This is a genomic window from Heliomarina sp. (assembly GCF_052826185.1).
On record NZ_JBRBUI010000054.1, the window covers coordinates 1 to 52177 of the forward strand.

The 52177-nt window shown below is 62.3% G+C and carries 64 protein-coding genes, 1 tRNA gene and 3 pseudogenes; 25 read left to right on the top strand and 43 right to left on the bottom strand.

The window, feature by feature from the left end; genetic code table 11:
* Positions 1–452: 452 nt before the first annotated feature.
* Positions 453–1487: an IS110 family transposase gene (locus tag ACU0FH_RS18115; protein ID WP_446196113.1), complete on the bottom strand. Its 1035-nt coding sequence runs from the start codon at positions 1485–1487 to the stop codon at positions 453–455.
* A gap of 427 nt (positions 1488–1914) precedes the next feature.
* On the opposite strand from ACU0FH_RS18115, the gene ACU0FH_RS18120 reads away from it, so the two are divergent.
* Both ACU0FH_RS18120 and ACU0FH_RS18125 read left to right on the top strand, forming a co-directional pair.
* The gene (locus ACU0FH_RS18120) at positions 1915–3345 is read left to right on the top strand and encodes a sensor histidine kinase (RefSeq protein ID WP_446196114.1); all 1431 of its coding nucleotides are present in this window, start codon (positions 1915–1917) and stop codon (positions 3343–3345) included.
* The gene (locus ACU0FH_RS18125; protein WP_446196115.1) at positions 3311–3736 is read left to right on the top strand and encodes a response regulator; all 426 of its coding nucleotides are present in this window, start codon (positions 3311–3313) and stop codon (positions 3734–3736) included. The genes ACU0FH_RS18120 and ACU0FH_RS18125 overlap by 35 nt, the downstream gene beginning before the upstream one ends.
* Positions 3737–3929: 193 nt before the next feature.
* Here ACU0FH_RS18125 and ACU0FH_RS18130 read toward each other — a convergent pair.
* Positions 3930–4404: pseudogene (locus tag ACU0FH_RS18130) on the bottom strand (tyrosine-type recombinase/integrase).
* Between ACU0FH_RS18130 and ACU0FH_RS18135 the strand changes: the two are divergent.
* The 7 genes and pseudogenes from ACU0FH_RS18135 to ACU0FH_RS18165 all read left to right on the top strand — a co-directional run bounded on the left by ACU0FH_RS18135 (position 4288) and on the right by ACU0FH_RS18165 (position 6747).
* Positions 4288–4674, top strand: coding sequence for a hypothetical protein (locus tag ACU0FH_RS18135; protein ID WP_446197015.1), 387 nt, complete (start codon positions 4288–4290; stop codon positions 4672–4674). The pseudogene ACU0FH_RS18130 and the gene ACU0FH_RS18135 sit on opposite strands and share 117 nt — an antisense overlap.
* Positions 4675–4695: 21 nt before the next feature.
* Positions 4696–5250 (top strand): annotated as a pseudogene (locus tag ACU0FH_RS18140) (LLM class flavin-dependent oxidoreductase); the annotation flags it as partial.
* On the top strand, positions 5222–5449 hold the full coding sequence (locus ACU0FH_RS18145) for a hypothetical protein (RefSeq protein WP_198431828.1): 228 nt from the start codon (positions 5222–5224) through the stop codon (positions 5447–5449). The pseudogene ACU0FH_RS18140 and the gene ACU0FH_RS18145, both read left to right, overlap by 29 nt.
* Positions 5450–5461: 12 nt before the next feature.
* On the top strand, positions 5462–5656 hold the full coding sequence (locus ACU0FH_RS18150; protein ID WP_085889854.1) for a hypothetical protein: 195 nt from the start codon (positions 5462–5464) through the stop codon (positions 5654–5656).
* Positions 5653–5820: a hypothetical protein gene (locus ACU0FH_RS18155; protein WP_157792107.1), complete on the top strand. Its 168-nt coding sequence runs from the start codon at positions 5653–5655 to the stop codon at positions 5818–5820. The genes ACU0FH_RS18150 and ACU0FH_RS18155 overlap by 4 nt, the downstream gene beginning before the upstream one ends.
* A 239-nt stretch (positions 5821–6059) precedes the next feature.
* Entirely contained in the window at positions 6060–6527 is a 468-nt protein-coding gene (locus ACU0FH_RS18160) for a DUF433 domain-containing protein (RefSeq protein WP_446196116.1), read from the top strand.
* Complete coding sequence (locus ACU0FH_RS18165; RefSeq protein WP_446197016.1) at positions 6511–6747, top strand: hypothetical protein; 237 nt, start codon at positions 6511–6513, stop codon at positions 6745–6747. The genes ACU0FH_RS18160 and ACU0FH_RS18165 overlap by 17 nt, the downstream gene beginning before the upstream one ends.
* Positions 6748–6957: 210 nt before the next feature.
* On the opposite strand, the gene ACU0FH_RS18170 is transcribed toward ACU0FH_RS18165, so the two are convergent.
* From ACU0FH_RS18170 to ACU0FH_RS18195, 6 genes are all read right to left on the bottom strand, one after another.
* Positions 6958–8502, bottom strand: a complete 1545-nt coding sequence (locus ACU0FH_RS18170; RefSeq protein ID WP_446196117.1) for a hypothetical protein — start codon at positions 8500–8502, stop codon at positions 6958–6960.
* Positions 8499–10430 (bottom strand): hypothetical protein, encoded by a 1932-nt coding sequence (locus ACU0FH_RS18175; protein ID WP_446196118.1) that lies wholly within the window; start codon positions 10428–10430, stop codon positions 8499–8501. The genes ACU0FH_RS18170 and ACU0FH_RS18175 overlap by 4 nt, the downstream gene beginning before the upstream one ends.
* A gap of 112 nt (positions 10431–10542) precedes the next feature.
* Positions 10543–11106, bottom strand: a complete 564-nt coding sequence (locus ACU0FH_RS18180; RefSeq protein ID WP_446196119.1) for a hypothetical protein — start codon at positions 11104–11106, stop codon at positions 10543–10545.
* Between the two features lie 168 nt (positions 11107–11274).
* The gene (locus tag ACU0FH_RS18185) at positions 11275–11658 is read right to left on the bottom strand and encodes a hypothetical protein (protein WP_446196120.1); all 384 of its coding nucleotides are present in this window, start codon (positions 11656–11658) and stop codon (positions 11275–11277) included.
* A 299-nt stretch (positions 11659–11957) separates the two neighbouring features.
* Positions 11958–13124, bottom strand: coding sequence for a hypothetical protein (locus ACU0FH_RS18190; protein ID WP_446196121.1), 1167 nt, complete (start codon positions 13122–13124; stop codon positions 11958–11960).
* 211 nt (positions 13125–13335) lie between these two features.
* Entirely contained in the window at positions 13336–13590 is a 255-nt protein-coding gene (locus tag ACU0FH_RS18195; protein WP_446196122.1) for a hypothetical protein, read from the bottom strand.
* A gap of 571 nt (positions 13591–14161) precedes the next feature.
* Between ACU0FH_RS18195 and ACU0FH_RS18200 the strand changes: the two genes are divergently transcribed.
* Positions 14162–14338 carry a transposase gene (locus ACU0FH_RS18200; protein WP_446196123.1) on the top strand — a complete coding sequence of 59 codons (177 nt, stop codon included), beginning with the start codon at positions 14162–14164 and terminating at the stop codon, positions 14336–14338.
* A 509-nt stretch (positions 14339–14847) separates the two neighbouring features.
* Here the strand turns inward: ACU0FH_RS18200 and ACU0FH_RS18205 are convergent.
* Together ACU0FH_RS18205 and ACU0FH_RS18210 are read right to left on the bottom strand one after the other, a co-directional pair.
* Positions 14848–15024, bottom strand: a complete 177-nt coding sequence (locus ACU0FH_RS18205; RefSeq protein ID WP_446196125.1) for a hypothetical protein — start codon at positions 15022–15024, stop codon at positions 14848–14850.
* Between the two features lie 93 nt (positions 15025–15117).
* On the bottom strand, positions 15118–15432 hold the full coding sequence (locus ACU0FH_RS18210; protein WP_446196976.1) for a DUF1127 domain-containing protein: 315 nt from the start codon (positions 15430–15432) through the stop codon (positions 15118–15120).
* 617 nt (positions 15433–16049) lie between these two features.
* Between ACU0FH_RS18210 and ACU0FH_RS18215 the strand changes: the two genes are divergently transcribed.
* Positions 16050–16508, top strand: coding sequence for a hypothetical protein (locus ACU0FH_RS18215; RefSeq protein WP_446196127.1), 459 nt, complete (start codon positions 16050–16052; stop codon positions 16506–16508).
* A gap of 92 nt (positions 16509–16600) precedes the next feature.
* Here the strand turns inward: ACU0FH_RS18215 and ACU0FH_RS18220 are convergent, their stop codons facing one another.
* Entirely contained in the window at positions 16601–17017 is a 417-nt protein-coding gene (locus ACU0FH_RS18220; RefSeq protein WP_446196128.1) for an Rrf2 family transcriptional regulator, read from the bottom strand.
* Between the two features lie 77 nt (positions 17018–17094).
* On the opposite strand from ACU0FH_RS18220, the gene ACU0FH_RS18225 reads away from it, so the two are divergent.
* The 3 genes from ACU0FH_RS18225 (at position 17095) to ACU0FH_RS18235 (ending at position 19547) form a co-directional block, all read left to right on the top strand.
* Complete coding sequence (locus ACU0FH_RS18225) at positions 17095–17841, top strand: 5-formyltetrahydrofolate cyclo-ligase (RefSeq protein ID WP_446196129.1); 747 nt, start codon at positions 17095–17097, stop codon at positions 17839–17841.
* A 2-nt stretch (positions 17842–17843) separates the two neighbouring features.
* Positions 17844–18257: a PAS domain-containing protein gene (locus ACU0FH_RS18230; RefSeq protein WP_446196130.1), complete on the top strand. Its 414-nt coding sequence runs from the start codon at positions 17844–17846 to the stop codon at positions 18255–18257.
* Positions 18258–18812: 555 nt separating this feature from the next.
* A complete protein-coding gene (locus tag ACU0FH_RS18235; protein ID WP_446196132.1) occupies positions 18813–19547 on the top strand; it encodes a pseudouridine synthase in 735 nt (244 codons plus the stop codon).
* 14 nt (positions 19548–19561) lie between these two features.
* Here the strand turns inward: ACU0FH_RS18235 and gdhA are convergent, their stop codons facing one another.
* The 11 genes from gdhA to ACU0FH_RS18290 form a co-directional block, all read right to left on the bottom strand.
* Positions 19562–20917 carry an NADP-specific glutamate dehydrogenase gene (gene gdhA, locus ACU0FH_RS18240; RefSeq protein ID WP_446196133.1) on the bottom strand — a complete coding sequence of 452 codons (1356 nt, stop codon included), beginning with the start codon at positions 20915–20917 and terminating at the stop codon, positions 19562–19564.
* A gap of 303 nt (positions 20918–21220) precedes the next feature.
* The gene (locus ACU0FH_RS18245; RefSeq protein ID WP_446196134.1) at positions 21221–22036 is read right to left on the bottom strand and encodes a DUF2189 domain-containing protein; all 816 of its coding nucleotides are present in this window, start codon (positions 22034–22036) and stop codon (positions 21221–21223) included.
* A 59-nt stretch (positions 22037–22095) separates the two neighbouring features.
* Complete coding sequence (locus ACU0FH_RS18250) at positions 22096–22269, bottom strand: hypothetical protein (RefSeq protein WP_170121110.1); 174 nt, start codon at positions 22267–22269, stop codon at positions 22096–22098.
* Positions 22266–23144 carry a cytochrome-c oxidase, cbb3-type subunit III gene (gene ccoP, locus ACU0FH_RS18255; protein ID WP_446196135.1) on the bottom strand — a complete coding sequence of 293 codons (879 nt, stop codon included), beginning with the start codon at positions 23142–23144 and terminating at the stop codon, positions 22266–22268. Before ccoP ends, ACU0FH_RS18250 begins: the two co-directional genes overlap by 4 nt.
* Positions 23135–23305: a cbb3-type cytochrome c oxidase subunit 3 gene (locus ACU0FH_RS18260; RefSeq protein ID WP_150282290.1), complete on the bottom strand. Its 171-nt coding sequence runs from the start codon at positions 23303–23305 to the stop codon at positions 23135–23137. The genes ccoP and ACU0FH_RS18260 overlap by 10 nt, the downstream gene beginning before the upstream one ends.
* A gap of 4 nt (positions 23306–23309) precedes the next feature.
* The gene (ccoO, locus tag ACU0FH_RS18265; protein ID WP_446196136.1) at positions 23310–24086 is read right to left on the bottom strand and encodes a cytochrome-c oxidase, cbb3-type subunit II; all 777 of its coding nucleotides are present in this window, start codon (positions 24084–24086) and stop codon (positions 23310–23312) included.
* A 4-nt stretch (positions 24087–24090) separates the two neighbouring features.
* On the bottom strand, positions 24091–25743 hold the full coding sequence (ccoN, locus tag ACU0FH_RS18270; protein WP_446196137.1) for a cytochrome-c oxidase, cbb3-type subunit I: 1653 nt from the start codon (positions 25741–25743) through the stop codon (positions 24091–24093).
* Complete coding sequence (gene ccoS / locus ACU0FH_RS18275) at positions 25740–25925, bottom strand: cbb3-type cytochrome oxidase assembly protein CcoS (protein WP_446196138.1); 186 nt, start codon at positions 25923–25925, stop codon at positions 25740–25742. Before ccoS ends, ccoN begins: the two co-directional genes overlap by 4 nt.
* Positions 25922–26956, bottom strand: a complete 1035-nt coding sequence (locus ACU0FH_RS18280; RefSeq protein ID WP_446196140.1) for an NAD(P)H-dependent flavin oxidoreductase — start codon at positions 26954–26956, stop codon at positions 25922–25924. The genes ccoS and ACU0FH_RS18280 overlap by 4 nt, the downstream gene beginning before the upstream one ends.
* Positions 26953–27330 (bottom strand): DUF488 domain-containing protein, encoded by a 378-nt coding sequence (locus ACU0FH_RS18285; RefSeq protein WP_446196142.1) that lies wholly within the window; start codon positions 27328–27330, stop codon positions 26953–26955. The genes ACU0FH_RS18280 and ACU0FH_RS18285 overlap by 4 nt, the downstream gene beginning before the upstream one ends.
* A gap of 7 nt (positions 27331–27337) precedes the next feature.
* Entirely contained in the window at positions 27338–27787 is a 450-nt protein-coding gene (locus ACU0FH_RS18290; protein WP_446196144.1) for a group III truncated hemoglobin, read from the bottom strand.
* Between the two features lie 151 nt (positions 27788–27938).
* Between ACU0FH_RS18290 and ACU0FH_RS18295 the strand changes: the two genes are divergently transcribed.
* The 6 genes and pseudogenes from ACU0FH_RS18295 to ACU0FH_RS18320 form a co-directional block, all read left to right on the top strand.
* Positions 27939–28217 (top strand): DUF6522 family protein, encoded by a 279-nt coding sequence (locus tag ACU0FH_RS18295; protein WP_446196146.1) that lies wholly within the window; start codon positions 27939–27941, stop codon positions 28215–28217.
* A gap of 177 nt (positions 28218–28394) precedes the next feature.
* Positions 28395–28847, top strand: coding sequence for a hypothetical protein (locus ACU0FH_RS18300; protein WP_446196148.1), 453 nt, complete (start codon positions 28395–28397; stop codon positions 28845–28847).
* 391 nt (positions 28848–29238) lie between these two features.
* Positions 29239–29736, top strand: a complete 498-nt coding sequence (locus ACU0FH_RS18305) for a hypothetical protein (RefSeq protein ID WP_446196150.1) — start codon at positions 29239–29241, stop codon at positions 29734–29736.
* Positions 29737–29865: 129 nt separating this feature from the next.
* Positions 29866–30660 carry a hypothetical protein gene (locus ACU0FH_RS18310; RefSeq protein ID WP_446196152.1) on the top strand — a complete coding sequence of 265 codons (795 nt, stop codon included), beginning with the start codon at positions 29866–29868 and terminating at the stop codon, positions 30658–30660.
* A gap of 26 nt (positions 30661–30686) precedes the next feature.
* Positions 30687–31226, top strand: a complete 540-nt coding sequence (locus ACU0FH_RS18315) for a hypothetical protein (protein WP_446196154.1) — start codon at positions 30687–30689, stop codon at positions 31224–31226.
* A 190-nt stretch (positions 31227–31416) separates the two neighbouring features.
* Positions 31417–31602: pseudogene (locus ACU0FH_RS18320) on the top strand (IS1096 element passenger TnpR family protein); the annotation flags it as partial.
* Positions 31603–31860: 258 nt separating this feature from the next.
* Here the strand turns inward: ACU0FH_RS18320 and ACU0FH_RS18325 are convergent.
* Positions 31861–33069, bottom strand: coding sequence for an MFS transporter (locus tag ACU0FH_RS18325; RefSeq protein WP_446196156.1), 1209 nt, complete (start codon positions 33067–33069; stop codon positions 31861–31863).
* A 146-nt stretch (positions 33070–33215) separates the two neighbouring features.
* Between ACU0FH_RS18325 and ACU0FH_RS18330 the strand changes: the two genes are divergently transcribed.
* Both ACU0FH_RS18330 and ACU0FH_RS18335 read left to right on the top strand, forming a co-directional pair.
* Positions 33216–34091, top strand: coding sequence for a LysR substrate-binding domain-containing protein (locus ACU0FH_RS18330; RefSeq protein ID WP_446196158.1), 876 nt, complete (start codon positions 33216–33218; stop codon positions 34089–34091).
* 153 nt (positions 34092–34244) lie between these two features.
* Entirely contained in the window at positions 34245–34991 is a 747-nt protein-coding gene (locus ACU0FH_RS18335) for a sulfite exporter TauE/SafE family protein (RefSeq protein WP_446196160.1), read from the top strand.
* Between the two features lie 19 nt (positions 34992–35010).
* Here ACU0FH_RS18335 and ACU0FH_RS18340 read toward each other — a convergent pair whose 3' ends face one another.
* From ACU0FH_RS18340 to ACU0FH_RS18350, 3 genes are all read right to left on the bottom strand, one after another.
* Positions 35011–35661, bottom strand: coding sequence for a 5-formyltetrahydrofolate cyclo-ligase (locus tag ACU0FH_RS18340; RefSeq protein ID WP_446196162.1), 651 nt, complete (start codon positions 35659–35661; stop codon positions 35011–35013).
* A complete protein-coding gene (locus ACU0FH_RS18345; RefSeq protein WP_446196164.1) occupies positions 35658–36089 on the bottom strand; it encodes a PACE efflux transporter in 432 nt (143 codons plus the stop codon). Before ACU0FH_RS18345 ends, ACU0FH_RS18340 begins: the two co-directional genes overlap by 4 nt.
* A gap of 114 nt (positions 36090–36203) precedes the next feature.
* A complete protein-coding gene (locus ACU0FH_RS18350) occupies positions 36204–37304 on the bottom strand; it encodes an HPP family protein (RefSeq protein WP_446196166.1) in 1101 nt (366 codons plus the stop codon).
* Between the two features lie 233 nt (positions 37305–37537).
* Here ACU0FH_RS18350 and ACU0FH_RS18355 point away from each other — a divergent pair, with 233 nt between their 5' ends.
* Positions 37538–38239 (top strand): FadR/GntR family transcriptional regulator, encoded by a 702-nt coding sequence (locus ACU0FH_RS18355; RefSeq protein WP_446196168.1) that lies wholly within the window; start codon positions 37538–37540, stop codon positions 38237–38239.
* 12 nt (positions 38240–38251) lie between these two features.
* Here the strand turns inward: ACU0FH_RS18355 and ACU0FH_RS18360 are convergent, their stop codons facing one another.
* The 5 genes from ACU0FH_RS18360 to ACU0FH_RS18380 all read right to left on the bottom strand — a co-directional run bounded on the left by ACU0FH_RS18360 (position 38252) and on the right by ACU0FH_RS18380 (position 42298).
* Positions 38252–39214 carry a DMT family transporter gene (locus ACU0FH_RS18360; RefSeq protein ID WP_446196170.1) on the bottom strand — a complete coding sequence of 321 codons (963 nt, stop codon included), beginning with the start codon at positions 39212–39214 and terminating at the stop codon, positions 38252–38254.
* A 190-nt stretch (positions 39215–39404) separates the two neighbouring features.
* Positions 39405–39947 carry an AAA family ATPase gene (locus ACU0FH_RS18365; RefSeq protein ID WP_446196172.1) on the bottom strand — a complete coding sequence of 181 codons (543 nt, stop codon included), beginning with the start codon at positions 39945–39947 and terminating at the stop codon, positions 39405–39407.
* A 28-nt stretch (positions 39948–39975) separates the two neighbouring features.
* Positions 39976–40932, bottom strand: coding sequence for a mechanosensitive ion channel family protein (locus ACU0FH_RS18370; RefSeq protein ID WP_446196174.1), 957 nt, complete (start codon positions 40930–40932; stop codon positions 39976–39978).
* A 371-nt stretch (positions 40933–41303) separates the two neighbouring features.
* Positions 41304–41747 carry a nucleoside diphosphate kinase regulator gene (rnk, locus tag ACU0FH_RS18375; protein ID WP_446196176.1) on the bottom strand — a complete coding sequence of 148 codons (444 nt, stop codon included), beginning with the start codon at positions 41745–41747 and terminating at the stop codon, positions 41304–41306.
* Positions 41748–41830: 83 nt separating this feature from the next.
* Positions 41831–42298 (bottom strand): hypothetical protein, encoded by a 468-nt coding sequence (locus tag ACU0FH_RS18380; RefSeq protein ID WP_446196178.1) that lies wholly within the window; start codon positions 42296–42298, stop codon positions 41831–41833.
* Positions 42299–42552: 254 nt separating this feature from the next.
* On the opposite strand from ACU0FH_RS18380, the gene ACU0FH_RS18385 reads away from it, so the two are divergent.
* Both ACU0FH_RS18385 and ACU0FH_RS18390 read left to right on the top strand, forming a co-directional pair.
* Complete coding sequence (locus tag ACU0FH_RS18385) at positions 42553–42765, top strand: DUF2945 domain-containing protein (RefSeq protein WP_446196180.1); 213 nt, start codon at positions 42553–42555, stop codon at positions 42763–42765.
* Positions 42762–43298: a DUF488 domain-containing protein gene (locus ACU0FH_RS18390; RefSeq protein ID WP_446196182.1), complete on the top strand. Its 537-nt coding sequence runs from the start codon at positions 42762–42764 to the stop codon at positions 43296–43298. Before ACU0FH_RS18385 ends, ACU0FH_RS18390 begins: the two co-directional genes overlap by 4 nt.
* A gap of 42 nt (positions 43299–43340) precedes the next feature.
* Here the strand turns inward: ACU0FH_RS18390 and ACU0FH_RS18395 are convergent, their stop codons facing one another.
* The 12 genes from ACU0FH_RS18395 to ACU0FH_RS18450 form a co-directional block, all read right to left on the bottom strand.
* Positions 43341–43565, bottom strand: a complete 225-nt coding sequence (locus tag ACU0FH_RS18395) for a DUF305 domain-containing protein (RefSeq protein WP_446196184.1) — start codon at positions 43563–43565, stop codon at positions 43341–43343.
* Between the two features lie 576 nt (positions 43566–44141).
* Positions 44142–44222 (bottom strand): hypothetical protein, encoded by an 81-nt coding sequence (locus ACU0FH_RS18400; RefSeq protein WP_446196977.1) that lies wholly within the window; start codon positions 44220–44222, stop codon positions 44142–44144.
* A gap of 12 nt (positions 44223–44234) precedes the next feature.
* Positions 44235–44618 (bottom strand): hypothetical protein, encoded by a 384-nt coding sequence (locus ACU0FH_RS18405; RefSeq protein WP_446196186.1) that lies wholly within the window; start codon positions 44616–44618, stop codon positions 44235–44237.
* Between the two features lie 61 nt (positions 44619–44679).
* The gene (locus ACU0FH_RS18410; protein WP_446196188.1) at positions 44680–44886 is read right to left on the bottom strand and encodes a hypothetical protein; all 207 of its coding nucleotides are present in this window, start codon (positions 44884–44886) and stop codon (positions 44680–44682) included.
* On the bottom strand, positions 44883–45443 hold the full coding sequence (locus tag ACU0FH_RS18415; RefSeq protein ID WP_446196190.1) for a 3'-5' exonuclease: 561 nt from the start codon (positions 45441–45443) through the stop codon (positions 44883–44885). The genes ACU0FH_RS18410 and ACU0FH_RS18415 overlap by 4 nt, the downstream gene beginning before the upstream one ends.
* 50 nt (positions 45444–45493) lie before the next feature.
* Positions 45494–45916, bottom strand: coding sequence for a hypothetical protein (locus ACU0FH_RS18420; RefSeq protein WP_446196192.1), 423 nt, complete (start codon positions 45914–45916; stop codon positions 45494–45496).
* Positions 45917–45953: 37 nt separating this feature from the next.
* Positions 45954–46565, bottom strand: coding sequence for a type II toxin-antitoxin system YhaV family toxin (locus ACU0FH_RS18425; RefSeq protein ID WP_446196194.1), 612 nt, complete (start codon positions 46563–46565; stop codon positions 45954–45956).
* A 139-nt stretch (positions 46566–46704) separates the two neighbouring features.
* Positions 46705–48657: a tyrosine-type recombinase/integrase gene (locus tag ACU0FH_RS18430; protein ID WP_446196196.1), complete on the bottom strand. Its 1953-nt coding sequence runs from the start codon at positions 48655–48657 to the stop codon at positions 46705–46707.
* Between the two features lie 272 nt (positions 48658–48929).
* Positions 48930–49004, bottom strand: a tRNA-Gln gene (locus ACU0FH_RS18435).
* Positions 49005–49068: 64 nt separating this feature from the next.
* A complete protein-coding gene (locus tag ACU0FH_RS18440) occupies positions 49069–50415 on the bottom strand; it encodes a mechanosensitive ion channel family protein (RefSeq protein ID WP_446196198.1) in 1347 nt (448 codons plus the stop codon).
* 76 nt (positions 50416–50491) lie between these two features.
* Entirely contained in the window at positions 50492–51496 is a 1005-nt protein-coding gene (locus tag ACU0FH_RS18445; protein WP_446196200.1) for an NADPH:quinone reductase, read from the bottom strand.
* A 133-nt stretch (positions 51497–51629) separates the two neighbouring features.
* Positions 51630–52112 carry an SH3 domain-containing protein gene (locus tag ACU0FH_RS18450; RefSeq protein ID WP_238370194.1) on the bottom strand — a complete coding sequence of 161 codons (483 nt, stop codon included), beginning with the start codon at positions 52110–52112 and terminating at the stop codon, positions 51630–51632.
* Positions 52113–52177 lie beyond the last annotated feature (65 nt).

Genomic DNA, 52177 nt, shown 5'->3' on the forward strand with positions numbered 1-52177 from the left:
ACTTGCCTCGACAGCCAACGGAGTTGATGCCTGCCAAAGCTATACGGACTAACCGGCGCGACCTGCTGCAATGTCCTATCGGTGCGCCAAACCTGAAGCAGCCATCTGCGCATCCGCAGCGAATGCACCCTTTGTCCCGCATACCCGACCTTCGCGAGCCCGGGAACAGTTGGAATCTTTGCTGACGTGCGGAGAAGGTCGGCTTCTCTAATTGGGCATTTGGGTCAAGCTCGTTTTCCCTACTGGTTGGGACCATTGTCACTCATCCGGGTCACGCTTCTCTTCGCAGTCTGTTTGATGCCACGTGGGGTATCGCTGCACGCATGTGTCGGATTGGTTGTGGAGAGCCTCGCTTTGAGACGCGCTTGATGGCGCAGCAGACATTTTCGGCTTCATCCACGAACCTCGTCCGGTGAGGACGATCCCGTTCAGATCGATATTGGGCGGTCAGATCATGCCATGCCCTCCACCTTTTCTGGACGGAACTCCGTGCCGTCCGCCCACATGCGGTGGAGCAGGACGGCCAGTTTGCGCGCAACGGCCACAACCGCACGGCGGCGTCCTTTGGTGCGCATCAAGCGCATGCCCCAGGACTTGATCTGCGACCCGGCCATGGTTCGCATGAGCAAGGCATTGGCGGCGGCGTAGAGCGTTGCCCTCACATCTCGATCTCCGGCTTTCGATATCCGGCCTGGGTTGTCGTGTTCGCCAGACTGGTATCGCCGGGGCGTCAGACCAAAGTGGGCGGCCACGGTACGAGATCGTTTGAACCGCGCAGGGTCATCGACCGCCGCCTTGAAAGTCAGAGCCGCGATCGGGCCGACCCCGGGCACAGTCATCATGCGCATGCAGACCTCATCCCGACTGGCGGCGCGTTTGACCCGTCGGTCGAGCTCCAGAAAGTGCTGATACAGAACCAACCGGGCGTCGAGCAGCGGCAGCATGGCGTGAGCCAGCACCTCGTCCATCTCAATCATCGGCCGGACCACACCGTCAAAGCTGCCATGCTTCACCGTCCTCGGCAGCCGAACGCCGAAGATCTTCAGGAGGCCACGCACTTCGTTGGCCAGATCAATGGTCTTGCTCAGCAGTGCCTTCCGCGTGCTCAGAAGGGCTCGAACCCCATGTGCCTCCCGACTCTTCATGTGAACGGAGCTGAACCACCCCGTCCGCAGGATTTGAGCGATGCCGCGGGCGTCGTTGCGATCCGTCTTGTTCCGCATCGCCGAAAGAGCTGCGCTTACCTGGCGTGCCTCCATGCAGACAACTTCGAACCCTTTTGCCTTCAATCCGTAGAACAGATGCTGGCTCAAGGTGCCGGACTCGAACCCGACGCGTTCGATCGAAACGGGAAGCGCGTTCAGATACCCCGCGATCTCCTCAATCTCGCACGGCACGTCTCGCTCATGCAGGATCGTACCTTTGCTGTCGACCACACAAACCGCGCAGGACCGCAGCGACACATCCAAGCCAACATAATGTTCCATTCGAAATCTCCCTTGCTCACAGATTTCCTATGATCCTATCGGGAGCTCGACCTCAGTTCAGGGTCAGCCCAATTACGCACGCTTCGAGCCCAAACTTCCCAATTGCTGCGCGAAGCACAAACGGATTGGAAGCGCTGAAAGCCGACATTAACGTAGCCGCGAGCGTACCTTAGCTGCCAATTAGCCACCTCAGGTGACGTCCCTGAACCGGCCATTGGGACTTGTCGCAGCAAGACCAGTGTTCATCTTCGAGGGCTACTGACAATCGAAAAGCTATATCGCAGCCCTAGAAACGCGCCTTGCCCACCCAAGGGTCTGTTTGGTATCCGTTTTTCCAACATCACGCGGGGAATCGACAACCGTCATTCCTGAAGCTTGTATATTTGGGCTGAGCTATCGCTAAATCGTGCTGCTGGAGGGCACCAGAATGGATGAAGTCAGCGGTATCGATCTGAGCATTTTCTTCGACGCAGCGCCGACGGCGCAGATGGTGTTCACGCCGGACCTCCGGATCGTCGCGGCGAACCAACGCTATTGCGCGATGCTGGGCCGCCAGTCCGAAGAACTGATCGGGTTCCGGGTTTTCGAGGCCTTTCCGGCCAATCCCGATGACCCGAACGCGGACGCTGAGGCGGAATTGCAGGCCTCGACAGACGCAGTTGTCGCGACTGGCGAGGCACAGGAAATGCCGTTGCGACAGCACGATGTCCAGGAAGCCGACGGTCGCTACGGCACAAGATACTGGCGCATCCTGAACTCACCCGTCTTCGCCGACGCATCCGAGCCGGAACGGGTGACCCACGTGATCCATACAGCCGAAGACGTCACGCGGAGCGTTCTGGGGGAGCGCGCTGACGCTGCGAAGCGAAGGGCTGCAATGCGCGGCGCAGAGCTCAGCTATTTCGAGTTCGACCCGGCCTCCGGGAGGCTGACCCGCTCGCCGCAATTGGATGCGCTGTTCGGCTTTGAGCCAGGAGAGACTGTCACAGCGGCGAAGGCGTTTTTCGACCGCATCCATCCTGATGACCTTGAGACGACTTTAGCTGAGATCGAGCGGGTCGGGCGCACAATTGGGTCCGACCTGCATCTCGACTACCGGATTGTGCGACCTGACGCGACCGTGCGATGGGCGATTGGACACGGGGAGTCTGTCCGAGATCCGGACACGCAGGAAGTCAGGATCGTCGGCATCGTCCTTGACGTGACATCGATTCGCGAACGCGAAGAGAGCCTGCGCGAGGCGGTCCAAGCGCGTGACCTCCTGATCGCAGAGGTTAATCACCGGGTGAAGAACTCGCTCCAGATGGTGACGAGCATCCTGAACCTGGAAGCATCCGCGACCGAGGACGCGGTGGCGCGCGCGTCGCTCAAGGCCGCTACGGCGCGCGTGAACGCCGTCGCGGCGATCCATGCCTCGCTCTACGAAGACGAAGACGTCAGTTCGGTCCAGATCGACAGATATATGGAAAGGTTGAAAGAGCACCTTGATGCTTCGCTTTCGAGTGAAGGCCGGGGCGTGAAAATCGCGCTCGACGTGGAAGCGGTCCGGCTTCCAACCGACAAGGCCATCACGCTGTCCCTGGCGGTGAACGAGCTGGTGACCAACTCGTTCAAGCACGCCTTCGGACAAGAAGACGAGGGCAACGTGACCATTAGCCTGCGGCGCAACGGCGACTCCGCGATCATCCTCGAGGTTGCGGATGACGGAACGTCCCCGGCTGCCAATGGTTTGGATATCAAATCACCATCGTCGGGTCTCGGTCAGCGCTTGATAAGGGGAATGGCGTCGCAATTGGGCGGGACAATCGAGGTAGAGGGCAAGAATGGCTGGCGGACACGAATCTATTTTCCCGAATGAGGGAGCCGCCGCTCTGAAAGTGCTTGTGGTTGAAGACAACATTTTTATCGCGCTTGATCTGGAAGGGCAGCTCGATGAAATGGGACATGACGTCGTCGGCATCGCCGCGACCGCGACGAAGGCGATCGAGATGGCCCTAAAGTCGGTTCCTGATCTTGCAATCGTCGATCTTCAGCTTGCTGATGGGAGCCGTGGGCAGGATGCGGCGTTCGTGCTTCGTGCGGAGATGGATATTCCGTCCATCATCGTGAGCGGGAGCATGCATCAGGTGACCGACGAGGAGAGGGCGGCAATCCGCCCGCTCGCGATGCTGTCGAAGCCTCTGCTTTCGGGTGAACTTGGCCGCGCAATCGAAACCGTGAACATCTCGGATAGCCCCAAGGACGAATGACGGCTGTCGCAAACCGCATAGAGCGGACCTTAACAGCCAAAACTCGAACGGCAGCAAAGTCCGCTCTGCCGACCGTCACCCTCCGAAAATGCTGCGCGATGGACGAATGACCGGTTCGACGAAGCTGCGCCGCAGCGCCCGGCTAAGAAGCGAACGGCAGCAACGGGCCGTCCTTGCGGGAAGGCCCCGCCTGTCAGATCTCCACCGCTTCCGATATCGCCAGAGCGTCCTCGAGCTCGACGCCGAGGTAGCGAACGATGCTGTCCATCTTCGTATGGCCGAGCAGAAGCTGGACCGCCCGCAGGTTTCCTGTCTTGCGGTAGATCTGCGCGACCTTGGTCCGGCGCATGGAATGGGGTGCCATATAAACTCGGCTCGAGGCCGATCGATCTCACCCAGTCGCGGACGAGCCGGGCGTATTGCCGCGTCGAAATATGCAGCCATTCGTGGAAGCGTCCAGGCCAGAGGTGTTCTGACCCGATCATCGCCGGGTCCTCAAGCCATGCGGCGATGGACTTGCGGGTCCCTTCAGTGATCTCGAAAAGCACAGGGTGCCGCGTCTTGCTCTGAGTGATCGACGTGCGCTCCTTGACCTGACCGGCCGAAAAGACATCGGCAACCTTCAGCTGAACGAGGTCGCAGCCGCGCAGCTTGCTGTCGATCGCCAGATTGAACAGCGCGAGGTCCCTGACGCGTTTCGCGATCTTGAGGCGCACCCGAATGGCCCAGACGTGTTTCGGCAGGAGCGGGCGTTTCTGGCCGACGATGCGGCCCTTGTTCCAGACAGATCGACATGCACGAATGGCGGGAAGGTTGGCAGGGGGCATGAGCACTACGTCGCGCAGACCGCGAACAACTTCTCGATCCTGATGGACCGCACCGAAGGGGAACGCCTCGCCGCGCTGATCGCGGAGTTCGCCGACCGCCGGCTCGACTGAACCGACGCCGGTCCCGGATAAAATCCGAACCCGATGTTTCCCAACTCGCCGGGCCTTCTGCGTCTCGAGCCGCATTCCGAAGGGCTGCGCGACCGCATCTGGTGGGGCGCGGGCTCGAACGCGACGGCGGTCTGGGCGGCGAAGCCGGGTATGAACCTGCAAAGCTCGACGCGGAAGGACGACGAGACGGGGCAGGCCTTCCACTTCCAGCAGGCCGAACAGATCCGCGCCTATCGCGCCGCGTGGAAGGAAGCCGGCCACGCGCGCGCACACCGTGGGTGTCGGTCAGCCGCAGCATCTTCCCGCTCGTGTCGGACGAGGAGCGCGCCTATTTCGGCCGCGGAAACCAGGGGCAGGACAAGATCGGCTATCTCGATGCGCAGACGCGGGCGATCTTCGGCCGCAGCTACGCGGACGAGCCCGACAGGCTGGCCTCGCAACTGGCCGGCGACGAGCGCATCGCCGAGGCGGACACGCTACTGCTGACGATCCCCAATCCAGGCTGGGGTCGACTACAACGCGCATGTCATCGAGGCGATACTGAAGCATGTCGCTCCTGCGCTCGGCTGGCGCTGATAGATCAGGCAGCTCTCGCGATGGCCCGTTCTGCGGCGACGTCGCAGCAGATCCGGATACTGATGCGACTGCTGCACGGTCGACGAACGGCCGGTTCGGCGAAGCCGCGCTGCGGCGCACCCTCACCATCGACGCCACCTTCGCGGCCGGCGCCTGGCGCATGGTCAACGCTATCCTCGCCCCGGCTCTGGCTGGGTGATATCGTCGGTACATGGGTCATCGCGTCCTCATATCGCCGGAACTCCTTACCGATGCCGAACTCGATGCGCGGCTCATGTCCGGTCCCGAGACGGTCTGGCGAGAAGGCGAACACTGGCGGGTGTGCCGATACGCGAGTGCGCACGAGGCGATCCGGCTGTTGCGGCAAGGCTGGGAGCTGTTCGAGGACGGGGAGGAGGAGACATGACGCAGACCGCCGCTCTCTTGGTCGTTGCCGCGCTGTCCGGGGCCGGTCAGTTGCTCGCCGGCTGGATGCTCTGGCCTTGGCGGCCGCGAAAGACAGACAAAGGCGTAGACCTCAATGCATTCGTCCGAGACGCGCCCTGTCATCTGCTCGATGACAGAGGCTGAGGAATACTACCGCCGGTGCACGGACGACATTTCCGACACCGAGTTCCGCGAGCTTGGCATGTCAGCGCATGAGCTCTTGCGTGTCCGGAGCCTGCAGCAGCCGGCGCGCTACGAGGCGATTTCGGCGTCCATGCTGTCGGTGTCGAGGGGAGGTCTGACCAGGCGTGCCATGAAAGTTTGGCTCAGCGCCCTCGACAGGTCTCGAATACTCGACGACTGACTTTGGGAGGCCAGCCCAGATGCCCTGGAAACCCACCACCGACATGACCCGCGAGGAGCTGGTCGCGCATGTCGAGCAACTACGCGCCGCGGTCGACCGGCTTGCTGCTCGGAATCCCAGAAACCAGCGCGGCCTGGTCGATCTGCTCGCATCGTGGGAGGCGCTCTCCGACGAAGACGCTCTGCCTGATGTGGATGGAGATGGGCAGCATAGCCTGATCGTCGCCGACCCCGACATCCGCGGCGGCCGCCCGACGATCCGGGGCATGCGAACCACTGTTTCCGACATCCTTGGCTGGCTGGCATCAGGCATGTCCGACGCGGAGATCATCAAGCACTTCCCCGAGCTGACGCAGGACGACATCTGTGTGGCCCTGGCTTACGGGAAGACCAACGACGCGAGATTCCGCCGTGCACTCCGCCGGGCCCGCGGGACCGTGCCGGATGACATCGGTATTGGAGGAGAGGACGATGCAGATCGAGATTGATCCAGCCTGCGTAGAGCTTGAGATCCTGGAGGACTTCGGCCAGATCGTCTCGTATCGGACAGTCTATCGCGGCTACCGGTTCGGTCGCTTCTTTGCACTTCCGGGCGACGGCGATCCCGTCAGGTCCCAGTATGCTGCCCTGGTGATTGTCGCCTGTCGGCTGATCGAGTGTGAAGTCGCCGTCATATCCGCCCATGGCGCTGAACGTCCTCGCCTATAACATCAAGCGGATGGTCGCACTGGTCGGCATCCGCGGCCTGATAGTCGCGATCCCGAGCTGAGGCGACTCATCAAATTACATTTGCGATGTCAGCAAGAACGAACCCGACAAACCCGCCGCCCCTCGGTCTCCAGCTTCCAGTTTCCACACAGCCTCGGCCATGAGCGGCGCCATACCTCAGCCAGTAAGGCACCGCCATATTGTGGATTTTTATCGCGGCTTGGTTTCGCTGGATATCTCGAGGGCAACTATGAGATCGCGATGTTTCTCGGAGTGCATCTTTGCCAGTCGCCGGCTTCGTCGGTTGCGGATATTGTTCGCGTGAATCTCTGCAACCTGTTCGGCGATATAGTGGGACTTCACGATCTCCGTGCTGGAATGATGTGCTGCCGGCTTGGCAAGTTCGATCCCGTCTACACCGTGATGGGCGATTGCGTCCGAGTAGAGCATGACGCGAAGCGTCGTGAAGCTGTTGCCCGTGAGGGCCTGGAAGACGCGCGGGATGTATGTTGCCGCAGCCGGATGCCCGTCGGGCAGCACGAAAAGCTGGCGTCTGTCCCGGATCAGCTTTTCCCTCAGAGTGGGCAGCATGGCCGGAGACGCGTCCCCGAGGACAAGCGCATCGACGAAACGACCTGCCTCTGGGTGGAGAGGGAAATCGAACGGTTCCGGCCGCCGCGCGTGGGTTTTTTGGATTTCACTCCGGATCACCCATTCGTCGTGCTTCCAGAACAGGCTCTCACCGAACGCGAGCTGGGCTGAGGCGTTGCGAAGCGGCGCATTGGCGAAGATAGAAAGGATGGCCGCGCCATTGCGCATCTGGTGCCGTTTTCTGGGCCTTTCCTCGGCATCGACGGCTGCAAGGAGTGCCTCGGCCATGTCGAGGATCCGATCCGTCGAATTCCCTGTGCGCGCCAGCGCGAAGAACTTGAGGGCGCGCTGAGCAGACTCCCGGACATCGTAGTCTCGTCGGTAATCGGCGAGATGCTGGATGATCTCGGGCTGTGCTCCCTCGTATCTGGTGAATAGGAGGAGCGCATCGGCCGTCGCGCGCATGGTCGCCCATCGCAGTCCATGCGGTCGCTCGAGGAGGCGAGTTTTTAGGTCGGCAAGGTATGCGTCTATTCCTGTCAGGCCAAGCTCTGGGGCCAGATGTTGCTGCGCCGCTGACCAGGCATATTGACAGAGCTTTTCGCGCATTCTCAAAACCATGCTGCGGGCGGGCACCTGCATGCCCGACTCTTGGCCGGGAAGCCCGTCTGCTGCGCGGCGCAACTCGCTCTGATAGTCCAGAGGGAGGTCCCACGGCGCGATGGAGACGGCACGTTTTCTCGGCGGGCGCCGTGTCGGCGGGGCTATTGGATCCCAATCATGCGTTTCGTAGACCGGCCGGAGCACGCGAGATTTGTTTCCCCGCGGTTCAAGGGGCACAGGGTGCGCGGCTTTGGAGTCTGGGTTTTTGGGAGACTTGGGAGGCGCGAAACGACGCGCTTCCCGGATGGCTCCAAGGAATGACGGCTGGCAGACGGCAAAAACGTCCTGGAGATGATCGATCCGTAGCGAACGCTCGGGCTCCGCGCAATCGCCGAGCCAATTCCGGATATCACCGGCCGTTGGTGACGCGAGACTGTGCGCCACGATGAACTCGAAGAATCCGTTTGTCGTCTCGATCGATTGGACGGACAAGCCGGCGAACCCGGGACGTTGCGCGAGACTTCTCCAGACTGGTTTTTCGAGGAGCTGGTGGATCTTCATGCTGGTATCCCCGCCGAATGTGGCGAGGCATGCAGTCGTTGGGCGCGCCGCTCGTATCTCTTCCGTTGCAAGGACCGGCTCTGCCGCTCGCGGTCGACGAACGCGTAGTGCTGCCGCAGGGTTTTCTCGGTGTCGCCGGTCAGCGTCTCGAGCTCCGGGTAGCAGGTCGGATCATGGAAGATCTCGATCGTGCAGAGACCGTGTCGGAAATTGTGCGGCAGGAGCGGGAGCCCGATATTCGTGGAACATTCGGCAAGCCAGCCATCGAATGTCGAGATTACGAGAGACCGGGACTCGGCTTCGAGTGCGGGGAAGACGTGATCAGAAAGATCTGCCCCGCCGAACAGGGCACGGATGCGCGACAGGTAAAATGTCAGGATGCGATAGCCTTCGCCCCCGAGCTCATCCCTCTCGAAGACGAAGCGGGGCAAATGCTGGCTGCGCCGGTTCATGGCGTCGCCGTTCTTCAGAAGTTCGTTCGGGATATGAATTGCCAGCCGCGGCCGCGTCTTGTCGGCACGGTGGTCGTAGAAGGTTTGCGGGTGGCCCGAGGACCTCAGGTCGGCGATGACATTCGATTTACGAAACGGGGCCCCTTCGAGCTCGATCGCGGCAAAGGCAGCGCAGGTGCCGTACATCCTGGCTTGTCTTAGAAGATCTGCGGCGAGGCGTGATCGTTCGGGAGTGAGTGGTTGCGTGTTCGGGGACCGGCTGAAGGCGAGAAGGTCGATGCCTTCAAGGTCGGCCAGTTCCATCGCCGCGAGCGCCTTTTCAGCATATAAGAAATGCTGAGCTTCGAAGAGCTCCATGGCACTGGGGTCGTTCAGAAGGTCCCGGCACCAGGCTTCGACCTTCGGAGACATCATCTTGCTGGCCGCTTGCCCTTCGATGAGCACTGGCAGCGTCTTCACGAGCCGTTCGACCACTGCGGCCTCTTCGACAAGGCCTTGAGTGGTCAGGGCCCGTTTCAGGTTCAGCGCATAGGAGAACAGGGTGCGCGGAGCGAGTCCTCCGGAGGTTCCGGACTTCTTGCAGAGCCGGATCAACGTCTTCTCGATCAGTTCAGGCCGGAACAGGGCAGTGAGGCCGTTCACAGCGTCAATGTCGCAGTCATCCTTGACTGCCCGTACGTAGGTGCGCAGGGCGGCGATGTAGACTGCCTTGCAGCTATCCGAGTATTCTTGGGCCGTAGCACAGCGAGCCTCCTCCGTGTGCATGTCGTCGTGGTAGACCACCGTCGCTTCTCGGACCCAAGACTTTACCTCCTCGTCCAGAGACGCCGGGAGTTGCGTGTCAAGCCGGAGGACACCGGCAAGAGTGCCGATCTCGTCCTTCGGCAGGAGCGACAAGCAGGTCGGGAATTGCCGAAGGTAGTCCAGGCACCCAGCCGCTTGCTTGACGCGGGTCCATTCGTCTGTGCTCAGGCAATCTTCGCGCAGGGAGATGATCCGCTCTCGCGTGATGTCGCACATGTCCCAGCCCCTGGCCCGGGCGAGATCGATGAGCCTCGGCAGGTTGCGGGCTTGCTGTTCCTTGAGCAGGACAGCATCGATCAGGTCTGGCAGGACGGCTTGCAGTCGTGCGAAACCGTCCTGCCGTCCGCGCCGCGCGAGCCGCCTCTGAAGCTCGCCTGAGAAAGTTTCGACCATCCGTCGCCCGTCCGATTGGTATTGCTTGTAGGTGCGGGGGGTGATGCCCCAGTCGCGGATCCTCGCGTTCAGATCAGCGTTGCCTTTCCGGTATTTCGGCGCGACCTGGAGATACACCTCCAGGGTTCCCTCGAGCGTTTCCAGATGGCGATCGCGGTATCCGCGCTTGCGGAACATCCTTGCGAAATGTGTCGCGTATTGCTGCTCGGTTCCGCCTTCGAGGGCCTGGCCGAAGCGTAGTATATCGAGCATGGTTGGAGCGTTGCCGGTCAACTTCATGTCCTCTTGATGTTGTCGTTATCGGGAAGATTGGCCGTTATCGGGATCGCGGTAATAAAAACTCGGAAGTTTACCAACGCCGAAAACTGCCATGGGGTTGTTATTTTCGGCGCTATCGGGAAATCGCAGTCGGATCGGGAAAAAGCGCCGTGAATACGTCCGCGGACGACGGATCGTCAGCATTCTCGGGCGGGAAGGCGGGCCCCTCGCCAGGGTCGCCGGGAGTGACGGTAAGCGATGCAACGCGTGTGAAGGCCGGGAGAGGCGAGCCGAGTGTACGGTTCCGGATCAGGGCAGGAAGCCATCGACGCAGTCGAGGAGGCTTTGCTCCATCCTCGTCGCCCAATTGAACCCCACGATCATATTGCCAACGCCCGGACCGGAAATGGTCGCGGATGGTCGACTGCGGCACGCCTGTCGCCTTGGATACCCAGTTGATGTCTGCGAGTGGCTCGCGCAGGGCTGCCAGCGCAATCTCGTCCGCCGCTCCGAGCCCGAAGAGCTGCCGCCAGACGATGCATTCCGGGTAGATGCCGTGCAGGTTTTCGATACCGACACGCTGCGCGATAAGCGCGACGCTGTTCTTGCCGACACCGAGGTAGCGCCGCAGTTCTTCGGTCGTGAAGCCAGCGGCGGACGCCGGAACGATTGGTTCTTGGAATAGCTCGAAGCGCATGGGACCCATCTCCTTTCCGAGGAGATGGGTCCCTGGTTGTCAGGTCGGAAAAGATGACCGGGTGCGACTACCGAATTCGGTTCTCAGGCGCCGCAGGCCCGTTGGGAACCTCCGAATCTGGTGAATACAGAATCTCCGACTACGTTGGAGCCTCCGCCGTTCTACGTCTCAGTTCGCGAGAGCTCGCGACAGGGTCTTGCAGACATCCTGCAGCCGCGCGCCCGACCAGCGTAGCCATGCGTCGAAATCGGACGGAGCGGAGCTGAACCGCGCATGGAGGGGGATCGCTCGCACAGTGTCCAGGAGGCGAACCACGAGTGTTTGTGCCTGCATCAGCAGCTGTCGAAGGTCTTCCTCAGTGGCGTCGGTGTCGAGATGCAGTGCATGAAGCGCGCGGATGTCATCGGCGGCTGCCGAGCGCCCCGCGAGCTTCAGGAGGGCTTCGAGGGAGCCGGATTCGTCATCGAGATACGCACCGAGGCGCGACAACGCGACATGGAGGACGGTCTCGCCTACGGGGGACGGGAGCGGCGTGAGGGCAATCGAGTTCATGGATAATCTCCATTTCGTGGGCCCGGGAGCAGTTCCTGCTCAATGGTCGTTTCCGGGATGCGACGGCATGGATGCCGACACGACCGTCAAGTTTGTCGAGGATCAGGCGCGAGTGGAGACTTTCTCGGCGTGTCCTGTTTCCCTTTCGAAGACGAGATTGGCCGGATGCTGGAATCGTGAAGAAAAAAGTTCGAAAATCTGGGTGAATCTGGGGTGCTCATACCCCGATTTCGTCGGGCCAGCTGACTGGCCGGCCCAAGGGAGGAATTCTTCTCTGGCCGGATCGTCGAGGAAAAAGATCAGGCCTTCGGCTGTCGTCTTTCCCGTACCAGTCCGCTGATCTCACGCGGCAGGTTGCGGCGAGGAAAGCTCTCATCGATGATCAGGTCGTCCAGGATGAAAATACCGCTTCGAAACGCGTTGCGGTGGTATCCATGGAGCGACTGCACGGTCTTTCGCACCCATGTCGGCGTGATTTGGGCAGGCGATACCTCGTCCCGGATCGCGTATCTGGACAGGCCGAATGTTCGCTGGATCGATGCCTCTTTGCCGTGCGCGCGCATCTGCTCCCGCAGGTCTGACCAAGCTTCCAGAAGCGCCGATTGCTTCTGTTTCGGAGCGCTGAACGAGACTTGAACGTGGTTCCCGATGTTCCTGATATACGCCTTCAGAGCGACCTGCGACGGTCGCCGAAAACCATGATCATTCGGATCGACACCCCATAGCGACATGCTCTTTGAGGCTAACTCGTCGAGTGATGGATCCTGATCCTGTGACAGGATGCCGGTCATTAGGGAGAGCCGGTAAACGAACGGCATGGCTGCTCTGACGAGAGGGGGCGCATTGGAGTAGGTGGCCGCAAGCCGCGGCGGTAATGGAGCGTGGTAGAGATGCCCACTCGGGGCCGGTAACCGGCCAATGATCTCCGATGGAAGCAGATGGCGGCTCCCGGCAGCAAGCGGCGCGCCCTGCAGCCGGTCGAGCAATGCGAGGGCTGCGCGATATGGCGGGCGCGTCTTACCTGGGAGGCGCCGGTCGATCTGAAGTGCGGTGGCGGAGGTGAGCTCCCTGATCTCCAATTCGGGCGGTAGAGCGTGACGAAGGATGTATAGTGCATTTGCGTGTCGGCCGAATTGCAGACGTGCGATGCGCTCAAAACCGGCAACCACGTCTCGGTCCGCGAATGAACCGGTCTCAAGAAGAAACAGATCGAAGAGTGTTCGTCGCCAAGCCAGGTAACGGGTCAGTTCCTGCTTGAACACACCGCGCGCGCGAAGAGGAACCTGGTCGTGGGGAAACCTCGCCTGGAGGTCCTCGGCCGAATAAGAGAGCGCAAGAAGCGGCGCGCACTCGATCTGAACCAACAGAGCAAGAGCGCTTGCGGTTGCGAACGGCGTGCCAGCTCTCTTGAGGTGCTGGGGCGGGGTCGGGGAGGTCAAAGCCTCGTAAGTGCGGTTAATGTCCATGAGCAAGATGTTGGTCGAACGACGGGGGACAGAAGCGATCCGCAGCAAGAGTGACGCTACGTCTGGCATCTACTCCAAGTGCTCAGCTGACCGCGATATGAGGTCTCTGCAGTTGCAGTCAGAGGGGATGTTTCTTGCGCAGAAGGCGGAGGGAATACTGCAAAATGATCGGGATACGCGACTCTTTTTCGTGCCGGAAAATCTCGTCATCTCACGGAGAAATTGCGTCAAGCCGCGGGGAAATGTCGTCATCTTCCGGGGTTTTTGCGTCATCTTGCGGGGAAATTGCGACATCAAGGCTGTAAGGCTCTGATAACCGGAAACGAATTCGCCTCTGAATCAAGAGAATCCTGAATCCCTCTGAAAGAGCCGCGAAGTGGCTGATTTGGTGGTGTCTTGCGGGCACCGGACGGCCGCTCGAAGAAAAATCAACCGGATCCTTTTTCTTCTCTGGCGAACGATCCATTTCTTCTTCGTGTCGGGTGCACCTCGGCAGGGACTGGAACAGGCGAGGCTCTGCGGCGCGCAGCGGGGTCTACGACTGGAACAGGACCTGGCAAGATCGGTCCGGCACTGGCTCGCAGACGTGCGAGTAAAAACTCCCGCTTTTCTTGGGCGGGAGCTGAGATGGTTGCTGTCTCGGGGGTGTCGAGATGTGAGGTCTGCTGCGGCGCGCAGCCGTAGGCTGATCAGATCGGCATCTTCCGGGGCAGCGGCTGCCCCAATTTTGGTGCTACGGCTCGTATCAGATAGCATCCTGCAAATCGGAGGACCCGAAGGGGATGGGATGGCGGTCTATATCTTGTCTCAGAGGGGCCCATAGAGGCACATATGGCCGGTTTCGGGCGTCCCGAAATGTCATGGAGGCGGAAAACCCGTCGCGAGAGACTTTCAGGGCGTGTGATGAAGGCGCGCGTGAGGCCCGCTTGAGAGTAACCAGCCGATTGAAGCCGCCTGCCTGACGGCGGTGTTCTGAGCTAAGACACGTGCATCGTGCATAACGACGACCTTAACGACGTGGCTTATTCGGAGGAGCCATGCTGGGTGAGGCTCTGGGCGTTGAGCGGCGCCGGCGGTGGAGCCAAGACGAGAAGCTCGAGATCCTGTCGGAGGTCGGCGTCGGCGTCGGCGGTGCGTCGGTGACGCAGGTCGCGCAGCCCCACGAGATAACGCGCTCCCAGATTTACGGCTGGCGGCGTGACCTGAAGAAGTAGGGCCTATGGTCGCCGGATCGCGGGGCCGTTTTCATTCCGGTCGATTTTGGTGAGGCGCGGACGCCGGCGAGCGCCCCGCGCCAGCGCAATCCGTCATGGTCGAGTTGCAGCTGAGCAACGGCCGCTGCCTGAGGTTCGACAGCGGCATGGATGGAGAGGCGCTGACCCGATTGATCGGAGCTGTGGAAGCGGCATGATCGGACCGGGAACAGGCGTTCGGGTCTACTTGGCCTGCGGGACCACCGAAATGAACAAGCGGGTCACGGGTCTGTCACCGACGGATCATCACGGACTACCTGCTGCTTCACGGACACAAAGTCCGGCATCTGATGGCTCCCGGTCGGATCGACGCGGCCCGGCCGTCGGAAGGAGCGCATCTGCGCAACGGCGGGTCGGGAATCTATCCCGCGGATTGACGCCGGAGCAATCTCCGAGCCGGTCGTGAAAAAACTCATGAATTAACGTGCGGGAATCGGTTCGCGTCAAATGAGCCAGAACGGCGGGAGGGGTTAGACGAAGCCACCTCGAACGGCTGGTGGCGGGGTTTTTGCCGGTGCGGTGCGACCACCATCATCTTCCCACCGCGCCACGCACTCGGCACTCGGTTGGCCGGTCAGGCTCTCGTTGTCCCTGACCCGGAATATTTCGGGGAGCAGGCGCTCGAAGTCTGCCTTGCCAATCATCATTTCGTCGCTCCTTTCTATCACGAGCCATCTCACGGTGAAGGAAGCGCACCATTGCGATGCAATGGTGCGCTTGATTGGTGGGAAAATGAGAAGCTATGCCGCCTGGTTGCGGCGCCGCCTGTAGTCATGCTCCACGTCCGAAGAGACCGGGCGCATGCGCCTTTCGCGCTCCGTGAGACCATCGACGACGCGCGGGATATCACTGCGATCAATCCCGATGTCGCGCAGCAGGCGATCGTCCATGCCTCGAAGAGTTTCGATCATCTTCCGGTGTTGCCATTGGAGAAATGTGGTCCGGAGCCAACGTCGAAACGCTCCGGGCTTGCGGTTGCGCTGGCTGGCCGTTCGAGGGGGTGGGAAGTGAGGGGTATTGGATTTGAAGACGTGGGGGTGCATGTCATGCTCCATGACGAAGAAACTGAACCGAGACGCACGCACCACGTCAGCCGGGCGACCCGCACAGGCGTGATCTTCCGGCCAGTTTGGCGCGTTTGTCACTTCGACTGATCTGTAAGAGATCGAGAAGACCCCGAGGCGCGGATCGGCAAGCGGCCTGATCCCGCCCGGGGCTACCGGCGGTTCAGTGTGTTTCCTGCGTTGAGCAGGAACCTCGTATGAAGACTGAACATGGTCATGACCGAGATATCGGCAATGCGCGTGTGTTTATCAAGAGCACGGCGTGGCCTGCGACCTTCTGGCACTGACGCCATCAGAGGCGGACGAGGCTCATGGATGATGCCCCTCTAAAGGAGATCAAAGACCTCGGTTTATCGTCGCGCAGCAGTGAGAGCTGTCTCTCGTAGTGGTGCCACTTCGCCGCACCACGGCCGTGACGGTTGACAGAACCTAATTGTTGCATAGCCTATAAGCATGGTCACGAACGAAAGCCTCTTCCGGTTTCTGCTTCTGAACCGCCTCCCTGCCCGGGCGGCGAGCGCGTAACCGCGTTCACGGCCACCCGGGGATTTCTCGAACATTTTGATAGAGACATCGGGTCTGCAGAGTTCAGTCCCTGGGAGACAAACATGACCAACGCACAACATGTGCGGGTGCCGAATAGCTATGCTTACGACACCACGCCAGAAAAACACCTCAACGATGCCGAGTTCTTTCTTAGGCCTTCTGACCGCGCCGACATCGAGTGGCTGCTTTCTCGGGATGACCCTGCGGCACAGAACATGCCGCATCTTGTAGAAGGGATCCTGCGCTACAAGATGCGAACGGCCGGGAAAGCGGTTGGCAAAGGCATCGACCAAATCGCATTGCCTATGAAACGCATTACATATGCTGAAAGCAATGGCCCGGTACAGAAGGGCATTTTGACGATGAGCATAGTAGAACGGCCGGGTCGCATTCCGGTGGGGTCCTTGCTCGGCGCAACACTCTTGGGCATGTCAAGACACCAAGAAGAGCCCCTGAAGAAAGAAGACGGTCGCACTGTCATTGTGGGCGTTTTGAAGATCGAAACAGTGGAACCGGTCTGACGCGTCGAGTAGCAGACCGATCTGCGGCAAGGAACCGTGTGTAACGTGCCGTGTCGGTCAATCTTCGCCGAAGTAGCGCCACGATCGCCGTGTCAGGCGGGTTCCGGTGCGGGGAGGGCGACATCAGCAAGGGTCGAGCGGTTCAGGTTCTCGATAAAGGCCATCTCGGCCACCCGAAGCCGGGTCTTCAGGCGACAGCATCCGTCGATCGTGCAGTCCCCACCGTTCGGTTGGAAGCATTCGACAAGCGCTTGGCCCTCTTCCAGCAGGCGAACCACGTCCCCCAACCGTATCTCCTCCGGGGCGCGAGCCAATGTGGCACCGCCACCGCCTCCACGGCGTGTCTGCACCAACCCGGCCCGGCCGAGTTTCTGCATGATCTTGATGAGATGGTTGCGGGAAAGCTGGAACTCCCCGGCGAGATCAGCCGTGGAGAAAGCGCGGTCCGGCGCGCTGGCAAGGCGCATCAGCATGCGGAGTCCGTAGTCGGTGAATGAGGTAAGGCGCATTTGCCATCCATGAAGTGGTATTTACAGTGCCTATTATGGCGCTTATCCAGAAGAGTGAACAGCCCCAGCGCGGGTAAATGGATCTTACCGCGAGAGAGACTACACCTGCATTTCGGAGTTCGGACATGGGCAATGGGTTCAACAGCTTCAAGAGTGAGGGAAGTTTTGCCTCCCCGCCCTGCATGGCGGCCGAGGTCGATCCTGGGTATTTCGATCCCTTGGGCGTAGATCCCGAACAAGCGCGCGACGTGGCCCGGTGGCGCACGGCGGAACGCAAGCGGCTTCGTGAGGCGCGTCAGACGCTTTCCTCGCACCAGAGGAAAGCAACAGGTGATGCGCTGATGGCAGGACTGAAGAGAATACTTGCAGTGCACTCTGCCGGCACGGGCGACGGGGTTGTCGCCTTCTATTGGCCGATCAAGGACGAGCCGGACCTGCGATCTCTGATGGCCAAGATGCAGGCGTCTGGTCGCCGCATTGCGCTGCCTCTGGTGGAGACGCGGGCGGCGCCCCTGGTGTTCCGCCTGTGGACTCCGGAGACGCGGATGGAGCGCGGATACTGGAATATCCCTGTGCCGCCACGGGACGCGCCGAAGGTGATGCCGGATGTCGTTCTCGCGCCTCTTATGGGCTGGGATCCCGAGGGCTATCGGCTTGGCTATGGTGGAGGGTACTTCGATCGAACCCTGGCGGCGCTGTCGTCGCGGCCCTTCAGCATCGGTGTGGGACTCGCCGCGGCGCAGCTGCCCACGATCTATCCGCAACCCCACGATATTCCGATGGATGTCATACTCACCGAGCGTGGGACCGAAGTCGGAGGCTAACGATGGACAGGGAGCAGATTGCGCGAAAGTTATTCGAGGGTATGCCCGATGCGCTGGTGGTCGCGGACCGCAAAGGTATCATTCGCGTCTGGAACGGGGGCGCGGAGCGGATATTCGGCTTTGCAGAGGGGGAGGCGCTTGGCCAGTCATTGGACATCATCACGCCGGAGCGACTGCGCGAGCGACACTGGATCGGCTACGAGGCCACCATGCGGACCGGCCAAACCAAATATGGCGCAGGCGATCTTCTGTCAGTTCCAGCAATCCGGAAGGACGGAGCGCAAATCTCGATCCAGTTCTCCATCGTTCCGTTGCGCGGCGAGGACGGTGACTTGCAGGCGGTCGCGGCGATCATGCGCGACGTCACGGAGGACTTCGAAGAACGTAAGAGGTTGCGGCGCGCGCTTCGCGGTTGAGGGGAGGGTCGAGGCGCTCTCTCGCTGCGTGTTCTGAAAGGGCGGATCGCCAAACTACCCACTTGGTCTTCTGCGATCTGATCGTCGAAACATGGCCCGCGGCTATGGAAGTAGCCGACCGCCTCCCCGCGCGGTCTCGTATCAGGATGCTGAATGAACGGTCGCGCTATGGTTCGGACTTCGCGGCCCAAGCTGTTAGGCACTGGATTCAACAACCGTGGCCGGGACAGCCTACACCGAAATGGGCTTACTCAGGGAAAACGGATGCTGCGAGAGCTTCAATGCCCGGCCCGGCGACAAAATGTCCAACGGAGAAATCTCCCATAGTGTGAGAAAAGCGGTGGCTCTGATCGAGCGTCGGAGGAAGCTCCACAACAGCAAGTGACCCCATAGCGCTCTGGGCTATCACCCTCCGGCTCCCGAAACTATCGCCCCGATGGACCGAAAGCCGGTCATTCTCCAGCATTCAAACTGGACTGACTGGGTGGGGCCGACCATGACGACAGAGCCGCAAGAGCCCGGCGTGGTGCATTTCGCTTACGAGGATCACCGGATTTGTCCAGCAGTTCATTCACACGTGTAGACAGGCTCTTGTCCTCGATGGGATATGGTGCCCGCAAGGACATCGCGCGGCTGGCGCGGGCTGGTGGCATTGTCTTCGATCAGGCTGAGATCCTGGACGCCTCCGTCCGCATCCCTGTCAGCGCGGACCTGCCCCGCCGCATGACGGTTGCGGGCAGGCCGCTTGATCCGCTTTCTGGCCTGGTCGTCATGATGAACAAACCCTTGGGCGTGACCTGTTCGCACAAGGAGGCAGGCGAGCTTGTCTATGACAGGCTGCCTGCGCGCTGGCGAAGCCGCAAACCCGCAATTTCAACTATCGGGCGTTTGGACAAACAGACCTCGGGCCTTTTGCTTCTGACCGACGACGGAGACCTTCTGCATCGTATTAGCAGCCCCAGAAGCCGGCTCAGAAAAACCTACCGGGCCACGCTTGCCCGTCCACTCGACCGCACGGAACCCGCTCTGTTTGCGTCGGGTAGGCTCACGCTCAGAGGCGATGACAAACCCCTGGCGCCCGCAGTGCTGGACATAATCTCAGAAACCGAAGCCCTGATCACCGTGACGGAGGGCCGATACCACCAAGTTCGCCGCATGTTCGCCGCCACCGGCAATTTCGTCGAAGCTCTGCGACGTGAACGCCTGGGCGATCTCTGCCTGCACGAGACCCTGGCTCCCGGTCGATGGAAGCTGCTGAGCCAGGAAGAGATCGCCCTCGTCTTTCGATGATCGAGGGGATCGGCTCAGATCACTCCCAGCATCCGCATGGCTTTCGCAACCCGCTCGAAACCGGCGATGTTCGCGCCCAGGACGTAGTCGCCGGGGGCGCCATATTCATCGGCAGTTTCGGCGCATCTGTCGTGGATGCTTTTCATGATCTGAGCCAACCGCTGTTCGGTCTGCTCAAAGCTCCAACGGTCACGGCTGGCGTTCTGCTGCATTTCCAGTGCCGACGTTGCAACGCCCCCCGCGTTCGCCGCCTTGCCGGGGCCGAACAGGATGCCGGCCTCGCGCAGGATGCGGATTGCTTCGGGGGTGCAGGGCATGTTCGCGCCTTCGCCGACAGCCAGAACGCCGTTCTTGACCAGTGATTTCGCGTCCTTGCCCGTAAGTTCGTTCTGGGTGGCCGAGGGCATTGCCACGTCACAAGGTAGATCCCAGACAGAGCCTTTCCCGGCAGGCACAAAATGAACCCCGTCCCCACGCAATCGGGCATACTCCGAAATGCGCTTTCGGCGCACGATCTTGATTTCCTGGAGCAGGGCAAGATCAATCCCGGCTTCGTCTATGACGTAACCGCTGGAATCCGAACAGGCGATGACCGTGCCCCCAAAGGATTGCACCTTTTCGATGGTATGGATGGCGACATTGCCCGCACCCGATACCACGACGCGCTTACCGTCGAAGTCGCTCTGGCGCGTTGCAAGCATGGCCCTGGTAAAATAGGCGTTGCCGAAACCAGTTGCCTCGGTCCGGGCGCGGGACCCGCCGTAGGCGATGGCCTTGCCGGTAAACACGCCTGATTCATAACGGTTGGTCAGGCGCTTGTATTGCCCGAACATGTATCCGATTTCACGTCCTCCAACGCCGATATCGCCGGCCGGAACATCCGTCTGCTCGCCCAGGTGGCGGTGCAGTTCGGTCATGAGAGATTGGCAAAAGCGCATGATCTCGCCGTCGGATTTGTTCTTGGGGTCGAAATCCGTTCCGCCTTTTCCGCCACCGATCGGCAGGCCGGTCAGGGCATTCTTGAAGGTCTGCTCGAAGCCCAGGAACTTGATGATCCCCAGATTGACGGACGGGTGGAAGCGCATCCCTCCCTTGTATGGGCCGAGGGACGAGTTGAACTGGACGCGAAATCCTCGATTGATCTGGACATTCCCTTGGTCGTCAACCCAAGGGATGCGAAAGATAATCTGGCGCTCGGGTTCGCAGATCCGTTCGATGAGCGCTTGTTCGAGATAATCAGGGTGCTTTGCCACGACGCGCCCGAGGCTTTCCATCACCTCGTGCACGGCCTGGTGAAATTCCGGCTCGCCGGCATTGCGCCTCGCCACTTCGGCAAGGATCGGTTGTAGCTTTTCGTCGATATTGTTCATGTGCCTCGTCGCATCAAAGGGTGGTGTTGGCTGGGTGCGGAAAATGTGTGCATCAGCACCACGAGCGCCCATTTGCTAATCAGCTATTTGATCCACGACTGTCGCGCAAACCGTTCTCGCGCAGGATGACGTCGAAGTGGGTGTTGTGCGGTTGTGGGGCGGTGAGAGTAAGCTGCGCTGCATCTATTCTAACGCCGACGCCAATCGGTTTCGGGTGCAGCACTGGCGATGACCCAGACATTTGCCTCGACGCGACCGGTCTCACATCAGGTAGCAGGCCTCTGCAGCTTCGCCGATGGAGGATCAAGCCGGGCGAATGAACATGCGGTCATCCTCTTGCGCGGCAGCGTCGTCGGAGCGGATGGCGCGGTAGCAATGCCACGTGGCGTGTCCCAGCAACGGAAAAACCAGGATCAGCCCGAGTCCGGCCGTGAGTAGGCATAGGACGCACAGCACCACCACGATGGCGCCCCAGACAATCATGACTCCAAGGTTGTTCCAGACCATCGCCATGCTGATCCCGAGCGCGGAGAGTGCGTCGGTCCGTTCCGTCAGCAGCATCGGAAAGGCGAAGACGCTGATGGCGAAGGAGAAGGCGGCGAAGAGCGCACCGACGGCAGAGCCGACCAGCAGCAGGGCCCAGCCAGTGGGGGTGAGGAGAAGCATCGGCACGATCTCCTCGGTGCCGGGAAAGGCCACCATGCCGAAGAACAGCGCATAGATCAGGACCGCTGCGCGCATCCACAGCAGGAAGAGCCCCAGAAGCATGACCCCCATGAAGACACCGGCACGGCCGGACCGAAGCCGGACGAACAGCATCGGCCCGAGGCCGACCGGTTCGCCTGCATCCAGTCGCCGGCTTTTCTCGTAGAGCCCGCCTGCGATCAGCGGCCCGACCACCATGAAACCCGCCAGCGCCGGGAACAGGGCATAGTCGAATTCCAGCCGGAACAGGAACCAGACCACAACGACTGAAACGAGGAAAACGCCGAGGCCGTAGATCAGGCTCGGAAGCGGGTGGGACCAGAGATCGCGCCACCCGGCCCGCAGCCACGTGAAGGCGGTGCGCCACGGCAGATCGCGGGCGTGTGGGCTGGGGCGTGCAAGGGGTGGAACCACTTTTGGGATCATGCCCCCGGCGTGCGGATTGTCGGGCGGCGGCGGGGCGTTGTTCTGGCTCAGCATGACGGTTTCGCCGGGCGGTGGGTGCCGGCGCCTTCCTTGGCGGTTTCAACGCAGCTCGGTTGCGACGACAGCGAGACCGAGACGAGATGGATATTGGCGGCCACAAAGACGGCCACCACCAGCAATGCGGCGGAGATCGCCAGAACTCGGGGCCGCTCAATGGTCATTCCGGGCCCCCGTCAGCCAGCGAGGTGATGTAAATGGCAAGCATCTTGCGCTGCGCTTCGGTCAGGCGGTTTTCCCATGCGGGCATCCAGCCCTGTCGGCCACCATAGATCGTCTCGAACAGCGCCTGATCGGTGCCACCATAGATCCAGTGAGTGTCCGTGAGGTTCGGGGCACCGAGATCCTGGATGCCCGCACCATCCTCGCCGTGGCAGCTCGAGCAATTGTCGGCGAAGAGCGCGGCGCCTTCCTCCAGCCCTTCAGGCGAGGCGCCGCTGTCGAGGCCCGCCAGCGACTGCACGTAGTCCGCTGTGATACGGATCTGGTCCCGGTCGAGGATGCCATCGCGGCCGAAGGCCAGCATCTCGGCATAGCGTGTGTCTGGATGCGGAGCATTGATGCCGACACGCAGGGTTTCGAGGATCGTTTCGTCGTCGCCGCCCCAAAGCCAGGCGTCATCGACCAGGGAGGGATAACCGGGGCCGCCTTCGGCGCGGCTTCCGTGGCAGGCCGCGCAATTGTCACCGAAGAGTGCGGGTGCTGTCCGGTCGACGTGGGCCATGAGCAGGGTGTCGTCACGGATTTTGTCCAGCGGGAGCGCGGCGATTTGATCCGCCCAGACGCCACGGGCGGCATCCGCGGCGGCTACGCGCTCTTCCACCTGTTCTTGTTGGTCAATCCCGAGTAGCCCGCGGGTATAGGTGTTCACCAGTGGCCAGGCCGGCATGAGCACCCAGTAGACCAACGCCCAGATATGCGTGACGATGATGAAGAACCACACCGCCCGCGGCACGCGGGTGTTCAGCTCGGTGATCCCGTTCCATTCGTGACCAGTAGTCTGGTGACCGGTGAGGGGATCGCGTTCCTTTACCGACATGGCCCGTCCTCGTCATCCAGGATGCTGTTGGCGGCCTTGTCGAAGCGTTTGCCCAGCGACGGCCAGAACGCATAGATGGTGATGCCCACCGACAGGGCGATGAGATAGAAAAGGCCGAAGGACTTGGCGATGGTCGAGGTCAAGTCGTGCGTGAGATCCATGCTGTCAATCCTCCCCGAGTGGCTGATTTGCGAAGGCGGCGTCGGTGAGCCCACCGAGGATCTGGAGGTAGGCCACCAGCGCATCCATTTCCGTGACGCGGTCCCGCTGTCCATCGAAGTGGCGGATGTTGGTCGCTTCGCCATAGCGCGCACTCGCGCCGTCGGCCGCGTCGGTGTCGGGCCGCGCCTGGCCGCGCGCGTCGGCATCAGCATTGGCGATCTGTTCATCGCTGTAGGGCACGCCCACCGCCCGCAGGGCCGCAAGACGATCCGGCAGGCTGGCGGTTTCGAGCGTCTCGTCCAGCAGGAAAGCATATTGCGGCATGACCGATTCCGGCACCACGGCGCGCGGATCGACCAGGTGGCGCACGTGCCAGTCATCGGAATACTTGTTGCCCAGCCGGGCAAGGTCCGGCCCCGTTCGCTTGGAGCCCCAGAGCATTGGGTGATCATATCGCGATTCCACCGCCAGCGAATAGGGGCCGTAACGATCCACCTCGTCCTGCAGGGTCCGGATCATCTGGGAGTGGCAGGCATAGCAGCCCTCGCGAATGTAGATGTCGCGCCCGGCCTGTTCCAGCGGCGTGTAGAGCCGCATGTCCGGTGCAGCCTCGACCGTTTCGTCGATGGTGAAGAGCGGCGCGATCTCGACGAACCCACCCACACCGGCGGCAAGGATGATGCCAAGGGTCAGGGCCATCGAGTGCCGCTCGGTGCGGTAGTGGGTCCGGGCGTGGAACTCGAACAGGCGGGCGAAGGGGGAGAGGATCTTGCGAAACATCAGGTCACTCCGCTGCCGGGACGGCAGGTTCTGCCGCCTCGGACGAGGTGGGGTAGTCGCGTTCCGGGCGTTTTTCGGGGGCGTGCCGGATCGTCATCCAGACGTTGTAGGCCGCCAGGACCGCCCCGGTCAGGAACAGGGCACCACCGCAAGCCCGTGCGACGTAATAGGGATGCATGGCCACCAGCGTGTCCGTGAAGGAATAGGCCAGCGTGCCGCTGTCGGTGTAGGTGCGCCACATCAGCCCCTGGATGATGCCGCTGTTCCACATCGCGAAGACGTAGATCACCGTGCCCGCCAGCGCGAGCCAGAAGTGCCATTCCACCAGCTTCCAAGAATACATCGTCTCGCGCTTCCACAGCAGTGGGACGACGGCGTAGATCGAGCCGAAGGTGATCAGCGCCACCCAGCCCATCGCGCCGGCATGGACGTGGCCCACGGTCCAGTCGGTGTAATGCGACAGCGAGTTCACCGCGCGCACCGCCATGAACGACCCCTCGAAGGTGGACAGCCCGTAGAACACCGCCGCCACCATCATGAAGCGCAGCGTGGCATCGTCGCGCACCTTGTGCCAGGCACCATTCAGCGTCATGAGCGCGTTGCCGGCGCTGGCCCAGCTGGGCACCAGCAGCATGACCGAGAAGGTCATCCCCAGCGTCTGCACCCAGTGCGGCAGGGCGGTGTAATGCAAATGATGCGAGCCGGCCCAGATGTAGAAGAACACGATGCCCCAGAACGACAGGATCGACAGGCGGTAGGAGTAGATCGGCCGCTCCGCCCGCTTGGGCAGGAAGTAGTAGAGCATGCCGAGGAACCCGGCGGTCAGGAAGAAGGCGACCGCGTTATGGCCATACCACCATTGCGTCATCGCGTCCTGGACGCCCGCGAAGGCCGAGTAGCTCTTTGCCCCTGTCAGGCTGGCGGGGATGGCGAGGTTGTTGACGATATGAAGGATCGCCACGACCAGGATGAAGGCGAGGTAATACCAGTTGGCCACGTAGATATGCGGCTCGTTGCGGCGCGCCAGTGTGCGGATGTAGAGCACGAAGTAGACCACCCAGACGATGACCAGCCAGATGTCGGCGTACCATTCGGGTTCGGCGTATTCCTTGGATTGGGTGACCCCCATCAGGTAGCCCGAGGCGGCGATGATGCAGAACAGGTTGAACCCCAGCAGCACGAACCACGGCGAGACATGCCCGGCCAGCCGCGCCCGGCTGGTGCGCTGCATGACGTGGTAGGACGTGGCGATGAGGGCGTTGCCACCGAAGCCGAAGATCACCCCCGATGTGTGAACGGGGCGGATGCGCCCGAAGCTCGACCAGGCCGCGTCGAAGCGCAGATCGGGCCAGGCGAGCTGCACCGCGACCCAGACGCCCATGCCCATGCCGGCCACGGCCCAGAACAGGGCGATCACCAGCCCGGCCTTGGTCGGGTCGTCGTAGTAGTTGACCGTGCGGTCCTCGGCCGGTTCGGGCTCGCCAATTGCACGCAGGACGAAGAAGGTCGTGATACCGGCTGCAATCAGCACGATCGCGCCGTGGCTCCCCATCGGATCGCCATGACCCGCTGCGGCCATCACCAGCCCGACAATCGCCATGACGACACAAATCATCAATGCGATCTGGCGTTCGGCACCTGTCAAACGCTCCATCATCTGGCAACCTCTTGGTCAGTTCTATGTCTTGGTGGCAGCGGACGGTCCTCCGTCTGGAGGATCCGGCGGGCATCGCCTTCCGGATCGTCGAACTGGTCGGTCTTCATCGCCCAGAAAAATGCTCCGAGGCCGATTGCACCCATCATCAGCGTCACGGGTATCAGCAGTAGAAGGATGTTCATGTCGGCCCCACCGTAGGCGTTTGGCGGGCTGATGCGAGGCGAGCCTGAGCTTCGGCACACAGGGTGTTCAGGCGCTGCGCCGCCGGGACAATCGCGTCGATCTCACCCGCGCCGGTGCCGCAATAGAGCGGCATCTGTTCAAGATCTCCGGTCGTGGTGCGCAGGGGCGAGTCCGTGCTCTGGCGCAGCCGCGGGATGGGGCCGTCGCGGGCGATCACCTCATGTGCGATCATCTCTGGGTCATGTCCCATCAGGGTCGGGCCGAAGGACTCGGTGACGCTGTTGCGGAGGACGCGCACGACCGATCCCTTGGGCCAGTTCAGCACGAAGCCGTCGGTCAGGACGGTATCCTCCCCCTGCGCGGTCACGACCCGTTGCTTGTGGTAGTCGTGGGCGAAGGATTCGGCCGTAGCCAGAAAGGCGGTGCCGCATTGGACTCCCTGCGCCCCGAACGAGAGCGCCCGAGCCAGCCCCTTGCCGTTGCTGATGCCGCCCGAGGCGACAACCGGCAGAGCCGTCGTTTCCAGCACGGCCCGGAGCAGGTCGAATGTTGGAGTGCGTCCGTGCACGTGTCCGCCCGCATCCTGGCCCTGTGCGATCAGCACATCCGCACCGGCAGCTTCGGCCTCCCGTGCCGCGCGCAGCGTGCCCACCTGGTGCAGCAGAAGAGCGTCTGCCTCCTTCACTTGGGCAACGGCCTCGGGCACAACGTCCCAGAAGAAAGAGAACACGCCCACCTCCATCGCGAGGCAGGTTTCGATTTGCTGATGCAGCAAGCCGGGCTCCGTGGCCGCCGGGATGACGTTGACGGCGAATGAGCGGTCCGACAGCCGGCGGTAGTCCTCAATTTCCGAGACGATGAGTGATGGCGCCTCGCGCACCATCCCCAGGGTCGGGAAGCCGCCCGCATTTGCGACCGCGGCGGCCAGTTCGGCGCGCGCGACGCCTCCCATCCCGGCCAGGATAACGGGATACTCACATCCCAGCAGATCGCACAGGGGGGTGCGCAGGGACCCGGGTTCAAGCGTCACGACTTGCTCCCCTTGAGCCGTTGCCTCAGGTAGTCCCGCAGGACCACAGCCTGGTTGTGGTCCCGGTCCTTCGCGGCGAAGAGCAGAGTGACGGGGCCGGCTCGGCACCATGCGAGGCAGCGTTCGACAGCGTCCGTGTTGTCAGCCAGTTCCTGCAGGTAGCGGTTGCGGAATTCTCCCCATTTGTCCGGGTCGTGGTCGAACCATTTCCTGAGCTCGGTGGTCGGCGCGATGTCCTTGATCCAGTCATCGTGCCCGAGATCAGCCTTCGAAATACCTCGCGGCCAGATTCGATCCACGAGCAGCCTCGTGCGGTCCGTATCGGACGCCTCGTCGTGAACGCGGGCAATATCGATATCGAATTGCTTCGCCATGCGAGGCTCAAACCAGTTTCGGGATGCCGGTGCCTTTGGCATCCTCGACCGCGAAGTTGAGCGACCGGGCGATGCGTTCGGCCCGCTCGATGACATGGGCGGCGCCTGCGGGTGTGCAGATCTCCTTCGCGGTCTCGCGAAAGAGTGTGAGCCACCGCTCGAAATGGCCCCAGTCAATCGGCAGACCGACGTGCTTGGGCACCGGGGCGCCATGATAGCGGCCTGTCATCAGGGCAACGGAGGACCAGAATGCAGTCATCCGCTCCAGATGCGGTGGCCAGTCATCTATCCGCGCCCCGAAGATAGGGCCAAGAACAGGGTCTTTGCGGACCTTGCCATAGAAGGCATGGACCAGCTCGCGCAGCACCGGGTCATCGAGTCCGGTCCGTGCCTCGAGATCGGCTGTGATCTCCGGGCGCGCGGAGGGGCTGCGCGAAGAAGTCTGGATGGAGGTCATCGGTGTGGCACCTTGGTCTCAGTTGTATTGACGGGGTACGTCTCCCAAGTGGTATTGTAAATACCTATTCGGGGCGAGCGCAATCGCGCGAAACCGCGCAGTGGCCGACTGGCGGAGATCGGCGCGGGATCAGGGCATGGGAGACGCTGGGATGAGTGAAGTATTCAAAACCGACAGCGGGTTCGTTGTGGAAGCAGCCGCCATCGCGCGGGCCTTCAAGATCACGGAAGAGCAGGTCCGGGAAGAGATGCGGAATGGACTCATCAGCAGCCGCTCCGAGAGCGGGGCGGGCGAAGACGAAGGACGTTGGCGCATGACCTTCTACCGTGCAGACCGCGCGTTCCGTCTCGTTGTCGACGCAGAGGGAGAGGTGCTGTCGCGGGGAAGCTTTCCCGTCACTCCGCGATCGCGGTCAGTGCGCCGGGATTGACACTCGACGCGCGGCAAGCAACGATCAATCCATGGTCAGGTTTCAGATCAAGTTCCGGTTTCTTCTGCTGAACCGCCCTTAGCCCCGGGCGGATCGTGGGCGTTTTATGCGCAGCGATCTCCCGGGGACATCTCGAGAAAAGTTCTGAGATTGTCGGAGGGAACTCCAGGGGGAAACATGGCCATACCTGACGTTACGGGATCAACGATACCGCGACACGGAAAGCCGGAAGCGGGTGGCGGGGATTGCAAGTGCCGCCTGACAAAAGCCGATCGGCTGAGAATCGAGAGATTTCTGAGCTTCGCCAACAACAGCAGTGTCGCTTACTCCCAGCTCATGCTGGATACTCTACACCAGAAACTGCAGGTGGCCGTTGCGATTGAGGGTGCGGCACCGTCCGATGTTGCCACGTTTGGCAGCCATATTTCCTGCGTGGTGGATGAGAAAGATATCGAATGCGGGGTTCTCAGTTTCGGCCTTGTGACGCGTGCCGGAGAAATCCCGATTCACTCCGTTCTGGGGGCCACGCTCATCGGGATGTCGGCCGGGCAACGCACCAAGCTGCTGTCCGAAGACGGCACCACCCGGTCATTGGTGGTAACCCAGGTGGGCGTGCCTTTTGCCGTGTAGTGACGGGTTGCAACTAATGCGGTCGTTGGAGCATCCGACGCGGGGACTACCGGCATCAACGGTTTTCCTGGAGACCGGACAGCCTCACTGGTCTTCATTTTCCGTCTCACGGAAAGGTTTCCTACCCCGCCTGAAAGGATCAGCCCAGCGGGTGGTGGCATCTGCTGCTCCGAGGACCCAGCAAAGTTTGACTTGGCGTCGGAAACTTCATAGCGTGGCGTGATGTCTGTGTTCTCATGCAAAATTAGAGGCCGGTCGTTTCCGGGATCTCTGCTGAACCGCTCCCTGCCCCGGGCAGGGGGCCGCATGCGCTGACCTCCACGCTCGGGGATCTTCTTCACCAACAACTTTGGATTCTTGAGGCTTGCGTCGAGCAGGCCGAGGAGAAGATATGCGAACATCAACTGAAATGGCGACTTTCGCTGGAAGATCAGGCAACGAGGCTGCTGCGATTGATAGCCGGGCGTTCGGAAGCGTCGAGGCCATGCGACCGATCCAATCGTTTCTTTCCAAGCGGGACTTCTGGCACCTGCAAGAACTGCGGAGGGAATGCGCAGCTATCGAAGGCGGTGTCTTTCCTCTGCTGTCGCACCTGATCCGGGCAAAGCTTCAGGATGCACATATTCTGAATCCCAAAGAAGAGGCAGGAAACGTCGCCGCCCTGGGTTCACGTGTGACCTACTCTATCAGGGGGACGGCACCACAATCTCGGACACTCTTTGACCATGGTTTTGCACATGATCAGGGAGGTATCCCGATCAAGACATTCCTCGGGGTCACCTTGCTCGGAATGAAGGTGGGACAGACGGTGCCGCTCCTTAACGCAAGTGGGACGACAGAGCCGCTCGAGCTTGTTGCGATACCGTGGCAACTCGAGGCGAGAACGTAGCTGAACTGCGCAGGACGACGGTTCGCGAGGACCATTGCAACTTGCCCGCCGACTTAAATCAAGTCGGCGGGTCGATCCCTTTGTATCGCAAGGGTATAAGCACCTGAGTTGCGATGTGCTGGAGGTTTCATGACAACGAATTTGCGCAGAAAGCTCGATGTGGTCGTGACCGCCATTGGCGTCTCCCTGCTGCCTTGCGTTGTGAGCGCCGAGATCGACGGGCATGGCCCCGATGCATGGCGGGTGACCGGTGTTTCCGCAGACGATGTGCTCAACGCCCGGATGGGGCCCGGAACCGGATATCCGGTGATCGAGACCTTCGCCCATGATGCCCGGGGCCTGGAGCAGATCACCTGCGTGCCGTTCTTCACCATGGCGCATTTCTCGACCATGACGCAGGCCGAGATAGACGCCCTGCCGCCCCGGTGGTGCCTGATGCGCTCGGCGGACATGAGCAAGGCGGGGTGGGTGGCACAGCGGTACCTGATCGCTGAGGGGTACGAGCCGGTCGACACCGCCGGCGACGGTGCCGATGCGATGTCGGGAGACGAGATGATCCTCGAGGCGCAGGAGCTTGTTCGCGCTCTCTACGAGAGCGCGCGGCTCGCCAGAATGGGCGGGCCCGAGCCGCTCGATCCGGCAAATGTCGGCAACTTCTTTTCCTCAGATGTCGTGGCCACCATGCGAGCCAACCCGCTTCAGGCCGACCCGATCTACGGCGCGCAGGATTTCCAGGGCAGCGTAAGCGCCCCCCGGCCCGATCCCGATCAGCCGATGTTCCGCGGGATGGTTACCATCAACGTCGAGATTGTTAATTTCGGTCGGGCGCACACCGCCGTCTTCCGGCTGCGCGCCGACCCCGGCCAACCTGGGGCGCCGCTGCGGATCTTCCGCGTGGAGCATGAAGGCTGGTCATTTCCGTAGGATAAAGAGGAACAGGGGAGACCATCATGAAAGCGAGTTTTCTTTCGGTCGTCGCGGTCGGGCTGACGGGGCTGGCAGAGGCGGCAATGGCCCAGACCGGGCCGGTCCCGGTCGGCACGGTCAGTGCGACCATCGGCGATATGGCCTACGAGGGCGAAACACTCGACGTCCCCTCGGAGGGTACCTCAACCGCGGAATGGCGCGCCTTCGGTCCGGTGACCTCGGTCAGCGTCCAGGCCCACGATCCGGCGGCGGAGAGCCTCATGCATGGCGTCCTGACGATCGAGATGTCGCTCATGGGCGAAGACGCCTCGGCCGGGATGATGGATGCTTCTGTCTCGTGGTGGCCCGAGGGCATGAGCGCACCCTTCTATATCAATGAGGTGATCGGGCCCGACCTGGGCATCGCCATCGACACGCTCTCGCTGGAAGAGGGCGGATCGAAGATCACGGGCACCTTTTCGGCCCGGCTGTGCCGGAAGGACAGCTTTTTTGCCGAGATCGACAGCGGCGACTGTGTTCCGGTCGAGGGGCGCTTCGATACGGCGCCGACGACGGTGGATTAGGGGAGGGCACCGAGGCGAGGCCGACCGGCTCAGTATCCCGGCTGGGTTTTTCGGCGGGGCGCTGCCGCCTGAGAACTGCCTGTCGGAAGGAGACCTTTGCCCGAACCAGGCCGCTCGTCTGGTAGAGCGAGAATGAAGACCGAGCCGTGTCCGGTACGGCTGTCAACACTCCAGCGATCCTCCAGCTGCCATGGGCTGGACAGACAGCCATCTTTACGAGTTCCGCGTCGGTGATGCCGGTTGGGGGCCTGCCCGACTCGAACGGCTCCTTCGGCGGTCTGATGGATGCGAAGAAGATCTTTGGGAGAGGTTGCTCCGCCGAACCGGCACCAGGTCGATGCAGTATATCAACGACTTCGGCGGCGACTGGAACCACAGCATTGGATGTGCCGGAGCTCGACGTTGGCCCGGCCGCCATCACGCACCTGTCACTCGTTTTCTTCGAGCTGGCGACCAACGCCCTGAAATACGGGGGCTCTCTGAAGCAGGAGATGGCGTTCTGGTTCGCGGGGAGCAGCCGAGGGAGCGGGCGAGTTGCAGCGAGATGCTTCATTTCGTTGACGGCCAGGTGAGAACGGTGCGCCGGTGTAGGCAGGGAATGCAGTCCCAGTGCTTACCGGACAGGCGCGAGGCGCTATTCGCTCTCGGGCAAAAAGGCTGTCAGGAAACCAAGGAACAACAGTGCGGGCAGGAAACCGAACACCGCCTGCATCCCCATCTGGTCGGCGAGTGCCCCGAGGGCGGCCGCTCCGATCGCGCCGACCCCGAAGGCGAAGCCGAACACGAAGCCTGCGACCATCCCGACTTTCTGTGGCAGCAATTCCTGCGCATAGACCACGATGGCAGAGAATGCGGACGACAGGATGAGCCCCACGACAACACTGAGCAGGATCGCGCCCCAGAGAGCGGCATGTGGCAGGGCGAGCGCGAACGGCAGGGCTCCCACGATCGAGACCCAGATGACCGTCTTTCGTCCAACCCGGTCCCCGATGGGGCCGCCCGCAAAGGTGCCGACAGCAACGGCCGCGAGAAAGATGAACAGGACAGTCTGGGCGTGCCGTATGCTCACCCCGTATTTTTCGATGAGGAAGAAGGCGTAGTAGCTTTTGAAGGTTTCGACATACACGAACTTGCTGACGAGCAGCGCGCCGATGATCGCGAAGGCGACGATCAGGCGCCGTCGGGGGAGATCCGGACCCACTGGGGCCGATGATCCGGCCGATTTCGTCATCTTCTGGTGATTGGTGAACCACCTCGCGATCCACAGCAGGATCATCACCCCGACCACGGCGAGCAGGCCGAACCAGACGGTGCTGACCTGCCCCAGCGGCAAGACGATCATGGCCGCGGCAAGCGGGCCAAGGGCGGTTCCCGCGTTGCCTCCGACCTGGAAGCTCGACTGCGCGAAGCCCAGCCTGCCGCCGGAGGCCATGCGGCATACCCGCGACGCCTCGGGGTGGAATAGGGCCGACCCGATCCCCAGCACCGCCGCGGCCACCAGCAGCAGCGGGAACGAGTTGGCCAAAGCCAGCATCAAGATACCCAACGCGACCACGGCCATGGCCACCGCCAGTGTATAGGGTCTGGGCCGCAGGTCGCCGGACAGCCCCATGATGGGCTGAAGGACGCAGGCCGTGATCTGCTGGGCGAGGGTAAGCAGCCCCAGCTGAAAGTAGCTGAGGGCGTATTCGGCCTTCAGGATGGGGTAGAGCGCCGGGAGCAGGAACTGGATCAGATCGTTGATCAGGTGGGTCCCGCTGACGGCGAGGATGACCGAATAGGACGTCGGTAGGATCAGGGCTTTTTGCGTGCTCATCATGGTGTCCAACAGCGGTGGTGACATGTCGCCCGTCGATGGACGGTGCGCGGCCGACCCAAGCCCGTGCGCCCGGACGACCCTCGGAATCGGTGCGCATCTTGATCCTTGACCGGCCAGTTGTCTCACCAGAAGGAAGGCTGTAATTCAGTAGAAAAACTACTGTCTGGATCGTGGTCATTCCGCTCAAGTCATTGCCGCCGCTCAATGCGCTGCGCGCCTTCGAGGTGTCGGGGCGCCAGTTGAGCTTTCGCCGCGCTTCCGAGGAGCTTGGCGTATCGCAGGGCGCCGTGGCCCAGCAGGTCCGGCTGCTGGAAGATCACCTCGGCTTCTCCCTGTTTCGGCGCCTTCCCCGCGGTATCGCCCTGACCGCACGCGGTGCGAGCTACCATTCCGAGATCGCCCGGGCCTTCGAAACGCTGCGCAAGGCGACTGACGAGGTTCAGCATCAGGCCGAGGCCGTCACGATCAGCGTCACGCCGACGTTCGCGTCGAAAGTGCTGATGCCGAGGCTACCGGCTCTCGGTGCGGCGCTGCCGGACGTGGATCTGCGGATCGTAGCGACGGTCGCCGTCTCGGACTTCGACCGGGACCGGGTCGATATCGCTGTCCGCGAGACGCGGCCGCCCTTTCCCACATCCCTCGAGAGCCACCTGTTGTTCCGGGAGAACCTCGTCGCGGTGGCAAGCCCACATCTGGTCGGAGACCTCCCGCCGCCGCTGACACACGACGAGGTCCGGGGGCTGCCATTGCTTCATGACAGCTACGACCATTGGCCCCGCTTCTTCGACCATGCAGGGCGGCTGCCCGGCGCGGTGTTCAACCAGGTGTCGCTTGCGTTGGATGCTGCCCTCGCAGGCCAGGGCGCCGCGATCGCCTGCCGCGCCTTCGTGCAGACCGACATCGACGCCGGGCGTTTGATCGAGATTTGCCGCGCGGATTTCTCAACCGGTTCGGACTATTATCTTTTGCGGAAACATCAGAGACAGCCTCGCGACAGGCTTGACGCGGTCTGGTCGTGGTGTCTGGCCAACTTTGCCTCTGGGTAGCTCCTTGGCCCAGGTTGCCTGCCCCTTACCGTGTCCACGGGAATGGGGTCCCTTCCAGCGTGGCGGTTGTGTTGCGTGAAGCTGAGCGGGCCAATTTGCAGACCAACTGTGCTCCGAGGCAAGAGCGTGATCCAATAACTCAGGGACGCCCAGATGCTCTCAATGCCCATACTCGTCATCGCGGGCCTGCTCGCCGGCATGATCAATGCCATCGCCGGCGGCGGGACGCTCCTCAGCTTCCCCGCCCTGGTCTGGCTGGGCGTGCCGCCGGTCATGGCGAACGCCACGGCGACGCTTACGGCGCTGCCGGGGTATATCGGGAGCGCCTGGGCCTACAGAGGGGACATCCGCGCCGAGGGGAGCCTCGGCCTGGGCAGCATCATTGCGATCGCGGCGCTTGGCGGGCTGGCGGGGGCGGGCCTTCTGTTGGTCACGCCGGGCGAGGCCTTCGTCGGCATCGTTCCCTGGCTTCTGCTCACCGCCACGCTGCTTTTTGCCATCGGGCCGCGTCTGGTGGCGATGGTGCGCGCGAGGGGAGTGAGGATCGGACCCGTTCTCTCGGCCTGCGCGATCTTCCTGGTGGCCGGATATGGCGGCTACTTCAACGGCGGACTGGGGATCATGCTGCTGGCGGTGTTCAGCCTGATCGGCTTCCAGAATCTGCACGGCATGAATGGCCTGAAGAATCTCCTCTCCGCCGTGCTCTCGCTGGTCTCGGTCACCACCTATGCGACTGCCGGCTTGATAGCCTGGGAATCCGCCGCCGTTCTGGCGGTCGCGACGACGGTAGGGGGCTACATTGGAGCCCGGCAGGCACGCCGGATTCAGCACACCGAATACTTGCGGGCCCTGATCGTCGGCATCGGTGCCGCGCTGACGCTGGTGTTCTTTCTACTATAAGGCGCGGGGTGCCGAGGGCCTATCGCTCCAAATGCGTCCCGTCGGACAGGAGAGCTTCGCTCATCGGCACGTCCCAGGACATCGGGTAGATGGTCGGCAGGCGGCAAGCGGAGAACCCCACGCCGACGATCCGCGGCTTCGGGTCAAGCTGTGCCAGCGTCCGGTCATAATAGCCCCCGCCATTGCCGAGCCGATAGAGCTCTTCGTCGACGCCGACGAGCGGCGCGATGACGATGTCGGGCACGCGCACTTCGCCATCGGCGGGCACCAGGATGTTCCAGAAGCCCCGTGTCATGCGGCATCCCGGTGACCAGGTCTGAAACTCGAGCGGCGTGTGCTCTTCGACCACGACCGGAAGCAGGACCTGCGCACCGGCCGCATGGGCCGCGCCCATCCACGGCCGTAGATCCGGCTCGCCCCGGATCGGCCAGTAGACGGCAATGGTCATTCCGGCTCTGGGCGCGACGACCCGGTCGAGAGCATCGATCAGGTTGGCCGTCGCCCTCTGGCGCTCTTCCGAAGGGAGCGCACGCGCGGCGACCAGCCGTGCCCGTTCCGCGCGCCTGAACCGCGCGACGTCCCGCGCCGTTTCGGGGTCGACCGGATGCCCGTCCACAAGGTGGTGCGCAAAGCAGGGGGCAGTGCCTGCGTCGGTTTCGTCGTCCATCATGCGGTCGTCCGTCCGGTGCGTTGCGGCGGGAACAGGGTATCGTAGCCCCAGGTGAAGACGAAGGCATAGATCATGTAGAATGCCGCGAAGGAGATCTCCATCAGCAGCGCGGCGATCAGCGAGACATCGAGCCACCAGGCGAAGAGCGGCAGGAGTAGCACCAGCAGCGTCGCCTCGAAGAGCACGGCATGAACGACCCGGAGCGGCACCGTCTTGCGCACATCGCCCCGGCGCCAGTTGAGCACATGATCGAACTCAAGGTTGAAGAGATAGTTCCAGGCCGTCGCGGCCGTGGCACCCAGCACGACCAGAACGCCCATGTCGCCCATGGGGTGATCGAAAACCCAGGCGAAGAGCGGGGTGACGATCAGGATGCCGATGAGTTCGAAACTGACGGCCTGGCGAATACGATCTGCGGTGCTGCGCATGGAATTGGCTCCGATTGTTCCTCGGGCCATCCCGCGTGCTGACCGTCTGGCCGGGCGAGGTCGTCCTCGCTTGCCCGGAGGATGTGTTCCGGATGCGGGCATTTCAAGCGGCTCTTACGCCGCAGGACGCTCCTCCGCTCCATGAAGAAGGAGCCGCATGATATCGGAGCGGGTCAGGATTCCGACGAGTCGCCCCTCCCGGGTCACCGGAACGACCTCGCTGCCCTGGGCCGCCAAACGGTTGAGAAGCGCGCCGACAGGCAGGTCGCGCGATACCGCGCGGTCGGCGTTTCGCATCACGTCCGATACGGTGCGACGCGGGGACCGCTGCCGCCAGGCTACTCGGCGGTCCTGCGCCGCGACCGCCTCGAGGAGATCCGCCTGGAGCACCAGCCCGCGCAGCTTCATGTCACCGTCGACGACGGGGAGGCTCTTGATGGCATGGCTGCGGAACAGACGCGCCGCCTCCGGGAGTGTGGTGCCGGGCCGCACCGTGATGAGACCGGTGGTCATGATGTCGGCGCAGGTCGTGCCTTCGAAACGGTGCTGAGCCGCCTCGGCTTCGGCAGCCGCCAGCAAGCGGCCGAGGTCCGCCACACCAAGGTTGGTCGCCTGGTTAAACCGGTCGAGCAGCTGGCCCAGTTGCTCGGTCGATAATCCCAGCCGCAGCGCGGGATCTCCGATGTCATCCGTCTCGGGCTGGCGGAACGGATAGACCCGCCCCGTAGCCCTGTTGTAGGCGATGGCGGCAAGAACCAGCACGGCAGTGGTCACCCCGACCGGCACCAGGGCGAAGAGCGGTCCCACTTCCAGAGCCGGTGCCGGATCGAGGGCGGTCAGCAAGGCCACGGCGCCGCCCGGCGGGTGCAGGGCCCGAACGAACATCATGACGATGATTGCGGTGCCGACCGCGATGCCGGCCGACCAGGGGCCGGGAACGACCTGGAGCACCAGGAGTGCGACGAGTGCCGACGTCGCATTGCCGACGACAGCCGACCATGGCTGGGCAAGGGGCGAGTTCGGGACGCAGAAGACCAGCACCGCCGTCGCTCCGAGTGGCGCGATGAGATAGATGGAAGACAGTCCAAGGCTGGCCGCCAGGCTCACCAGGAGGCCGCACAGGCTGATCCCGAGCAGCGCGCCGATGCCGGCCCGCAGCTGCTCGCGGCCGTGAAATGCCGGCAGAGCCGGATAGAGATGATGCCATGCACGCATGTCGGATGCCTTCTGAGTCGCCCGCAAAGCAGGCGGCTATCGGGCCATATGCCTCATATGGCGGCAGAATGTGAACGATCCTGGTAATAAAAGAACGTTGGTCCTGTCACTGGCTGGATGCCGGGATCGGGATTCTGCGGAGAAGCTCAAGATCGAAACGACTGATTGCACGGAGTCTGCCGCTTGCCTTCAGTGAGGCGCGGTCTGAATATTGGCCCAATCAGGAGAATGGCATGCGAACAAACAAGGAGGCGGCGCGGGCACGGCTTTGGCACGTTCTCGAGGAGCGTGCGCCTGCGTCGGGAGATCGCCTGCCGCCGGAGAGGGTACTGAAGGACCTCGTCGGATGCAGTCGCGAAACTCTTCGCGCAGCATTGGCGACACTCGAGGCGCAGGGCGAAATCTGGCGTCACGTCGGACAGGGGACCTTTCGGGGTCGAGCGCCCCTTGGGCGGCCGGTGAAGGACACGCTGCTTCTCGAGGCGACGACGCCCGCCGACCTGATGGATGCACGACGCCTGCTCGAGCCTCAGGTCGCGGCGGCCGCCGCAGAGCGGCGGGTGCCGGGCGACATCGCCCTTCTACGCCAGCGCGTTGCCGAGGGACGGTCGGCGCGAGATCGCGCGGCGTGCGAGCGTGCGGATGACGCCTTTCACCAATCGATCGCTCAGGTCGCGCGCAACCCGCTCCTGATTGCCCTCTTGCGCCACTTTTCGGGCGCGCGCTGCCGTGCCGTCTGGCAGAGGGAGTGGGATCGCACCTACCGCCGCGTCGGCGTGGAAGAGTTCACCAGGGTGCATGGCGATCAGCACGAACAGGTCGTCGACGCGATCGCGGCCAGCGACGGTCCGGCCGCGCATCGCGCCATGGCCCGTCATCTCGAAGTCGTCAGCATCGACATGGGCTTTCTCGGTTCGGAACCAGGCACGTCCTGATGGTCACCTTGGTCACCGGGGCCGGATCCGGCGGCTCCTGTGCCGTGTCGGCTCCAGGGTCGCTGGCGCGCGCGACCGCTCGCGATAGACGACATAAAGACCTGATGCGAGGATGACTGCGATCCCGACCCAGGTCATACCGTCCGGAAACTCCCCGAAGACCAGGTAGCCGGCGGCGGTGGCACCGATGATCTCGAGATACTGGAACGGCGCCAGGAGACCGGCTTCGGCGTGGCGAAAGGCTTCGGCGATCAGGACGTAGCTCGCCGCGGCAAAAAAGCCGCTCCCGAGGATCAGAGCCCATCCAGAAGCAGGCAGGGCGCCAGAGTTCAAAGAAACATGGCCCGCCTCCTGAAGACAGAAGCTGAGTGTCACCATGCCGATGCAGGCATAGATCGTGGCGCCGCACTGGATGGTCAGCCCCGAACGGATGCGCGCGGCGCGGCGTAGAACGATCATGTTGAGCGCATAGGAGGCGGCCGCGAGGAGTGGCAGGAGCGCGGCGAGCTCGAACTCGGCACCCGGCCGAATGACGATCAGCGCGCCCACGAGACCGATGCCGACGGCCGCGAGGCGTCGCGGACCCACGGCCTCGCCCAGAAGCGGACCTGCCAGCACAGTCAGGATCAATGGCTCCACGAAGAAGATGGCGATCGCGGTGGCGATCGGCATGACCGCGAAGGCGCCGATCAGGCAGATGAGCGTGATCATCACCAGAAGACCGGACAGCGCGACGACCGGCGAGAACATGGTTCCCCTGAGACGTTTCCGCAGCACCACCGCCGCCGGCAGGAGGAAGGCCGCCTGGGCGAGAACGCGCACGGTCGCGACCTCGATCGGGTTCAGCGTCTCAGTCAGCAACTTCGACAACGTGTCGCCCAATGGCAGCAGAACCATTGCCGCGGCCATGCAGGCCATCCCAGCGAAAGAACCTGTCCACATGGTCCGCGACGTATAGAGCAGAGCAAGGGTCATGACATCACCTCATCACTTCAGAACCCGCATGAGATGTGCGGGGGAAGTCCGGGCGTTCAGGACATTTGTTGCGATCATCGGAATTGCGACAGCCATCGCGACGCCATCGCGGGTTGCCTTGCATTGCTCATATAGTGATCTCGGAAAGACATGTCCAATCCGGACAGGAAGACGAGCTTCGGTCCGATTGTCAGGTAAGCGCATCAAGAATGAAGTCGGCCCGCGCTTCGACATCGAGCTTTGGCAGCAGGACCGAATCATATCCGAGCCGCTCGAAAGTCTCGATCAGCCGGTGATACTCGGCGACGCCTCTCTTCAGGTCCTGCTGGCGTTCGCTGTCCCCGTGGTAGATTTCAGGCCATGGCGGGGTCAGGAACACCTGGTGATGGAAGCGGTCGTGTCCGGACAGGGTGTCGGACACCGCCACGCTCGCTGCGTGTTCCAGCGCGGCGGCTGCATCGAGAAGTCCGCGATCGAAGAAGACCCATCCTTCCGCAGTTCTCATGCGTTCTCGGTCCCCGGCTGCCATGCCGATCGCCCGCCTCGCGAACGCTTCGAGATCGACCCAGGGGAGAACCTTCCCGTCCCCGCGCAGTTCCTCCTCCACGATCCTCCTGCCGGGCTCCTCGACGGTCTCGAAGCCTCGCGAGCTCAGTTCAGCCAGCAGCGTCGACTTGCCGCCACCTGAACAGCCGGAGAGGACAACGTGCCGACTGGCAATGCGATTCTGCATCGGGGTCTCCTTCACGTTTTCAGGCTCCTCACGCCTCGAGATGTTCTCGGTCGGGTGGCGCTGCGAATACCCGCGCAACCTCCGCGTCATGCGCGAGGGGGTCGATCTTTGAGCTTCGGGGCCGGTTCAACTCGATCTGCATGCGTGGGGCCGGAATGTTTGCGCCCCGTATCGCTCGGTCGATCAGGGCCAGAACCTCGTCGCGGCAGTCGACGTCCCGCTCGAAGCGCGACAGCCAGAAGCGAACGGCGTAGCTGTTGCCCTCGCTGCCCAACTCCTGCACCCGCACGTCCGGAGCCGGATCGGTCTGGATGAGACGTGCTTCGCGTAGAGAATTCAGGATCAGGTCCTTTGCGGCATCGACGGGGAGTTCATGCGTGAGCTTCAGCGAGAGCTGCGCGCGATACTGCGGCTTCGGCGCCGAGTAGTTGGTGATGCGCCGGCGCGCGATCTGACTGTTCGGCAGGATCATGTAGGTCGAGTCCTGCGTCAGCACCCGTGTCGTGCGCCATCCGATCTCGATGACCCGGCCACGTGCGACCTGCTCGATATCGACCCAGTCCCCGATCCGGTAGGGTGCTTCGACGCCGAGTGCGATGCCAGACAACGTGTCGGCTACGACGTTCCGGATCGCGAAGCCCAGCATCGCGAGTATCAGGCTCGAGCCCGCCAGCGCGCCGAGAAGACCTTGGTCCAGCAGAAGTGCGGCCGAGGCAACGACCGCGGCGAAGAACAGCAGAACGGCCACGAGATCCCGGAACAGGCGCGGGTAGGGACGCTTGTGGCGCCTCCGGCGATCGGCGAACAAGCCGAACAGCCGGCTTCCCAGCCAGGCCGCGGCAAGGCAACCGACAACGCCGCCAGCCAAGCGGACAGACAGCCCGACCCGCTGCTCGGCCTCCTCGTCAAGAATCACCATTCCGACGGCGACAAGAAGCAGGACCGAAGGCCAGATCAGCCGTCGGAAATGAGAGATCAGCTTCATGTCAACAGCCCTGGTATGGGCGCCGGGATGGGCGAAGAGACCGGCATCGCAAGCAGATCGCCGCGGCGCCAGAGCGCTGCTCGACGGTCGAACCGCAGCGGCGACAGGAGATTCGGATTATCGGGGTCGCACCGGTGATGACGTGCCGACAGATGGGGCAGCGATGCGCGGCGGCGCGCGAAAGAGTTTCCTTGCAGGACGGGCAAGCAAGCGGAAGGTGACGGTTCATGAGACCCTCTTTCAACGGGAAGGGAAGGACGCCGAAGCGGCGACTGCCGATATCCCGGAAGGAGCGTCCTGGCTTTATCAGCGCATCGAACGGCTCCTTCCGGGTAGGTCATGGGCCTCGGCAAGACTCCGGGAACAGCGGATCATCCGGCCTCCACCCCTTCAGCGGCATCTTGGATGGCAACCTGGAGCACGGTCAGAACCCGCCGCTCTCCGTCCCTGGTGTCCCAGTGGAGCGATGCGCCCTCTGCCAGTCCGATCAGGGCAACCCCGATCGGTGTCAGGATCGAGATCCGACCGCGTGCGATGTCGGCGTCCTCGGGATAGACGGGCGTTACCGTCTTCTCCTGGTCGGTCGACTCATCGCGATAGGTGACCGCGCGGCCGATCGCCACTATGTTCGGCGGAAGTTTCGCCGCCGGTACGATGCGGGCCCGGCCGATCTCGCCGAGCAGCCGGTCGGCGAGGTCAGGGTTTCGCTGGATCGCGCCTTCCGCGAGCGCTTCGAGCCTGTCCAGACTTTCGGCATCGATGACGACCCTGGGCCGCCGGCCGGTGCCGCGTGAGGTGGAGCGTTGTGCATTCATCGAATTGTCCTTTCCGCCCTCTGGTGGCGTGGATGCATTGTGGGTAGCCGACTGTTCTGACCCGCCAGAGACGGATCAGAGCATCAGGCCGCGTCGTGGTCCGGAGACGGGCTCACATCCAGCACGACGACAGTCTCGATCTGACCGTTGTCCCGCAGGAGCGGAACCTTCTGCAGCTTTCGCATCCCGATCAGGGTCGCCCCAAGCAATGAAGCAACGAGAATATGTCCCGGCACCGGCGTGGGGTTCATGGAGAGCACGCCGCTGCGAGCGCCCTCACCACTGATCATGTAGGTGACATGGCATCCGGCCACGACAAGATCAGTCGAGGCCGGCTTGGGAGTTCCGCGCGAGATCCGCAGCTTGTGTCGCAGCAGCCCGTTTAACAAAGCGGGATTGGGCGAATTCTTGGTTCCGCGATAGCGAAGCAGGTGCTCGATGCCGAGCCGGTCGTCGACGGTAAGAAGAAAGCCGCTTCCGACAGCGGAGCGTTCGAAGAGCGATCGAAAGTCACTGCCCGCAGGCAGATGGCTGATCCTGGTGATGGTCATGATGTGTCTCCCGGGGCGGCGAAGCCCGCGTTCTCAGTTCAAGGATGTGAGAAAGCCCCGGGTGGTCGAAGACGCAGCTATGCGCAGACCGCCCGGGGACCCGGGCGGTTCAGAAGCAGAAACCGGAAAAGGTTCTCGTGCGTAACCATGAGGAGAGCTTAGCCATTGGGGGCAGGCTGTCAATCTTGGAAACCAGACCCGATCTGGAACGGTTCCAGATACACAGCTGTTCAGTAGGTTATGGAGGTGCACGGATGGCGAAGTTCTCTACAGGCGATCATGTAAGCTGGAACTCAGAGGCGGGCCGCGTGAGCGGCTACATACTGAAGGTCCACGAGGCGGATTTCGACTATAAGGGCCATCGCCGCCGCGCGTCGAAGGAAGAGCCGCAATACCAGATCGAGAGCGACAAGACCGATCATATCGCGGCGCACAAGGAGGACGCGCTGACCAAGCTCGACTCGTGAGCGGCGGTTTCGCGACCATCGGACATTCCAACCGGTCGCCGCAGACGGTCATCGACATGCTGCGCGAGGCCGGGGTCCGACTTTTGATCGATGTGCGCTCATTCCCGAAATCACGCAGCAATCCCGACTTCAACGACGACACGTTTCCGCAAAGCCTGGCCGATAATCAGATCGGCTATCGACACATGCTGGCGCTTGGCGGGCGACGCCCGAAACAGCCGGATGTCGCTAACGATCTGAACGCTTTCTGGAGGGTGCGGAGCTTTCATAACTACGCGGACTACGCCCTCGGCTCAGACTTCCGGATCGCCTTCGCCGAGTTGCTCGATCTCGGTCAGAGCCAATCCGTCGCGATGATGTGTTCGGAAGCCGTCTGGTGGCGATGTCATCGCAGGATCATCACCGACTGGCTACTGCTCCATGGCCACGAGGTGCGGCACCTGATGGCGCCAGGCCGCATCGATACGGCCCGGCCGTCCGAGGGAGCTCGTCTCCGCGAAGATGGCGCCGTCATCTACCCGCCTGTCGAATGATGGTTCCGGGCCTCATGAGGATACGGCACGGGAGAGAGCGGATCAGCTATCAGGCATCTCGATTCCGCGCGCCTTGAGCCAGGAGCGCATTGCGTCGATCTCCTGCTGTTGCTCGGCGATGATGTGCCGTGCCAGCTCCATGTTTTCGGGGTCGGAGCCGGCGACGAGTTGGATGCGAGCCATGTCAATGGCGCGGTGCAGGGTCAGCCCGAGCCCAAAGGCCACATCGGGATCCTCGTGCCGGAGGCCAGCCATCATCTCGTCCATGCATCCCCATCATCGACTGTGCATAGGCGTCGGCGACGGAGGTGTCGCCAAGCTGAGCCGCTGTGATCGGCGGGAGTTCATCGCCGTCGCGCCGGGTCTCCATCGGCTGCGGCCCGTGCGGATGCTCCGGCGAATAGTGTGTCGCCATCTCGCCCTCAGCCAATATCTCGGCCATCGTCCGGGTGTTGGTGCCGTACAAGGCCGCATGCAGACCCCAATAGACCGTCGCAAAGATCACCAGCGCCCCGGTCAGTCCGATCGGTGCCCCGGTCCCCAAACATGTGGGCTTGCCCGTGACGTGGGCGCACTTCGATCGCTGGCTCAAGCTTTTTCGCGAGACGGCAGATGAGGTTTGCAAGCCGGCGGGTGCCGCGCATGTGATCGAGCGGGCGGAACGGATCGCCTGCTCGCTGCATATGGCGAGCCAGGATGCGCACCGGGTAGAGGGAAGCGTCCCCAATCTGAAGTGACATAGGCAGGTTGGCAGCTGCCAATCTGTCAGTTGGTCCTTCAGTCGTTCCAGGTGGGGGACTTTCGAGTTGTCCCTTGTTGCTGGACATCGATGACCGCCGCCGTTTAGCTGGCTTCATCAATGAGGATTTCCTCCACCTCGCCGATCTTTTCACCCGATGCCCCGATGATATTGGCATCCTCCACGGAGCGCAGGCGTCAAGATTGCTCCTGTGCCTCCTTAAAGACCTGACGGCGAGCTGTTCTGAAGAAGTGGCGGATGGCCATCTCGAGTGCTTCGTCGTCGGTTATGACGGCGCTCTTCATTTCCGTGTCGCGCTGGAACATCCGGATCATGGCGCCCATGAACAGGTTCGCGAGCTCGGGCCGCACGACGTCCTCGGGATTGTTGAGGATCATCTCGCGTAGGTCGTCGCCCTCGAGGATCTCGCGGTTCACCTGCTCCAGGCGAAGGCAGTCCTCCCTCGAGAAAATCGTGCCATGCCGGTCGTTGAATGCCGAGACGATCTCCGAGCGTTGCCACCCGAGGCTACGAGGAGCGTCGGTCAGACCCTGCACGCCGAACAGGTGGTCGAGCGGCATATCGAACCATTTTCAAACCCTTTTTTCGTTCTCTGGCAAAAAAGATTGGCTCGCCTGTCGCCTAAGGCTTCTGGTCAGGCTCCTCAACAACGATCCCGATCTCGCGCAGGCGGTGATAGGGGGCGTTGCGAATGAAGGCATCGAGATCAACCTTGAGCCGCTGGTCCTTCGGTTCGCGCATCATGAGAAATCCCATGATGGTTACCAGGGCGCTGTTGCCGATGATCGCGGTCGCAAGGATGATCTCAACGGTGAATATCTCGGTCATGTGGTCTTGCCGTCCTCTTGGAGGTATGCCTCATGCTTGGCCGCCCTCAGCCAGCCGCGAGCGAGACGCGCAGTGTCTGGGCCCGCGCGATGCGGGGCAGGGCGTCGCTCAACAGTCTCGTAGAGCATATCGAGGGCGTAGCCCGAGAACACAGCGAACGAGACAGCGTCGAAGTCTTCGATCGAAGGGGTCTTCATTCGACCGGTAGTCCGAAGCAAGCGCGAGAGCCAGCGCGCCTCGAACTCTGTGGCATCGGAGACGAGAGTGTGGCGCCCCACGACATCAAGAAAGGATTCCACCACTTCTACGGCAGTGGGCACATCATCGAGGTCTGAGAGGGAGATGCCGTGAACCTCGGCGCTCTGCGGGGACCAGTCGCCGAGATCCCATGCTGGATCCGGGCGGATGAGAGATGACCAGGTCTGCACGTGACCGTTCGTAATCCAGCTGACCCCGACCTCGATCGGCCAACTCTCCTGGGAGAGGCTGGACGCCTCGAAGTCGAGGATGGCGAAATTCTCGATACTGGCTTTCGTCATCCTGAAAAGATAGCCCATCCGGAACGATTAGGGAACGTGCGGGCAGCCGCTGTGGGATGGGCTGCCTGTCAGTCCTCGCTGTTCGTTAGAGACCAATGAGGCGCGACAATGCCTTCGACCGACAGAGCGCGCTGAACGCGATCAACGGCCGCCAGCCGAGCATGCGCAGATCTCGGGGGGTGGTAGAAAGCTGAGCGGACATCGCGCCCCTCCGGGTGCAGAGACCATCCCAGTGCCGTGAGGGCCTTCTCGGCGGCATCCCGAACTTCATGTCGCCGCGGGCGCTCCGTCACTCGCGGTTCGACATGTGCGACTTCGTGGTCTTCGCAGGAGTAGTGGCGCTGCACCTCCATGCTGACGACGAGGCCGGGGAATTCCGCGTCGAGCCAGCACACAACGGCACGCGCATCAACTTCGAGCTGCTGCGCGGCTTTGCGGGTCCGTTGCATCGCCGCCAGAACTTCGGGAGGTCGATCGATCGGGGATGTCACGCGGCCCTCCTTCTCGACTTATCTCGGTCACTGAGCGTCATTTCTGATCTACCGGCGCGGCCCTTTTGATCAGGTCATCCCAGTCGGCCGGGGGATCTCCCGCCGCAAGGCGCTTCTGGAAGACCCTGTAGGAGTCGGTCTTGCTGCCGTACTCCCTCTTGGTTTTCTCGTCGTTCACCCAGCCATAGATGATTGTCTTGGACGCCGTGTCGTAGCGGAAGAAGAGGCGGAACTGCTGCAGGAACTTTGCGCGTTTCCAGGCACGGTGGTCCGGCCCGATCGTGTTGCGCAAGTCAAACGTAGAGGAGGTCGGATCTGCCAGCTCCTGGATCTCGGCGCGGACGTTGATCCCCGCGAGCCGGCAGGCCGCGAGGCGCCGGCGGCCTGCGACGATCTCGTATTCGCCCGGCTTCGTAGGATGCGGCCGCACCAGGATCGGCACCTTCTGCCCGGCATCGCGCAGGCTCTCGGCCAGGGTCTTGATCTCGGCCTGGCTGACATCGAGGCGATCCGCGAGACCGCCGGCGTGGACCAGCCCCGGGTCGAGTTCGGCGATCCGGCCTGCCACCGGACCGGTGTTGGCAGCTGCCAACCCGTCCTTCCTGGATTTCGCGGCCAGGTCCCGCAGGGAGCTTTTGCGTGCCGCCATGGGGCGTTCCTTCTCTGTATGCAGGAGCCGCGTCAGCGACCGGCCTGCGGATCGGCTGTTTCTTGGCTTGGCGCACCTCCGGCATCACCACGGTGCAGGACGAGATTGAGACATAGGGGCTAAAATTCCTGCCGTGCTTCTATTCCGAGGCGGACTTGAGCTTGGCTTCACTGCTGTCTGATGCGAGCGCCATCAGGTGTTCCCACGCCATTTGCATTGTCTGTTCTTCCGGAGGGCTCAGATGGAATTCGCCACACAGGTCGGCGGCCATCTCCGCAGCTTGAGCTTCGGTGACGACCTGGAGGTTTTTCCAGCGCGGGTTCTTCGGCAATTCATTGCGCACCAGCGCGATGGCGAGCACCTGTGCGCCTGTGTCGTCGGAGACGACTCGAAACGCGCCGAGATCGCCCTTGTCGTCGAGGCGGACTTCCACCGATGCCATCGTGCCGCTGACGAGATTGCAGCCCGCGATTATCGGGTGGCGGTGAGCCGTATTGTTCGTCACCACGATCGCATGATCGGCCCTGTCGAGGAGTTCCTTCAGCGACTTCATGTCAGCATCGGTGTAGTGCGCGCCGATCGTGGTGTCGCTGGCGTGCCCGATGATCATTTGCCGGTCGGAAATCGAAACGCCACCACGCCAGAGAGCGGATGAAAGGGTTTTCCTCAGGGCATAGAGATCCTCGTTCTGGTGCAGGATGCCGAGGCCGCGACGGACCGTGTGGAACCTCTTGGTGAAGATGTCCTCCGGGCTATCCGCATTCGCGGACACGATCTCGGGGAAGAGCAGCGCGCTCGGCCCGCCTTCGATCGACCGGATCCAGTCGACAAGGCCGAGATCCAGCAGAACCTGCGGAATTGGCACGATACGTTGCGCAGAAGGGGTCTTGCCCTCCTGTTCCGCGCTCCAGCACAGGCGCAGGCAATGCACGCCGTCGCGGCGAAGAAGGTCGCGCCGGGTCAGATGCAGCACTTCCTTCACCCGCGTGCCCATCGTCAGCAGGATGAGCGGGACCCAGTAGATCGCGTCGCGAAAGACCATCCGACCGGGTTTCGACCGGCGCTTGTCGCTCCAACAGCCACGATAGACAGGCGACGAGAGCAGGCGAACGAGGCGCTCGTTGGACCAGCGCAGGCGCAACTTCGGAAGGGTGACGCGGAGATAGAGCGGGTTCTCCCGGCGCCGCTCCTTGAAGTCGTCCTTCATGAGAAGGGCGAGTTGCGGGTACGTCTTCAGCTTTGTCGGCCCCTGATAGTTCTTCCTGCTGGCTGCGGACCTGAGAATATCATGAAGCCGGTCGAGGTGACGTTCGAGATTTGTGAGCGTGACACGTGGCGTCAAACGCCCTGCCAGTTCTGCGCGTTTCTGTCCGACACTCAGATCGTTCCGGGCCGTTAGGGCGGCATACTGGGCTTGGTCGTGTGCATCGGCCTCTGCGATCTCCTCCTGCTTCTTCTTGATCTTGGGCACGCGGTTGTTCGGATTCATTCCATGCGACCTCCCGTGGTGTTTGGGGAGGCGCGAGATCCGGGTGAGGATCCCATCAATGTGATCCGGGAGGCGATCGAGAGGAAGGTCCCCCTCGAACTCAATGACAATGCGGGCCGTCGTTGTCAGTTTGCGGACCATCTCGGAACTCTTGCCGGGGAGTGCAGCCTCGAGCGCGTCGGAGATCCGCAAGAGATCGGGAATCCTGCCATCCGTGACAGTGAGCCCGTGCCGAGCGAGAAGCGGCTCCGCCAGGATGAGCGGGTCCGCAAAGGTCTCGATCACATCGCGTTCCACCGCCTTGAGCGATTTCAGGAGCACTGTGACGCCGCGGCCGAGCGGGAAGGGAACAACACTGGGGCGCGCAAAATCCAGGCGATCGCAGGCCGAGAGGATCGCGTATTCGCAGGCGGCGAAGGACTTGCTCTGAGCGTCCTTGAGGAGGGCGTCGCATTCCAGGTTGAGCTCGGTCAAGCGCGCCTCGGCGTCGAGCAGGGGATCCTGACTCTCGGCGACGATGCGGACGAGCTCGGCACGCAGGATTTCCTTGAGCAGACGGGGAATTGCGGTTTCGTCGAGGTCTGCAGAAAGATCGAAGGGCATGTATCACTACTCCGTCGCCGCGGACGGAGGGATCGGCCCGATGCCGAACGTCCCCGCAGCGAGCAGGAAATCAGTTCGACCGGAAACGCGCGGAAATGCTGGACCCGTGAGTATGGCTTCCGTGCAACACGCCCTGCCGGCCCGAGTCGAAGGTGGCTCGGAGGCTGAGGGGCGGCGAAAGTGGAGGCCTTGGGAAGGGGGAGAAACACGCTGCGATACGCGCGTGGCGCCAAAGGCCAAGCCTTTGGTTTTTCGTTGTTTTTTCTGGTTCATGGCTGGGGTGGTAGGATTCGAACCTACGGTACACGGTACCAAAAACCGCTGCCTTACCGCTTGGCTACACCCCAACAGTGAGCGGCTAATTAAGCAAAGCGGCAGCGCGGTGCAAGGCCTGAAATGGCAAAAAATGACCTATTCTGACGGAGCGGTGTGATTAAGCAGATCCTTTTCCTCTTCGTGCTTTCTTTCTTCGTCGATAATTCTGTCCAGTTGGGCCTCGGCAGAGGCGTTGGTTTTCTGCGGCGCGGTTTCAGGTGGCGTGGAATCGGCGGTTTCGGATTGCGAGGTCGCTGTGGTCTGCGGCGTCGGTGCGGCGGCGCCGACCAATCGAAAGCTGGGCTCGGGCATGTCGATGTCGGCCTTGGCAAAGGCAATCAGACAAAGCCGCGTCGCTTCGGAGCGGGCCAGTACGTGGCTGGTTTCGGCCTGCGATATCCATGCAGCGACGCGCAGGATCACCGCGCTGTCGCCGAGTGTTTCGATCCAGACCTGCGCGGCAGGTTCGTCGAGTACGAATGGCAAAGACGTCACCGTATTCAGGGCTAGTTCCTGCGCGGCGGAGAGGTTCGTATCCGAAGCGACGCCAAGATCGATCGTGAAGCGGCGTTCGTCGTTGCGGGTGAAATTCACGATTCGCGCCTTGAACACCGTCGCGTTGGGGATGCGGATGTGATTGCCGTCGAAACTCAGCAGGATCGTGGCCCGGGATGTCAGGCGGATGACCTTGCCGATATCGCCTTCGATTTCGACCACGTCATTCGGACGGAAAGGCTGGCGCATCGATAAGAGCACCGAGGCGATAAAGTTCTCGACCGTATCCCGCACGGCAAAGCCAATGGCCAAACCGGCGATACCGGCCGCGCCGAGGATGGTCGAGAGGAGCGCGGTGGCTCCGAGAATATCGAGCCCGACCACGACCCCCGCGATCACGAAAACGATTCGCAGGATTTGGCGGTAGATATCCGCGATAAAGGCATTCGGCGCGATCCTGTCGAGTGGCCAGCGCAACCGGGCGATCCAGAACCCCAAGGCGGCAATCAGCCCGGCGGCAAGCAGGGCGATCGAAAACAGCGGCAGCATCGCCACCAGTTGCGTCAGTCGCGCCCGGAACCTTGCGACCGCCGGGTTCAGTCGTTCCGCGACATCAGCGGATTCGGTCACCTCGTTTTCAATGGCGACCACACCTTCGACCCGGGCTGCGATATCGGCCAGTCGGGTCATCGACTCGCCGTCGAGAGCGGTGCCTCGGAGGGTGACAATACCGGAAGAGACTTCAACCGTGACATCGTCATAGCCGCTGAGCCCTGCGAGAATGTTACGCAGCCGTTCGGCAATGGCGGCGTCCTGACCGGCGGCGTTCTGAACGGTTATCGTGCCTTCAGGTTGCTGACCGTTCGCCTGCGCGAGAGTGGGAACGGGATCACTTGCAAGAGCACCCGCAAAGAGAGCCGCGAAAAGGAAACGGTAGAAAAGGCGCATGGGAAATCCGTCGCTGAAAATCCGGGTCAGGGTAGCGCGAAGGCGCGCGGACGCAACGCCCACCGTGCGTGCCGGGTCAGGCCGCGTTTTCGGTGCGCACCAGTATGGCACCGCTGCGGTGGCCGGCTTCGACCGCCTCATGCGCGGATGCGCAATCAGCAAGATCGTAGATGCCTTCGATGGGGCAGGTGAGTGCTCCGGCATCCAGCGCCTGATGCAGCCGCGCAATGGCGCGGTCGCGTTTCTCCGGTAAAAGGGAATAGACGAGCGTCATCTCGAGAATGACGTTCTTGAACATCAGCGGGTAGAACGGCAGCGCGGGTTCGCGTTCCAGCGCCGAGCCATAGGCGGTGATCCGGCCGCTTTCCGCGATCACGGCCGTGTCGGTGTGGACGTTGCTGCCAAACTCGACTTCGACGATATGATCGACATGCTTGCCGTCGTTTGCATCAAGGATCTGCTGCGCGAGATCCGGCGCCTTGTGGTCGAGCACCGTATCCGCGCCAGCCTGCCGGCCAAGGTCTTGGCGGTCCGACCCGGCGGTGGCAATCACCTTGGCACCGCCCCATTTCGCCAGTTGAACGGCCAGATATCCGACCGTGCCCGAGCCGCCCTGTACGAGGACGGTTTTGCCCGATACCTCGCCACCGCTGAAAACGGTGTGACAGGCGGTCAGGCCTGGTATGCCAAGGACCGCGCCGGTCTCAAGGCTTACCCCCTCAGGCAGCGGCACGGCCTGATAGGCGGGCAGGGCGATTTCGGTGCAGGCGCTGCCAAAGGCGCGTTGCCACTGGGCGTTCCATATCCAGACCTTTTGTCCGATCCGCGCCAGGTCGACCCCTTCGCCTACGGCCTTGATGACACCGGAGCCGTCGCTATGCGGGATGATGGCGGGGTAGGGAAGCTCGGTGGCGGTTGCCCCGGCGCGCGCGCCGGCGCGCAGTTTCACATCGGACGGGTTCACCCCCGAGTAGGCCAGATCGACCAGCACTTCTCCGGGGCCGGGGGCGGGCGAATCCATTTCCTCGAGGGTTAGAACGTCGCTGGCCGGTCCGAAAGAGCGGTAGGTGATGGCAAACATGGTCAATCCTTGCTGGGGTTCTTAGCGGGAACCTAGCTGGAATTGACCGGGATGCCAGACCTGGGGGCGGTAAAATCCGCTTTACGCAGCCGCTGGCTGTTTGCAGGTGAAAAGGAAGGCTGTCTTGCGCTTTCTACTCGCGGATTTCATCCGGCGCGACGCCCCAGAGCGCCTGTTTCTCGATCCAGCCCTTGTAGCCGCCCGCAGAAACCTTGCACCACACAACCTGGCATTCGCCAAGCCGCGCAACGACACCAAGCTCGAAAGCGGCAGCGATGGGCGCGTTCGGGTCGGGCCGTGTGTAGACCGGAGTCATATCTTTTTCGATGAGCACCGTACGCACGCCCGAGAGCAGGGCATAGTGCACCCAGCCACCCGCGCCATCGCGATCCTTGACGCGCCGCCAGTGGCCATATTCCGCCGTGATCTCAAGCGGCATGTCGCGGCGTTTGAACACCCAGTCGATCCGATGCGTGAGCGAGGGCCCGCGCCGCACGTTCCCCTCGTTCGCCTTGAGCGACACGAAGCGGGGAAGGGGGAGATTCGTGACCGGCCCACGGTGCTCTTCGGCAATCGCCGTGTTCGAGCCCAGTGCCAACGCCACAGTTAGCGCCATGAAATGGCGAGTAAATCCAAGGAAACCTGTCACCGACTGCCCGCTCGTTTGCCTGTACGATCCGA

What these genes read in the sequence shown, in the direction of transcription:
- ACU0FH_RS18445 (WP_446196200.1), bottom strand. Translation starts at nt 51,496, where the DNA reads ATGTTTGCCATCACCTACCGCTCTTTCGGACCGGCCAGCGACGTTCTA.
- ACU0FH_RS18290 (WP_446196144.1), bottom strand. Translation starts at nt 27,787, where the DNA reads ATGACCTCCATCCAGACTTCTTCGCGCAGCCCCTCCGCGCGCCCGGAG.
- ccoS (WP_446196138.1), bottom strand. Translation starts at nt 25,925, where the DNA reads ATGAACATCCTTCTACTGCTGATACCCGTGACGCTGATGATGGGTGCA.
- ACU0FH_RS18315 (WP_446196154.1), top strand. Translation starts at nt 30,687, where the DNA reads ATGAAAGCGAGTTTTCTTTCGGTCGTCGCGGTCGGGCTGACGGGGCTG.
- ACU0FH_RS18395 (WP_446196184.1), bottom strand. Translation starts at nt 43,565, where the DNA reads ATGGACGAGATGATGGCTGGCCTCCGGCACGAGGATCCCGATGTGGCC.
- ACU0FH_RS18345 (WP_446196164.1), bottom strand. Translation starts at nt 36,089, where the DNA reads ATGCGCAGCACCGCAGATCGTATTCGCCAGGCCGTCAGTTTCGAACTC.
- gdhA (WP_446196133.1), bottom strand. Translation starts at nt 20,917, where the DNA reads ATGAACAATATCGACGAAAAGCTACAACCGATCCTTGCCGAAGTGGCG.
- ccoO (WP_446196136.1), bottom strand. Translation starts at nt 24,086, where the DNA reads ATGTTTCGCAAGATCCTCTCCCCCTTCGCCCGCCTGTTCGAGTTCCAC.
- ACU0FH_RS18150 (WP_085889854.1), top strand. Translation starts at nt 5,462, where the DNA reads ATGGGTCATCGCGTCCTCATATCGCCGGAACTCCTTACCGATGCCGAA.
- ACU0FH_RS18220 (WP_446196128.1), bottom strand. Translation starts at nt 17,017, where the DNA reads ATGCGCCTTACCTCATTCACCGACTACGGACTCCGCATGCTGATGCGC.
- ACU0FH_RS18210 (WP_446196976.1), bottom strand. Translation starts at nt 15,432, where the DNA reads ATGGAGCATGACATGCACCCCCACGTCTTCAAATCCAATACCCCTCAC.
- ACU0FH_RS18450 (WP_238370194.1), bottom strand. Translation starts at nt 52,112, where the DNA reads ATGGCGCTAACTGTGGCGTTGGCACTGGGCTCGAACACGGCGATTGCC.
- ACU0FH_RS18310 (WP_446196152.1), top strand. Translation starts at nt 29,866, where the DNA reads ATGACAACGAATTTGCGCAGAAAGCTCGATGTGGTCGTGACCGCCATT.
- ACU0FH_RS18415 (WP_446196190.1), bottom strand. Translation starts at nt 45,443, where the DNA reads ATGGGCTATCTTTTCAGGATGACGAAAGCCAGTATCGAGAATTTCGCC.
- ACU0FH_RS18380 (WP_446196178.1), bottom strand. Translation starts at nt 42,298, where the DNA reads ATGACCATCACCAGGATCAGCCATCTGCCTGCGGGCAGTGACTTTCGA.
- ACU0FH_RS18370 (WP_446196174.1), bottom strand. Translation starts at nt 40,932, where the DNA reads ATGAAGCTGATCTCTCATTTCCGACGGCTGATCTGGCCTTCGGTCCTG.
- ACU0FH_RS18190 (WP_446196121.1), bottom strand. Translation starts at nt 13,124, where the DNA reads ATGGACATTAACCGCACTTACGAGGCTTTGACCTCCCCGACCCCGCCC.
- ACU0FH_RS18170 (WP_446196117.1), bottom strand. Translation starts at nt 8,502, where the DNA reads ATGAAGATCCACCAGCTCCTCGAAAAACCAGTCTGGAGAAGTCTCGCG.
- ACU0FH_RS18425 (WP_446196194.1), bottom strand. Translation starts at nt 46,565, where the DNA reads ATGGCGGCACGCAAAAGCTCCCTGCGGGACCTGGCCGCGAAATCCAGG.
- ACU0FH_RS18165 (WP_446197016.1), top strand. Translation starts at nt 6,511, where the DNA reads ATGCAGATCGAGATTGATCCAGCCTGCGTAGAGCTTGAGATCCTGGAG.
- ACU0FH_RS18350 (WP_446196166.1), bottom strand. Translation starts at nt 37,304, where the DNA reads ATGCGTGCATGGCATCATCTCTATCCGGCTCTGCCGGCATTTCACGGC.
- ACU0FH_RS18205 (WP_446196125.1), bottom strand. Translation starts at nt 15,024, where the DNA reads ATGATGATTGGCAAGGCAGACTTCGAGCGCCTGCTCCCCGAAATATTC.
- ACU0FH_RS18300 (WP_446196148.1), top strand. Translation starts at nt 28,395, where the DNA reads ATGGCCATACCTGACGTTACGGGATCAACGATACCGCGACACGGAAAG.
- ACU0FH_RS18125 (WP_446196115.1), top strand. Translation starts at nt 3,311, where the DNA reads ATGGCTGGCGGACACGAATCTATTTTCCCGAATGAGGGAGCCGCCGCT.
- ACU0FH_RS18175 (WP_446196118.1), bottom strand. Translation starts at nt 10,430, where the DNA reads ATGAAGTTGACCGGCAACGCTCCAACCATGCTCGATATACTACGCTTC.
- ACU0FH_RS18160 (WP_446196116.1), top strand. Translation starts at nt 6,060, where the DNA reads ATGCCCTGGAAACCCACCACCGACATGACCCGCGAGGAGCTGGTCGCG.
- ACU0FH_RS18355 (WP_446196168.1), top strand. Translation starts at nt 37,538, where the DNA reads ATGCGAACAAACAAGGAGGCGGCGCGGGCACGGCTTTGGCACGTTCTC.
- ACU0FH_RS18305 (WP_446196150.1), top strand. Translation starts at nt 29,239, where the DNA reads ATGCGAACATCAACTGAAATGGCGACTTTCGCTGGAAGATCAGGCAAC.
- ACU0FH_RS18360 (WP_446196170.1), bottom strand. Translation starts at nt 39,214, where the DNA reads ATGACCCTTGCTCTGCTCTATACGTCGCGGACCATGTGGACAGGTTCT.
- ACU0FH_RS18215 (WP_446196127.1), top strand. Translation starts at nt 16,050, where the DNA reads ATGACCAACGCACAACATGTGCGGGTGCCGAATAGCTATGCTTACGAC.
- ACU0FH_RS18250 (WP_170121110.1), bottom strand. Translation starts at nt 22,269, where the DNA reads ATGACCATTGAGCGGCCCCGAGTTCTGGCGATCTCCGCCGCATTGCTG.
- ACU0FH_RS18200 (WP_446196123.1), top strand. Translation starts at nt 14,162, where the DNA reads ATGCTGGGTGAGGCTCTGGGCGTTGAGCGGCGCCGGCGGTGGAGCCAA.
- ACU0FH_RS18185 (WP_446196120.1), bottom strand. Translation starts at nt 11,658, where the DNA reads ATGAACTCGATTGCCCTCACGCCGCTCCCGTCCCCCGTAGGCGAGACC.
- ACU0FH_RS18385 (WP_446196180.1), top strand. Translation starts at nt 42,553, where the DNA reads ATGGCGAAGTTCTCTACAGGCGATCATGTAAGCTGGAACTCAGAGGCG.
- ACU0FH_RS18410 (WP_446196188.1), bottom strand. Translation starts at nt 44,886, where the DNA reads ATGACCGAGATATTCACCGTTGAGATCATCCTTGCGACCGCGATCATC.
- ccoP (WP_446196135.1), bottom strand. Translation starts at nt 23,144, where the DNA reads ATGTCGGTAAAGGAACGCGATCCCCTCACCGGTCACCAGACTACTGGT.
- ACU0FH_RS18180 (WP_446196119.1), bottom strand. Translation starts at nt 11,106, where the DNA reads ATGCGCTTCGAGCTATTCCAAGAACCAATCGTTCCGGCGTCCGCCGCT.
- ACU0FH_RS18340 (WP_446196162.1), bottom strand. Translation starts at nt 35,661, where the DNA reads ATGATGGACGACGAAACCGACGCAGGCACTGCCCCCTGCTTTGCGCAC.
- ACU0FH_RS18295 (WP_446196146.1), top strand. Translation starts at nt 27,939, where the DNA reads ATGAGTGAAGTATTCAAAACCGACAGCGGGTTCGTTGTGGAAGCAGCC.
- ACU0FH_RS18230 (WP_446196130.1), top strand. Translation starts at nt 17,844, where the DNA reads ATGGACAGGGAGCAGATTGCGCGAAAGTTATTCGAGGGTATGCCCGAT.
- ACU0FH_RS18145 (WP_198431828.1), top strand. Translation starts at nt 5,222, where the DNA reads ATGTCGCTCCTGCGCTCGGCTGGCGCTGATAGATCAGGCAGCTCTCGC.
- ACU0FH_RS18430 (WP_446196196.1), bottom strand. Translation starts at nt 48,657, where the DNA reads ATGCCCTTCGATCTTTCTGCAGACCTCGACGAAACCGCAATTCCCCGT.
- ACU0FH_RS18115 (WP_446196113.1), bottom strand. Translation starts at nt 1,487, where the DNA reads ATGGAACATTATGTTGGCTTGGATGTGTCGCTGCGGTCCTGCGCGGTT.
- ACU0FH_RS18335 (WP_446196160.1), top strand. Translation starts at nt 34,245, where the DNA reads ATGCTCTCAATGCCCATACTCGTCATCGCGGGCCTGCTCGCCGGCATG.
- ACU0FH_RS18260 (WP_150282290.1), bottom strand. Translation starts at nt 23,305, where the DNA reads ATGGATCTCACGCACGACTTGACCTCGACCATCGCCAAGTCCTTCGGC.
- rnk (WP_446196176.1), bottom strand. Translation starts at nt 41,747, where the DNA reads ATGAATGCACAACGCTCCACCTCACGCGGCACCGGCCGGCGGCCCAGG.
- ACU0FH_RS18365 (WP_446196172.1), bottom strand. Translation starts at nt 39,947, where the DNA reads ATGCAGAATCGCATTGCCAGTCGGCACGTTGTCCTCTCCGGCTGTTCA.
- ACU0FH_RS18440 (WP_446196198.1), bottom strand. Translation starts at nt 50,415, where the DNA reads ATGCGCCTTTTCTACCGTTTCCTTTTCGCGGCTCTCTTTGCGGGTGCT.
- ACU0FH_RS18120 (WP_446196114.1), top strand. Translation starts at nt 1,915, where the DNA reads ATGGATGAAGTCAGCGGTATCGATCTGAGCATTTTCTTCGACGCAGCG.
- ACU0FH_RS18405 (WP_446196186.1), bottom strand. Translation starts at nt 44,618, where the DNA reads ATGCCGCTCGACCACCTGTTCGGCGTGCAGGGTCTGACCGACGCTCCT.
- ACU0FH_RS18225 (WP_446196129.1), top strand. Translation starts at nt 17,095, where the DNA reads ATGGATCTTACCGCGAGAGAGACTACACCTGCATTTCGGAGTTCGGAC.
- ACU0FH_RS18195 (WP_446196122.1), bottom strand. Translation starts at nt 13,590, where the DNA reads ATGGATCGTTCGCCAGAGAAGAAAAAGGATCCGGTTGATTTTTCTTCG.
- ACU0FH_RS18155 (WP_157792107.1), top strand. Translation starts at nt 5,653, where the DNA reads ATGACGCAGACCGCCGCTCTCTTGGTCGTTGCCGCGCTGTCCGGGGCC.
- ACU0FH_RS18325 (WP_446196156.1), bottom strand. Translation starts at nt 33,069, where the DNA reads ATGTCACCACCGCTGTTGGACACCATGATGAGCACGCAAAAAGCCCTG.
- ACU0FH_RS18285 (WP_446196142.1), bottom strand. Translation starts at nt 27,330, where the DNA reads ATGGCGAAGCAATTCGATATCGATATTGCCCGCGTTCACGACGAGGCG.
- ccoN (WP_446196137.1), bottom strand. Translation starts at nt 25,743, where the DNA reads ATGATGGAGCGTTTGACAGGTGCCGAACGCCAGATCGCATTGATGATT.